Annotated in this window: 56 protein-coding genes and 1 pseudogene (1 of these 57 only partly in view); 30 read left to right on the top strand and 27 right to left on the bottom strand. The window is 71.6% G+C overall.

All coding sequences use genetic code 11. The features are described from left to right. Positions 1-132: 132 nt before the first annotated feature. Entirely contained in the window at positions 133-1,116 is a 984-nt protein-coding gene (locus tag ACYF6T_RS12655; protein ID WP_461695981.1) for a helix-turn-helix domain-containing protein, read from the bottom strand. A 178-nt stretch (positions 1,117-1,294) separates the two neighbouring features. On the opposite strand from ACYF6T_RS12655, the gene ACYF6T_RS12650 reads away from it, so the two are divergent. Then, positions 1,295-2,239, top strand: coding sequence for an NADP-dependent oxidoreductase (locus ACYF6T_RS12650; protein ID WP_461695980.1), 945 nt, complete (start codon positions 1,295-1,297; stop codon positions 2,237-2,239). Positions 2,240-2,273: 34 nt separating this feature from the next. Further along, the gene (locus ACYF6T_RS12645; protein ID WP_461695978.1) at positions 2,274-2,774 is read left to right on the top strand and encodes a cupin domain-containing protein; all 501 of its coding nucleotides are present in this window, start codon (positions 2,274-2,276) and stop codon (positions 2,772-2,774) included. A gap of 34 nt (positions 2,775-2,808) precedes the next feature. Here the strand turns inward: ACYF6T_RS12645 and ACYF6T_RS12640 are convergent, their stop codons facing one another. Then, positions 2,809-3,105, bottom strand: a complete 297-nt coding sequence (locus tag ACYF6T_RS12640) for a hypothetical protein (protein WP_461695977.1) — start codon at positions 3,103-3,105, stop codon at positions 2,809-2,811. A 282-nt stretch (positions 3,106-3,387) separates the two neighbouring features. Here ACYF6T_RS12640 and ACYF6T_RS12635 point away from each other — a divergent pair, with 282 nt between their 5' ends. Further along, a complete protein-coding gene (locus ACYF6T_RS12635) occupies positions 3,388-4,980 on the top strand; it encodes an MFS transporter (RefSeq protein ID WP_461695976.1) in 1,593 nt (530 codons plus the stop codon). A gap of 110 nt (positions 4,981-5,090) precedes the next feature. Here ACYF6T_RS12635 and ACYF6T_RS12630 read toward each other — a convergent pair whose 3' ends face one another. Beyond that, positions 5,091-5,915, bottom strand: a complete 825-nt coding sequence (locus tag ACYF6T_RS12630) for a universal stress protein (RefSeq protein WP_461695975.1) — start codon at positions 5,913-5,915, stop codon at positions 5,091-5,093. 436 nt (positions 5,916-6,351) lie between these two features. On the opposite strand from ACYF6T_RS12630, the gene eno reads away from it, so the two are divergent. Together eno and ACYF6T_RS12620 are read left to right on the top strand one after the other, a co-directional pair. Further along, on the top strand, positions 6,352-7,623 hold the full coding sequence (eno, locus tag ACYF6T_RS12625; protein ID WP_461695974.1) for a phosphopyruvate hydratase: 1,272 nt from the start codon (positions 6,352-6,354) through the stop codon (positions 7,621-7,623). 250 nt (positions 7,624-7,873) lie between these two features. Further along, positions 7,874-8,362 (top strand): pyridoxamine 5'-phosphate oxidase family protein, encoded by a 489-nt coding sequence (locus ACYF6T_RS12620; protein ID WP_461695973.1) that lies wholly within the window; start codon positions 7,874-7,876, stop codon positions 8,360-8,362. Positions 8,363-8,384: 22 nt separating this feature from the next. Here the strand turns inward: ACYF6T_RS12620 and pspAA are convergent, their stop codons facing one another. Both pspAA and ftsH read right to left on the bottom strand, forming a co-directional pair. Continuing rightward, positions 8,385-8,690 (bottom strand): PspA-associated protein PspAA, encoded by a 306-nt coding sequence (pspAA, locus tag ACYF6T_RS12615; RefSeq protein ID WP_461695971.1) that lies wholly within the window; start codon positions 8,688-8,690, stop codon positions 8,385-8,387. 171 nt (positions 8,691-8,861) lie between these two features. After that, positions 8,862-10,907 carry an ATP-dependent zinc metalloprotease FtsH gene (gene ftsH / locus ACYF6T_RS12610; RefSeq protein WP_461695969.1) on the bottom strand — a complete coding sequence of 682 codons (2,046 nt, stop codon included), beginning with the start codon at positions 10,905-10,907 and terminating at the stop codon, positions 8,862-8,864. 371 nt (positions 10,908-11,278) lie between these two features. Here ftsH and ACYF6T_RS12605 point away from each other — a divergent pair, with 371 nt between their 5' ends. After that, positions 11,279-11,971: a CBS domain-containing protein gene (locus ACYF6T_RS12605; protein ID WP_461695968.1), complete on the top strand. Its 693-nt coding sequence runs from the start codon at positions 11,279-11,281 to the stop codon at positions 11,969-11,971. A 52-nt stretch (positions 11,972-12,023) separates the two neighbouring features. Here the strand turns inward: ACYF6T_RS12605 and ACYF6T_RS12600 are convergent, their stop codons facing one another. Then, positions 12,024-12,314 (bottom strand): DUF1876 domain-containing protein, encoded by a 291-nt coding sequence (locus ACYF6T_RS12600; RefSeq protein WP_461695966.1) that lies wholly within the window; start codon positions 12,312-12,314, stop codon positions 12,024-12,026. A 311-nt stretch (positions 12,315-12,625) separates the two neighbouring features. On the opposite strand from ACYF6T_RS12600, the gene ACYF6T_RS12595 reads away from it, so the two are divergent. Together ACYF6T_RS12595 and ACYF6T_RS12590 are read left to right on the top strand one after the other, a co-directional pair. Next, complete coding sequence (locus ACYF6T_RS12595; RefSeq protein ID WP_461695965.1) at positions 12,626-13,651, top strand: 6-phosphofructokinase; 1,026 nt, start codon at positions 12,626-12,628, stop codon at positions 13,649-13,651. A 118-nt stretch (positions 13,652-13,769) separates the two neighbouring features. Continuing rightward, positions 13,770-14,822, top strand: coding sequence for a class I fructose-bisphosphate aldolase (locus tag ACYF6T_RS12590; protein ID WP_461695963.1), 1,053 nt, complete (start codon positions 13,770-13,772; stop codon positions 14,820-14,822). 39 nt (positions 14,823-14,861) lie between these two features. On the opposite strand, the gene ACYF6T_RS12585 is transcribed toward ACYF6T_RS12590, so the two are convergent. From ACYF6T_RS12585 to ACYF6T_RS12575, 3 genes are all read right to left on the bottom strand, one after another. Then, on the bottom strand, positions 14,862-15,287 hold the full coding sequence (locus tag ACYF6T_RS12585; protein ID WP_461695961.1) for an avidin/streptavidin family protein: 426 nt from the start codon (positions 15,285-15,287) through the stop codon (positions 14,862-14,864). Positions 15,288-15,373: 86 nt separating this feature from the next. Beyond that, a complete protein-coding gene (locus tag ACYF6T_RS12580; protein WP_461695960.1) occupies positions 15,374-16,072 on the bottom strand; it encodes a CBS domain-containing protein in 699 nt (232 codons plus the stop codon). A gap of 51 nt (positions 16,073-16,123) precedes the next feature. After that, complete coding sequence (locus tag ACYF6T_RS12575; RefSeq protein ID WP_461695958.1) at positions 16,124-17,077, bottom strand: universal stress protein; 954 nt, start codon at positions 17,075-17,077, stop codon at positions 16,124-16,126. A 537-nt stretch (positions 17,078-17,614) separates the two neighbouring features. Here ACYF6T_RS12575 and ACYF6T_RS12570 point away from each other — a divergent pair. The 3 genes from ACYF6T_RS12570 (at position 17,615) to ACYF6T_RS12560 (ending at position 20,629) form a co-directional block, all read left to right on the top strand. Continuing rightward, positions 17,615-18,520 carry a GAF domain-containing protein gene (locus ACYF6T_RS12570; RefSeq protein WP_461695957.1) on the top strand — a complete coding sequence of 302 codons (906 nt, stop codon included), beginning with the start codon at positions 17,615-17,617 and terminating at the stop codon, positions 18,518-18,520. Positions 18,521-18,989: 469 nt separating this feature from the next. Then, positions 18,990-19,478 (top strand): hypothetical protein, encoded by a 489-nt coding sequence (locus ACYF6T_RS12565; RefSeq protein WP_461695956.1) that lies wholly within the window; start codon positions 18,990-18,992, stop codon positions 19,476-19,478. A gap of 374 nt (positions 19,479-19,852) precedes the next feature. Continuing rightward, complete coding sequence (locus ACYF6T_RS12560; RefSeq protein WP_461695955.1) at positions 19,853-20,629, top strand: GAF and ANTAR domain-containing protein; 777 nt, start codon at positions 19,853-19,855, stop codon at positions 20,627-20,629. Between the two features lie 26 nt (positions 20,630-20,655). On the opposite strand, the gene ACYF6T_RS12555 is transcribed toward ACYF6T_RS12560, so the two are convergent. From ACYF6T_RS12555 to ACYF6T_RS12545, 3 genes are all read right to left on the bottom strand, one after another. After that, positions 20,656-21,420 (bottom strand): GAF domain-containing protein, encoded by a 765-nt coding sequence (locus ACYF6T_RS12555; protein ID WP_461695954.1) that lies wholly within the window; start codon positions 21,418-21,420, stop codon positions 20,656-20,658. Continuing rightward, a complete protein-coding gene (locus ACYF6T_RS12550) occupies positions 21,417-22,160 on the bottom strand; it encodes an ANTAR domain-containing protein (RefSeq protein WP_461695952.1) in 744 nt (247 codons plus the stop codon). Before ACYF6T_RS12550 ends, ACYF6T_RS12555 begins: the two co-directional genes overlap by 4 nt. 516 nt (positions 22,161-22,676) lie before the next feature. Then, positions 22,677-23,513: a universal stress protein gene (locus ACYF6T_RS12545; protein WP_461695950.1), complete on the bottom strand. Its 837-nt coding sequence runs from the start codon at positions 23,511-23,513 to the stop codon at positions 22,677-22,679. 194 nt (positions 23,514-23,707) lie between these two features. Here ACYF6T_RS12545 and ACYF6T_RS12540 point away from each other — a divergent pair, with 194 nt between their 5' ends. Continuing rightward, positions 23,708-24,754 (top strand): Acg family FMN-binding oxidoreductase, encoded by a 1,047-nt coding sequence (locus ACYF6T_RS12540; protein ID WP_461695949.1) that lies wholly within the window; start codon positions 23,708-23,710, stop codon positions 24,752-24,754. Between the two features lie 46 nt (positions 24,755-24,800). On the opposite strand, the gene ACYF6T_RS12535 is transcribed toward ACYF6T_RS12540, so the two are convergent. Beyond that, a complete protein-coding gene (locus ACYF6T_RS12535; RefSeq protein WP_461695947.1) occupies positions 24,801-25,778 on the bottom strand; it encodes a universal stress protein in 978 nt (325 codons plus the stop codon). Between the two features lie 644 nt (positions 25,779-26,422). On the opposite strand from ACYF6T_RS12535, the gene ACYF6T_RS12530 reads away from it, so the two are divergent. The 4 genes and pseudogenes from ACYF6T_RS12530 to ACYF6T_RS12515 all read left to right on the top strand — a co-directional run bounded on the left by ACYF6T_RS12530 (position 26,423) and on the right by ACYF6T_RS12515 (position 28,141). Then, positions 26,423-26,713, top strand: a complete 291-nt coding sequence (locus tag ACYF6T_RS12530; RefSeq protein ID WP_461695945.1) for a hypothetical protein — start codon at positions 26,423-26,425, stop codon at positions 26,711-26,713. 257 nt (positions 26,714-26,970) lie between these two features. Continuing rightward, positions 26,971-27,423: an OsmC family protein gene (locus ACYF6T_RS12525; RefSeq protein WP_461695944.1), complete on the top strand. Its 453-nt coding sequence runs from the start codon at positions 26,971-26,973 to the stop codon at positions 27,421-27,423. Positions 27,424-27,454: 31 nt separating this feature from the next. Continuing rightward, a pseudogene (locus ACYF6T_RS12520) lies at positions 27,455-27,634 on the top strand (metal-sensitive transcriptional regulator); the annotation flags it as partial. A 102-nt stretch (positions 27,635-27,736) separates the two neighbouring features. Then, positions 27,737-28,141, top strand: a complete 405-nt coding sequence (locus tag ACYF6T_RS12515; protein ID WP_461695943.1) for a DUF302 domain-containing protein — start codon at positions 27,737-27,739, stop codon at positions 28,139-28,141. Between the two features lie 63 nt (positions 28,142-28,204). Here ACYF6T_RS12515 and ACYF6T_RS12510 read toward each other — a convergent pair whose 3' ends face one another. Next, positions 28,205-29,584: an FAD-dependent oxidoreductase gene (locus ACYF6T_RS12510; protein WP_461695942.1), complete on the bottom strand. Its 1,380-nt coding sequence runs from the start codon at positions 29,582-29,584 to the stop codon at positions 28,205-28,207. A gap of 153 nt (positions 29,585-29,737) precedes the next feature. Between ACYF6T_RS12510 and ACYF6T_RS12505 the strand changes: the two genes are divergently transcribed. Next, positions 29,738-30,115, top strand: a complete 378-nt coding sequence (locus ACYF6T_RS12505; RefSeq protein ID WP_461695940.1) for an ArsR/SmtB family transcription factor — start codon at positions 29,738-29,740, stop codon at positions 30,113-30,115. A gap of 34 nt (positions 30,116-30,149) precedes the next feature. Here ACYF6T_RS12505 and ACYF6T_RS12500 read toward each other — a convergent pair whose 3' ends face one another. Both ACYF6T_RS12500 and ACYF6T_RS12495 read right to left on the bottom strand, forming a co-directional pair. Continuing rightward, positions 30,150-30,938: an aquaporin gene (locus ACYF6T_RS12500; RefSeq protein WP_461695939.1), complete on the bottom strand. Its 789-nt coding sequence runs from the start codon at positions 30,936-30,938 to the stop codon at positions 30,150-30,152. A 44-nt stretch (positions 30,939-30,982) separates the two neighbouring features. After that, on the bottom strand, positions 30,983-31,291 hold the full coding sequence (locus ACYF6T_RS12495; RefSeq protein ID WP_461695937.1) for an ArsR/SmtB family transcription factor: 309 nt from the start codon (positions 31,289-31,291) through the stop codon (positions 30,983-30,985). A gap of 64 nt (positions 31,292-31,355) precedes the next feature. On the opposite strand from ACYF6T_RS12495, the gene ACYF6T_RS12490 reads away from it, so the two are divergent. Then, complete coding sequence (locus tag ACYF6T_RS12490) at positions 31,356-31,769, top strand: arsenate reductase ArsC (protein ID WP_461695936.1); 414 nt, start codon at positions 31,356-31,358, stop codon at positions 31,767-31,769. 85 nt (positions 31,770-31,854) lie between these two features. On the opposite strand, the gene ACYF6T_RS12485 is transcribed toward ACYF6T_RS12490, so the two are convergent. Next, positions 31,855-32,463 carry a class I SAM-dependent methyltransferase gene (locus tag ACYF6T_RS12485; RefSeq protein ID WP_461695935.1) on the bottom strand — a complete coding sequence of 203 codons (609 nt, stop codon included), beginning with the start codon at positions 32,461-32,463 and terminating at the stop codon, positions 31,855-31,857. A 312-nt stretch (positions 32,464-32,775) separates the two neighbouring features. Here ACYF6T_RS12485 and ACYF6T_RS12480 point away from each other — a divergent pair, with 312 nt between their 5' ends. Continuing rightward, complete coding sequence (locus tag ACYF6T_RS12480; protein WP_461695934.1) at positions 32,776-33,330, top strand: hypothetical protein; 555 nt, start codon at positions 32,776-32,778, stop codon at positions 33,328-33,330. A gap of 25 nt (positions 33,331-33,355) precedes the next feature. Here ACYF6T_RS12480 and ACYF6T_RS12475 read toward each other — a convergent pair whose 3' ends face one another. Then, a complete protein-coding gene (locus ACYF6T_RS12475) occupies positions 33,356-34,108 on the bottom strand; it encodes an aminoglycoside phosphotransferase family protein (protein WP_461695933.1) in 753 nt (250 codons plus the stop codon). A gap of 242 nt (positions 34,109-34,350) precedes the next feature. Between ACYF6T_RS12475 and ACYF6T_RS12470 the strand changes: the two genes are divergently transcribed. From ACYF6T_RS12470 to ACYF6T_RS12445, 6 genes are all read left to right on the top strand, one after another. Next, complete coding sequence (locus tag ACYF6T_RS12470; protein WP_461695932.1) at positions 34,351-35,076, top strand: dienelactone hydrolase family protein; 726 nt, start codon at positions 34,351-34,353, stop codon at positions 35,074-35,076. Positions 35,077-35,207: 131 nt separating this feature from the next. Then, positions 35,208-36,005: an ABC transporter ATP-binding protein gene (locus ACYF6T_RS12465; protein WP_461695931.1), complete on the top strand. Its 798-nt coding sequence runs from the start codon at positions 35,208-35,210 to the stop codon at positions 36,003-36,005. Between the two features lie 9 nt (positions 36,006-36,014). Beyond that, complete coding sequence (locus tag ACYF6T_RS12460) at positions 36,015-36,776, top strand: ABC transporter permease (protein ID WP_461695930.1); 762 nt, start codon at positions 36,015-36,017, stop codon at positions 36,774-36,776. Positions 36,777-36,791: 15 nt separating this feature from the next. Next, positions 36,792-37,583: a MerR family transcriptional regulator gene (locus ACYF6T_RS12455; RefSeq protein ID WP_461695929.1), complete on the top strand. Its 792-nt coding sequence runs from the start codon at positions 36,792-36,794 to the stop codon at positions 37,581-37,583. A gap of 58 nt (positions 37,584-37,641) precedes the next feature. Next, positions 37,642-38,310: a Type 1 glutamine amidotransferase-like domain-containing protein gene (locus ACYF6T_RS12450; RefSeq protein WP_461695927.1), complete on the top strand. Its 669-nt coding sequence runs from the start codon at positions 37,642-37,644 to the stop codon at positions 38,308-38,310. Further along, positions 38,303-38,710: a hypothetical protein gene (locus tag ACYF6T_RS12445; protein ID WP_461695926.1), complete on the top strand. Its 408-nt coding sequence runs from the start codon at positions 38,303-38,305 to the stop codon at positions 38,708-38,710. The genes ACYF6T_RS12450 and ACYF6T_RS12445 overlap by 8 nt, the downstream gene beginning before the upstream one ends. Before the next feature lie 106 nt (positions 38,711-38,816). On the opposite strand, the gene ACYF6T_RS12440 is transcribed toward ACYF6T_RS12445, so the two are convergent. Continuing rightward, positions 38,817-39,260, bottom strand: coding sequence for a MarR family winged helix-turn-helix transcriptional regulator (locus tag ACYF6T_RS12440; protein ID WP_461695925.1), 444 nt, complete (start codon positions 39,258-39,260; stop codon positions 38,817-38,819). 70 nt (positions 39,261-39,330) lie between these two features. On the opposite strand from ACYF6T_RS12440, the gene ACYF6T_RS12435 reads away from it, so the two are divergent. Beyond that, positions 39,331-39,972, top strand: coding sequence for a maleylpyruvate isomerase family mycothiol-dependent enzyme (locus ACYF6T_RS12435; RefSeq protein ID WP_461695924.1), 642 nt, complete (start codon positions 39,331-39,333; stop codon positions 39,970-39,972). Between the two features lie 59 nt (positions 39,973-40,031). Further along, the gene (locus ACYF6T_RS12430; protein WP_461695922.1) at positions 40,032-40,385 is read left to right on the top strand and encodes a hypothetical protein; all 354 of its coding nucleotides are present in this window, start codon (positions 40,032-40,034) and stop codon (positions 40,383-40,385) included. Between the two features lie 142 nt (positions 40,386-40,527). Here ACYF6T_RS12430 and groL read toward each other — a convergent pair whose 3' ends face one another. From groL to ACYF6T_RS12410, 4 genes are all read right to left on the bottom strand, one after another. Continuing rightward, the gene (groL, locus tag ACYF6T_RS12425; protein WP_461695921.1) at positions 40,528-42,147 is read right to left on the bottom strand and encodes a chaperonin GroEL; all 1,620 of its coding nucleotides are present in this window, start codon (positions 42,145-42,147) and stop codon (positions 40,528-40,530) included. A 258-nt stretch (positions 42,148-42,405) separates the two neighbouring features. Beyond that, the gene (gene dnaK, locus ACYF6T_RS12420; protein ID WP_461695919.1) at positions 42,406-44,268 is read right to left on the bottom strand and encodes a molecular chaperone DnaK; all 1,863 of its coding nucleotides are present in this window, start codon (positions 44,266-44,268) and stop codon (positions 42,406-42,408) included. 407 nt (positions 44,269-44,675) lie between these two features. Next, complete coding sequence (locus ACYF6T_RS12415; protein WP_461695918.1) at positions 44,676-45,098, bottom strand: Hsp20/alpha crystallin family protein; 423 nt, start codon at positions 45,096-45,098, stop codon at positions 44,676-44,678. 85 nt (positions 45,099-45,183) lie between these two features. After that, positions 45,184-45,570, bottom strand: a complete 387-nt coding sequence (locus ACYF6T_RS12410; protein WP_461695916.1) for a hypothetical protein — start codon at positions 45,568-45,570, stop codon at positions 45,184-45,186. A gap of 285 nt (positions 45,571-45,855) precedes the next feature. Here ACYF6T_RS12410 and ACYF6T_RS12405 point away from each other — a divergent pair, with 285 nt between their 5' ends. Together ACYF6T_RS12405 and ACYF6T_RS12400 are read left to right on the top strand one after the other, a co-directional pair. After that, positions 45,856-46,275 (top strand): Hsp20/alpha crystallin family protein, encoded by a 420-nt coding sequence (locus ACYF6T_RS12405; protein ID WP_461695915.1) that lies wholly within the window; start codon positions 45,856-45,858, stop codon positions 46,273-46,275. Between the two features lie 49 nt (positions 46,276-46,324). After that, complete coding sequence (locus tag ACYF6T_RS12400) at positions 46,325-46,504, top strand: hypothetical protein (RefSeq protein ID WP_461695914.1); 180 nt, start codon at positions 46,325-46,327, stop codon at positions 46,502-46,504. 89 nt (positions 46,505-46,593) lie between these two features. Here ACYF6T_RS12400 and ACYF6T_RS12395 read toward each other — a convergent pair whose 3' ends face one another. Next, on the bottom strand, positions 46,594-47,472 hold the full coding sequence (locus tag ACYF6T_RS12395) for an alpha/beta fold hydrolase (protein WP_461695912.1): 879 nt from the start codon (positions 47,470-47,472) through the stop codon (positions 46,594-46,596). 138 nt (positions 47,473-47,610) lie between these two features. On the opposite strand from ACYF6T_RS12395, the gene ACYF6T_RS12390 reads away from it, so the two are divergent. Further along, positions 47,611-49,590, top strand: a complete 1,980-nt coding sequence (locus ACYF6T_RS12390) for an AfsR/SARP family transcriptional regulator (protein WP_461695911.1) — start codon at positions 47,611-47,613, stop codon at positions 49,588-49,590. Between the two features lie 657 nt (positions 49,591-50,247). Here the strand turns inward: ACYF6T_RS12390 and ACYF6T_RS12385 are convergent. The 3 genes from ACYF6T_RS12385 to ACYF6T_RS12375 all read right to left on the bottom strand — a co-directional run. After that, positions 50,248-51,882, bottom strand: a complete 1,635-nt coding sequence (locus tag ACYF6T_RS12385) for a choice-of-anchor Q domain-containing protein (protein WP_461695909.1) — start codon at positions 51,880-51,882, stop codon at positions 50,248-50,250. After that, on the bottom strand, positions 51,879-53,411 hold the full coding sequence (locus tag ACYF6T_RS12380) for a carbohydrate binding domain-containing protein (RefSeq protein ID WP_461695907.1): 1,533 nt from the start codon (positions 53,409-53,411) through the stop codon (positions 51,879-51,881). Before ACYF6T_RS12380 ends, ACYF6T_RS12385 begins: the two co-directional genes overlap by 4 nt. Positions 53,412-53,596: 185 nt before the next feature. Further along, positions 53,597-54,691, bottom strand: the 3' portion of a protein-coding gene (locus ACYF6T_RS12375; RefSeq protein ID WP_461695905.1) for a helix-turn-helix domain-containing protein. 411 nt of this gene lie beyond the right edge of the window; 1,095 of the gene's 1,506 nt are visible here — the last part of the coding sequence; the start codon falls outside the window, past its right edge — the gene reads right to left on this strand; the stop codon is at positions 53,597-53,599.

Genomic DNA, 54,691 nt, shown 5'->3' with positions numbered 1-54,691 from the left:
CACCCCCCCTCCCGTACCGCCTCCCGAGCCCGACCGCCGACGGACTGCTGGCCAGCCTCGAAAAGCACCTCCCGCGACCTCGACCCCTACACGGTGAGGCCCTCGTCCAACGGCCCCACCGCGTCGGGGTGGTCACCTTCGTCCGCGCGCGAACTGCGCCGGTGTCGTACCGTATTGCTTCTTGAAAGCGCGGATGAAGTGGCTGCTGTCGGTGAAGTGCCAGAGCGCGGCGGCCTCGGAGACGCTGAGGCGTGACGCGGGAGCGGTGATCGCCGCGGCCGCCTCCTCCAGGCGCCGGCGTCGGATGTAGCCGCTGAACGACTCCTCCAGAGCCTCGAAGGCCCGCTGCAGGGTACGCACCGAGACGTGCAGGTGAGCGGCGACCGTGGCCGGTGACAGTTCGGCATCGGTGAGCCGGGCGTCGGCCAGGTCCCTGGCCGCTTGCGCCAGCGCCGGGGTGAAGGCGGGCTCGCGGTCGTCGAAGTGGTCGAGGACGAGCCCCTTGGCCAGTTCGAGAAGGGCGTTGCGGGACGCGTGGGCGCCCGCCGGGCTGAGGCCGCCCAGGGTTTGCTGTACCACGCTCGTGTGTGCCATGAGGATCTGCGCCGCGGGTGAGGTGGCCGGGCCGGTGCGCGGTCTGCCGGCGACCAGGGGCCGTATGGCGTCGCCCGGGAAGATGAAGATGCGCGTGCCGATCAGGGGTGTCGTGTGGAAGTGGTTCTCCGCCACGACGTGGTGCATGAAGTAGGTGCCGGCCGAGACGGTGGCGTCGCCGCCCTGATCGTGCGGGTCCTGCAGGGCCACCGCCCCGCGCAGCCCGACGTACAGCCTGACCTGGTCGTGCTGGTACGTCCCGACCGCCTGGGTGCTCACGGGTGAGGACGCCCACAGCTCGTTGACGGCCGTGTCCTGCAGGGCCACCGAGCGCATCGTCCCCTGGAAGCCGTCGACCGTGGACGCGCTGAATTCCGGCAGCGGGTACAGGTCTCCCATCCGGTCGTTCCAGGTGTCGACGAACGGCTCCCATGTCTGCCGACCGGTGCCGGTGGAGTCGGCGTCGACGGTGAACGTGCCCGTCTTCCCGCCCGGACCCAGAAAACGCGGCCTGCTCGTCATGTGTCCTCCGCGCCGATGAAGATGTCGCCGGGATCCCATCCGGTGTCGCAACGGTACACGCCTTAGGCGAACGTGCGTTCCTACGCTGAACTGCGCTTAGACCCCCGCGGTGACCGCGGTCTACCGGGCGAAGGCGCAGGACAGAAAGACCAGGCACGAGGCAGAAGGCAGAAGATCCATGAAGGCAGTGCGTTTCCATGAGTTCGGCGACCCCGACGTCCTGCGCTACGAGGATGTGGAGCAGCCGGCACCCGGTGCCGGGCAGGTGCGCGTCCGTGTCGCGGCGACGTCGTTCAACCCGGTCGACGCCAACATCCGTGCCGGCTTCATGCAGGGACCGATCCCCGTGACGCTGCCGCACACCCCCGGCATCGACGTCGCCGGCACGGTCGACGCGCTCGGTGAGGGCGTGACCGGCATCCAGACCGGTGACCAGGTCGTCGGCTTCCTGCCGATGACGGGAGCCGGTGCGGCGGCCGAGTACGTCCTGGCACCGGCCGAGATCCTGACGCCGGCGCCCAAGAGCGTCGCGCTGTCCGACGCGGCCGCGCTGCCGCTGGTGGGTCTGACCGCGTGGCAGGCGCTGTTCGAGCACGCCGAGTTGGTCTCCGGGCAGCGCGTGCTGATCAACGGTGCGGGTGGCGCGGTCGGCGACTTCGCCGTGCAGTTGGCCAGACAGGCCGACGCTCACGTGATCGCCACGGCCAGTCCGCGCAGCAGCGGGCGCGTCACGGCGGCGGGCGCCGACGAGGTCATCGACCACACGGTCGCCGACGTCGTCGCGGAGGTGGACCGGCCGGTCGACGTCGTGCTCAATCTCGCGCCGGTCGAACCGGCTCAACTGGCCGCCCTCCTCGGCCTGATCCGCCCCGGCGGTGTCCTGGTGAACACCACGGTGTGGATGCCCGCACCCGGCGACGAGGAGCGCGGTGTACGCGGCATCGACCTGTTCGTCCGCAGTGACGCGGAGCAGTTGGCGCACCTGGTGGCGCTGGTCGACCGGGGTGAGCTGCGCGTCGAGGTCGCCCGGCGGGTGCCGCTGGCCGAGCTGCCGGCCCTGCACGCCGACGCCGCCGCGGGCGCCCTGCCCGGCGGCAAGGTCGTCGTCGCGCCCGGTGAGTGACCCCGCCTGACCGACCTTTGAGGAGACGACCGCGATGATCCCCGACGACGATCCGTCCCGCTCGCTGACCGTGGCGAACGCCGACGACCCCGACACGACGTACATCTCGCTGGTGGGCAACACCTACGCCATGTTGATCACCGGCGAGCAGACCAACGGCCGGTACTGCCTGATCGACATGCGCGTGCCGGACGGGGGTGGCCCTCCCCCGCACCGCCACGACTTCGAGGAGATGTTCACGATCACCGAGGGCGAGCTCGAGTTCACCTTCCGCGGCGAGAAGCACACCGTACGGGCCGGCTCCACGATCAACATCCCGGCCAACGCGCCGCACAACTTCCGCAACGTCTCGGGCGCACCCGCCCGCATGCTGTGCATGTGCACCCCCGCCGGCCAGGACGAGTACTTCCTGCGCATCGGTGACGCCGTCGCGGGCATGGACGCCCCGCCGCCGCGGCTGACGGAGGAGGAGCTGGCGGAACGCCGCCGCCGCGCGGCCGAGTTGGCGCCGACGTACCGCAGCGAGTTCCTGTAACGGGCGAGGCGCGCCAGCCCACCAAGGGGGATCGTCACCGTTCGGGGCCGTGGCGCGCGCCGATGCCTTCGTCCTCGCAACCGGCCCACATCGACGGGTCGTACGGTGTGCGGGGGATGAAGACGATCTGCGACCGCGCGGATTGCGGGGTCGACTCCAGGCCCGCCGCGCTCTGCCGCAAGAGGTCGAGGTCCTCTCGCAGGTGGTCGGCGTCCGCTCGGGTCCGGCGGACGTCCAGGCCGTTCCCCAGGCGGATCTGGAGTCGGTCCACCGCTCGGACCAGGTCGTCGAGAGCGTGCCGGGCGTGCACCAACTCGTCGTGAACCGTCATCGGCCCCTCACCTCCGGACGTGGTCGCCCAAGAGCGTTCCACGGTCCGCCGTGGCGCGCTCGAACATCGTTCCTCCATGCTGTCCGGGGCCGCCGGTGCCGCGTAGGGGCCGACAGACCCCTACGCCCGGGCCGAACAGCCGCCGAAGCAACTCACGCCCACGCCCCGGCTATTGACCGACGGTTGTGGCCGTCGCGACGCACCCGCGAACCCGCCGACCGGTCCGAGGGCGGGACGTTCGGCACCTGGCCGCGGCGGTGGGCGAGGGGCCTCGATGGAGTCATGACCAACGTGCGTGAGACGCCGCAGGCGGCTCCGGCACCCAAGTCCGGTGCGGCGAGGAGCCGTTGGACCGCCCTCGTGGTGCTCTGTGTGTCGCTGCTGATCGTGACCCTGGACAACACCATCCTCAACGTGGCCCTGCCCACCCTGGTGAAGGAACTCGGGGCGACGACCACCCAGTTGCAGTGGATCGTCGACGCGTACGCGCTGGCGTTCGCGGGGCTGATGCTGGTGGCGGGCAGCAGTGCCGACCGCTTCGGGCGCAGGCGGGTCTTCACGGCCGGACTCGCGGTGTTCGGGGCGGCCTCGGCATGGGCGGCCTACTCCGGCTCGGTGGGCCTGCTGATAGCGGCGCGCGCCGGGATGGGCGTCGGTGCCGCGATGATGATGCCGGCCACCCTGTCGATCATCACCGACGTCTTCCGGGACCCCGGCGAACGGCGGCGTGCGATCGGTGTCTGGGCCGCGACCAGCGGGCTGGGCATCGCCATCGGACCGGTGGCCGGCGGGCTGCTGCTGGAGCACTTCTGGTGGGGCTCGGTCTTCTGGGTCAACATCCCCTTCGCGCTGGCCGGACTCGTGTGCGCGCGGCTGCTGGTGCCGGAGTCCCGTAACACGGCCGCGCTGCGCCCCGATCCGGCCGGCTCGGTGCTGTCGATCGCGGGCCTCGGTCTGCTGCTGTGGGCGATCATCGAGGCGCCGGTACGCGGCTGGTCGTCGGGGCTCGTGCTCGGCGCGGGCGGGGCCGGGGCGGTCGTGCTGGTGTGCTTCGCGCTGTGGGAGCGGGCCACGTCCCATCCCATGCTGCGTCTCGCGCTCTTCGGCAACCGCCGCTTCTCCTTCGCCACGTCCTCCGTCGCCCTGGCGATGTTCGGACTGTTCGGGGCGCTGTTCGTGCTCACCCAGTACCTCCAGTTCGGCCTCGGCTACTCGGCCCTGGCCACAGGGGTCCGCATCCTGCCGGTGGCCGGTCTGTTGGCGGTGGTCGCCCCGATGTCGCCCCTGCTGGTGCGTGCGGCGGGCACGAAGGCGGTCGTCGGAACGGGTCTGCTGGTGGTCGCGGGCGGGTTGTGGCAGCTCTCCCGCGCGGACGTGTCGTCGACGTACGGGGACGTGCTCGCCGGCATGCTGTTGCTCGGACTGGGCGCCGGGCTGGTGGTTCCGGCCGCGCTGGATTCGCTGATGGGCACGCTGCCCCCGGGCGACACGGGCGTGGGTTCGGCGTCCAACGGTGTCTCCGTGCAGTTGGGCGGTGCGCTCGGGGTCGCCGTGATCGGCAGTCTGCTGACGACCCGTTACCAGGACCGCATGGGCCCGCCGCTGGCGCCGTACCGTCTGCCGCACGGTGTGTCGGACAGTGTGCTCGGCTCGCTCGGAGGGGCGCTGGAACTCGCCCAGCGGGTGGGCGGCACGTCCGGCCGGCTGCTCGCGGCGCTGGCCCGTTCGGCGTTCGTCAGCGGCATGGGGCTCGGTCTGTCCGTCGGTGCCGCGGTCGCGGCGGCCGGTGCCGCACTGGCCTTCGTCGCCCTGCCCTCCCGGCCGCCCGCCGAGGACCCGGTGCCGGTGGAACCACCCGATGGGGAAGGCGGCTGACCGCGCGGGGTCCGTCCCTGTGTGACTGCCGCGTACCGGACGGGGGACGGCGGCTCGGCACAACCTCTCGGCCTGCCCGGCCAGTTGGGCACGAGGCCGGGACGCGGCCGCTAACCGTGCCCGGTCGGCGACCGGCCGCGGAAGCGGACGGTCGCGTCGGCGAGCGCCAAGGGGCCGATGCAGGCACGGTAGTGACGGCCACACAGGTACAGGTCGGCCGGGCGGCCGTCGCGCACCGGCACGAGGACCTGGACCCGCGGCGGTGCGGAGCAGCAACAGGCCCGCGTGGGCCAGTCGTTCGTGCCGCCGCCCTCCGTCTCGGCGGCGAGGCTCTCCGCGCCGGCCTGGAGTGGCGGACCCATGGCGTCGGAACCGTCCAGTGGGGGGTGCGGGTGTCGCCGGCCGTCGACCGTCCAGCGGACCCTCTCACGCGCGGGGACCGTCAGGACCGGGCAGGTCGCGTGCCGGACGCAGTAGCGGTGGGTGGAGGAGCGAAACCAGCGCCAAGGCCACAGCCGTCGCGGGCGGCGGGCGTGCGGCTTGCCCACGACCAGCAGGTCCTCCCGGTGCGCCACGGCGACCAGCACCGGGCCGGGCGGGCCGACCACCGCCACCGGATGGACGCGCACGTCGTGGGGGACACCGCCCAGCGCCTGCTCGAAGAGGCGCGTCACCGCGCTCAGTTCCCGCTCTTCACAGGCAACCCGCAGACGGTGCCGGGGCTCCGACGTCGGAGGCCGGGGCAGGCGGGGCATTCGCCATACGGGCGCACTCCGCCAGGCTGTGCCACCGCCGGCCGGCGCCGGGTAGGCCCGCACGGAGACGAGCTCGCGGCCCAGTTCCCTGGCCTGCGCGACCGCGGCGTGCAGGGCACACCGTCCGGCCGGGGAGTCGTCCACACCGACGATGACCCGGCCCGTGGATGATCCGCTCATCACCGGTCCTCCTCCCTCGGCTTCGGCCCGTTTCCCCACTCCAGCACCCGCGAGGGCAAGCCCGCGGCGTATGGGCCACAGGTACTGCGCGTCAGGACGCACGGCCCGGAAGCAGCCGGTTCCCCGGCGCCAAACCGCCGGCATTCCGCGCACCCGACGCCGCCCTCACCGCGGCTCCGAGGGTGGGCTTGCGACCGGTCGGCGGGCCGTTCGGCCCAAGACGTGCAACGGCGCCAGACGCACGCTGTCGGTGAGAGCCGACGAAGGCCCCCGCCCGCCCGGCGCGCACCACCTGACCGGCACCACCGGAGCATCGCCCCGACCGGCACCACCGGAGTGCCGCCCCGACCGGGCGTACGCGGAGACCGACGCCTCCCGCGAACACGCGTAGAAGACCACCGCCGAAAGTACGGCAGCCCATACAGGAGGCACGTCCATGCTGCGCATCACCCGCCTGCACGCCACCGAGATCCTCGATTCCCGCGCCCGCCCGACCCTCGCCGTCACGCTCGAGACCGCCGACGGCCTGCACGTGCGCGCCGGCGTCCCCTCCGGCGCCTCCACCGGCACCCGGGAGGCCGTCGAACTGCGCGACGGCGACCCCGCCCGCTACGGCGGCCAGGGCGTCACCCAGGCGGTCGCCCACGTCAACGGCGAGATCGCCGCCGCACTGACCGGCCGCTCCTACGCCACCTTCGGCGAAGTCGACGCCGTACTGATCGAGTTGGACGGCACCGCCACCAAGTCCCGCCTCGGTGCCAACGCCGTCGTCGGCGTCTCGCTCGCCGCCGCCCGCGCCCAGGCCGCGTCGACCGGGCAGGAACTGTGGCGCTACCTCGCCGAGGCGTCCGGCGCTCGGCCCCTGCTGCCGGTACCGCACTTCAACGTCGTCAACGGCGGGGCCCATGCCGTCAACGACCTCGACTTCCAGGAGTTCATGCTCGCCCCCATCGGCGCCCCCAGCCTGCCCGAGGCGGTCCGCGCCGGAGCGGAGGTCTACGCCAGGCTCAAGGCCCGCCTCGCACACCGGGGACACCCCACCGGCCTGGGCGACGAGGGCGGCTTCGCCCCGGACATCGCCCGCCCCGAAGACGTACTGGCCCTCCTCGTCGAGGCGATCGCCGACGCCGGCTACACGCCTGGCCGCGACGGCGTCGCCATCGCCCTGGACCCGGCTGCCAGCGAGTTCCGCGACGCCGCCGACGGCCGCTACCGGGTGGCGGGCGACGCGCTGACCAGCGACCAACTCATCGACCGCTACGAGGAGATGACCGATCGCTTCCCCATCTGGTCCATCGAGGACGGCCTCGGCGAGGACGACTGGGACGGCTGGGTACGGCTGACCCAACGCCTGGGCGGCCGCATCCAGTTGGTCGGCGACGACCTGTTCGTCACCAACCCCGCCATCATCGCCGAGGCGATCGCCAGGAAGGCCGCCAACGCCTCACTGATCAAGGTCAACCAGATCGGCACCGTCACCGAGACGCTGGAGGCCATCCGCGTCAGCCGCGAGGCCGGCTACGCCCAGATGGTCTCCCACCGCTCCGGTGAGACCGAGGACGCCTTCATCGCCGACCTCGTCGTCGGTGCCGGCTGCGGACAGCTCAAGTCCGGTGCGCCGGCCCGCGGCGAACGCGTCGCCAAGTACAACCGGCTCATCGAGATCGCCGCGACGCAGCCCGCACTGGCGTACGGGCTCAGCCGCTGACAGCGTCCGGCCGGGACCGCTCGACCGGCGCAGCCGGCAGGTTCGGGAACGAAAAGGGCCGATCGGCCCTGGCGCGCCGGCGCGGTGCGCCGTCCAATGAGGGCAGACCTGCGAGCGGCCCCGGCCCCCGGTCCCGTGCGGCGGACAGGTACCGCCGTGGGCGAAGGGCACCGTCGATGGCACACCAGCCGCTTCCTGAAACCGAAGCCCGGCCGGACGACCCCGGCCCTGCCCGGAGCGGGCGCCGGCCATGAAGGACGAGACAGCCCGCCGGTTCGTCAAGCGCGCCCAGGAGCGCGCGGCGGCCGCGCCGGGCGCGCGCCGCACCGTCCACCTCGCACCGGAGGAGGCACTGCGCCTGCTCGGCACGGTCTCGCTGGGCCGTGTGGTCTTCACCCACAGGGCGCTGCCGGCCATCCGCCCCGTCAACCACGTCCTGGACCACGGCGACGTCGTCATCCGCACCCACGGGGGCGCGGCCCTGGCCGCGCACGCCCGTCAGGACACCGGCGGTGGCGTCGTGGTCGCCTACGAAGCGGACGACATCGACCTGGCCACCCACCTCGGCTGGAGTGTGGTGGTCACCGGTTACTGCCACCTGGTCACGGACCCCGAGGCGGTGGCCCGTTACGAGGCGAGGCTCCTGCCCTGGTCGGACCGGCGGATGGACCAGGTCGTACGCATCCGCCCCGACCTCGTCACCGGTATCAGGCTGGTCGCCCCCGACATGCCGTGCTGAGCGGCGAGGACGAGCGCTCCCCTCAAGGCGCCCCTCCTCGTCCCGTCGGGATCAGGCCCCCGTCCGCCAGCAGTTCCCGCCACTGGCGCATGTGGCGTCGACTGGTTCCTTCGTCGGGCAGGATGAGGTCGCACGGCACACACACGTCGTCGGGCACCGGGATTCCCACATCGCGTACGGCGTCCAGCAGGGCCTGGACCCCGGCCACACACTCCTCGCCGTCGCCGCACGCGGCGGCCGACTGCACCGCCGCGTCCAACTTCCCCAGCATGCCCAGGTGGACGTCGGCGACCTCGTACTGGCCCTCGCCCAGGATCCGCGTGATCACGACGGTGCCTCCTCGCACGTCCCGGCCCTCGGACGCCTTGCCCTTCTCGGCGTCCTTCTCCGCGTCCTTCTCGGGCCGAGATCTCGACCTCCACGATGGCCCGCCGTCACCGGCTCCGCACGGGTGCCAACGGCCCTGCCGGTACCCCGAACGGCCCTTCGGTCCGCCCCCTCAGCTCGTGCCGGGCTGCGAAGGAGTCCCGGGCCGGTCCTGACCGGGCACGGGAGCCGAAGTGGCGGGGGATGTGTGGCCGGAGCGATGTGCGGCGGGTTGCTTGGTGACGGAGACACGGCGGGGTGCGATGGTCTCGCCGGCGGGGTGCGCGCCCGGGGGCTGCATGTCCAGCAGGCCGTACACCACCGAGCCGTCCACCGTCTCCCGCCTGACCAGCAGCTCGGCCAACTCCGCGAGCTGGCCGCGGTGCCGGGCGAGCAGGTCGGTGGCACGCTGTTCGGCCTCGCGCAGCAGGCGGGCCACCTCGGCGTCGACGGCGGCCTGGGTGGCCTCGGCGAAGGGGCGGCTGCTCATGGCGGGCGCACCGTGGCCGAGGAAGACCGAGCCGCCCTGCGGATAGCCCACGGGCCCAAGCGCCGGCGACAGCCCGAACTCACGCACCATCTTGATCGCCAGCTCGGTCGCTCCGGCGAGGTCGTTGGCCGCGCCCGTGGAACCCTGGCCCAGCACCACCAGCTCGGCGGCGCGACCGCCGAGCCGCACGGCGAGGGTCTGGGTCAGGTAGTCCTCGCCGTACAAATGCCGCTCGACCAGAGGAAGTTGCTCGGTGACGCCGAGGGCCTGTCCGGCGGGCAGGATGGTGACCTTGGCCACCGGATCGGCGCTCGGGGACAGGGCTGCGACCAGTGCGTGGCCCGCCTCGTGCACGGCGACCGCCTCCTTCTCCGCGGGCAGCAGCACGTTGGAGCCCTCCCGGCGACCGAGCAGGATGCGGTCGCGGGCGGTGTCGAAGTCGGCGGCGGCCAGCACCTCACGGCCGTTGCGCACGGCGCCGATGGCGGCCTCGTTGGCCAGGTTGGCCAGGTCGGCCCCCGAGAAGCCGGGGGTGCCGCGAGCGACCACCTCCAGGCCGACGTCCTCGCCCAGGTGCTTGTCCTGGCAGTGCACGGCCAGGATCGCCGCCCGTTCGGCGAGCGTGGGCAGCGGGATGGTGACCTGGCGGTCGAAGCGACCGGGGCGCAGCAAAGCAGGGTCCAGCACCTCGGGCCGGTTGGTGGCGGCCAGCACGACGATGCCCTCAGCGGCCTCGAACCCGTCCATTTCGGAGAGGAGTTGATTGAGCGTCTGCTCCCGCTCGTCGTTGGAGACGACCGACCCCGCTGCCCCGCGGCGGCCGCCCAGCGCGTCGATCTCGTCGACGAACACGATGGCCGGTGCCCGCTTGCGCGCCTCGGCGAACAGATCCCGTACCCGGGCGGCACCCACGCCGACGAACATCTCCACGAAGCTGGAGCCGACCACCGAAAGGAACGGCACCTCCGCCTCGCCCGCGACCGCGCGGGCCAGCAGCGTCTTGCCGGTCCCGGGCGGGCCGACCATCAGCACACCCCGCGGGGCCATCGCCCCGGCGCGGCGGTAACGTTCCGGCCGGCGCAGGAAGTCGACCACTTCGGCGATCTCGGACTTGGCGCCCTCGTACCCGGCGACGTCGGCGAAGGTGGTCTCGGGCCGTTCGGCGTCGAACACCTTCACCCGGGACTTGCCGACCCCGCCGAGCGCCCCGGTCATCTGTGCGGCCCCGCCCTTCGACAACCGCCGCCAGAACCAGAAGATGACGATGAACGGCCCCAGCAGGACGATCCACGACAGGATCTGGGAGCCGACGGACGTCGTGCTGGACGGCTGCGAGGCGGTCACCTCGACCTTCTTCTTCTCCAGGCGGGTGAGCAGCTGATCGCCGGCGAGCTGGACCGGGACGACGGTGGCGAAGGTGTGCCCGTTGGCGAGCGTGCCGCTTGTGCGGCCGTCGGACTTGATCGTGACGCTCTTGACCTTGCCGGCGTCCACGTCGGCGAGGAACGTCGAGTACGTCAGGTTCACCTTCTGCTGCTGCGCGGACTGCAACCCGGGCAGCACCGTCCACAGGCCGAGGGCGAGGACGATCGCCAGGGGCCACAGCCCGTGCCGCCAGGCCGGCGGGGGCGGCGGCGCGGTCGGCGAGGGCCTGTCACCAGGAGGCGGCGGCTGAGCCTGCTTGGTCATGGCGTCTCCGTGTGAAGGCCGGCACTCACGACGGCCTCCGTTGGCGTCTCCAGGGGCATGACGCGACCGGACGGCGGCTGCCCCGTTCGCTGTCACCCCCCGCGTACGCGACTCACTGTCACCCCGCGCACCGCGCCGCCACAGGGGCCCACGGTCCCCGCGCACAGGGCTGCCCGGCCCACCATCCGGCGCAGGCATGCGCCGCGGCGGCTCCACAGGGCAGGAACGCCTCGCTGAGGGACCGAACGGCCCTGTTCGCGGGCCGTCCGGCCTGGAACGGGGCCTGAGTGGCTCTCCTGTCGGCCACCGGTCCCTGACACGCTGGAGAGGTGACCGCGTCGGCTGTCACACCGTGACGGGAGGAGGACGACATGCAGCACCGTACTGTTGCCGATCTGATGACCCACAATGTCGTCCGGGCCAGGCTGGACACGCCGTTCAAGGAGATCGTGGAGCTGCTGGCCGACAACGGCATCACGGCGGTTCCCGTGGTGGACGAGACCGACCGCCCCCTGGGCGTGGTGTCCGAGGCCGACCTGCTGCGCAAGTGCGCCGTGCAGACCGACCCGTCCGGCCGGACGCCGGTTCCCCACCTGGAGGCGTGGGAACGCGCCAAGGCCGAGGGTGCCACGGCCGCGGAGCTGATGTCCGCTCCGGCCGTCTGCGCACGTCCGGAGTGGACCGCCGTGGAGGCGGCCCGCCTCATGACGCTGCGCAACGTCAAACGGCTGCCCGTGCTGGACGAGGCGGACCGGCTGACGGGCATCGTCAGCCGCAGCGACCTGCTGCGGATGTTCCTGCGCCGGGACGACGCCATCCGCGACGAGATCACCCAGGACGTCCTGCGACGGACGCTGCACCTCGCGCCCTCGGAGGTGACGGCCGAGGTACGCGAGGGAAAGGTGACCCTCGCCGGCACCGTGGAGGCGAGCAGCCTGATCCCCGTCATCGAGCGGCTGTGCCGCAACGTCGACGGCGTGGTCTCGGTCTCCGCCCACCTCGGATACCGGTTCGACGCCTCCCGGAGGGCCCCTGCCGGAAGGAGGGCCGCAGCCGAGAGGTGAGCGCCACGGGCACCGCCCGCGGCGCCCCTGCCTGGTCGCCTGCGTCTGCCGGTCACACCGGCCAGCCGATGGCCGGCGGAGACTCCCGCCTGGCCGCGGCCGGCTCCCTGGCCACGACGTCCCGCCCGGCGGTGTCCACCAGCTGCCGGGCGAGGTCGTGCAGTGCCCTGCCGGCGGCGAGTTCGTCGCCGATCTCCGGTACGTCGGTGTCCCCGGGGTTGCAGTGTGCGATCCCGTGGCCGGTGAACGAGGTGGTTCCGGTCTCCAGTACCACCCGTGCCTTCGTCGTCCCCTCCTCCTCGAAGAGGTAGAGGCGGACCTTCCACTCCGCGGTGTGCAACATCGTTTCCTCCTCATCCTGGTGCCGGTCCTCCAGGTCGAGCAGTGGCATGCCGGACGGCACGTCGACCGTCGTGCCCGCGCGCCGGATGCGGCGTGGTCGTCCCCTCTTCATGGTCGGACGCCGACAGCCCCCGGTCACGGGGCCGAAGGTCCTGTGCGGCAGGCCCCACGGAAGTCGCTGCCGGGCTCTTCGGCGCACATCATGGAGGAAGAGACACCCGGCTCTCCGGCCGCACATCCGCGGAGTCGTCCGACGACGCGCCGCGTCGTGACCAGAGGACGTCCTTCCGCCCGGGAGAGAGGGAGGAAGCCATGAAGATCGGAGTCCTGACCGGCGGCGGTGACTGCCCCGGTCTCAACGCCGTGATCCGCAGCGTCGTCCGCAAGGGCACCCAGGACTACGGCTTCACGTTCGCCGGCCTGCGCGACGGCTGGCTCGGCGCCCTCCGCGACAAGGTGATGCCGCTGGACATCCCCGACGTGCGCGGCATCCTGCCACGCGGGGGAACCATCCTCGGTTCCTCCCGCACCAACCCCTTCCGCCACGAGGACGGGATGCGGCGCATCCAGGACACCCTGGCCGCGCACCGGATCGACGCACTGATCGTGATCGGCGGCGAGGACACCCTCGGCGCGGCCACGGAGCTGAGCCGCCAGGGGATCAAGCTGGTCGGCGTGCCCAAGACCATCGACAACGACGTGGCCGGCACCGACTACACCTTCGGCTTCGACACGGCCGTCGGCATCGCCACCGAGGCCATCGACCGGCTCCACACCACGGCCGAGTCGCACATGCGCACCCTGGTGGTGGAAGTGATGGGCCGGCACTCCGGGTGGATCGCGCTGCACGCCGGTGTCGCGGGCGGTGCCAACGTGATCCTCATCCCGGAGCGGCCCTTCGACATCGACCAGGTCTGCGCGTGGGTGAAGAACCGTTTCGAGATCAACTACGCGCCGATCGTCGTGGCCGCCGAGGGAGCCGTTCCCAAGGAAGGACAGATGATCCTCAAGGACCGGTCGGTGGACGAGTACGGCCACGTGCGGCTGTCCGGCATCGGCGAGTGGCTGGCCCAGGAGATCGAGGGGCGCACCGGAACGGAGGCCCGCACCACGGTTCTCGGCCATGTGCAGCGCGGCGGCACACCGAGCGCCTTCGACCGGTGGCTGGCCACCCGCTTCGGACTGCACGCCGTCGACGCGGTCAAGGACGGCGCCTTCGGCACGATGATCGCCCTGCGCGGCACCGAGATCGTCCGGGTCCCGCTCGACGAGACCCGGGGCAGGACCAAAGTGGTAGACCCGTCGCTCTACGACGAGTTCGAGGTGTTCTTCGGCTGACGCCAGGCCCGTTGGACTCCGGTGAGGGGTCCAACGGGCTCTGTCGGACGATCACCCCGCACCCCACGGTGGGCAGTGACCAGAGAAAACGGCCGTACGACCGCCTGGAGGTGCGACGATGACCGACATCCAAGGGTTGCTGGGCGAGGACGCGAAGGATCTGCTGACCCACTTCGCCCAGGGGATCCCGAAGGAAGACCTGGTGCTGCCCGGCCCCGACTTCGTCGACCGGGTCGTGGCCGCGACCGACCGTTCACCGCAGGTGCTGCGCAATCTGCAGGCCCTCTTCGACCACGGCCGTCTGGCCGGGACCGGATACGTCTCGATCCTGCCCGTCGACCAGGGCATCGAGCACTCCGCGGCCTCCGCGTTCGCGCCCAATCCCCGCTATCTGGACCCGAAGAACATCGTCGAGCTCGCCGTCGAGGGCGGCTGCAACGCGGTCGCCAGCACGCTGGGCGTCCTGGGGGCCGTCTCGCGGCGCTACGCGCACAAGATCCCCTTCATCGTGAAGCTCAACCACAACGAGCTGCTGACCTACCCGAACCACTACGACCAGGTCATGTTCGGCAATGTCCAGCAGTGCTTCGACCTCGGCGCGGCCGGTGTCGGCGCCACGGTCTACTTCGGCTCGGAACAGGCGGACCGCCAACTGCGTGAGGTCAGCGAACTGTTCGCCCATGCCCACGAGTTGGGCATGTTCACCGTGCTGTGGTGCTACCTGCGCAACCCGGCGTTCAAGAAGGACGGCACGGACTACGCGGTCTCCGCCGACCTCACCGGCCAGGCCAACCACCTCGGCGTGACCGTCGAGGCCGACATCGTCAAGCAGAAGCAGGCCGAGAACAACGGCGGTTACCGCGCCCTGGGATTCGGCAAGACCGACCCCCTCGTGTACGGCACGCTCGCCACCGACCACCCCATCGACCTCACCCGCTGGCAGGTCGCCAACTGCTACATGGGCCGGGTGGGCCTCATCAACAGCGGCGGCGCCTCGACCGGCCAGGACGACCTCGCGCAGGCCGTACGGACCGCGGTCATCAACAAACGGGCCGGCGGCACCGGTCTGATCACCGGCCGCAAAGCCTTCCAACGCCCCACCGGCGAGGGCGTCGCACTGCTGCACGCCGTCCAGGACGTGTACCTGGACGACAACGTCACCATCGCCTGATCCCGGCCGCCCGATCCCCGGTGCCGGACCGGGTGCGCCTCACACCGGGCTCGGGCGCGAGACGGTACGGGCCTGCCGCAGCCGCTGCTCGGCCTGTTCCCGGGAGGGCGGTCGGCGGGTGTAGACGTCCTGCCCCACGGCCGTGGCCTCCCAGGTGTTGGCCGCGGTCGCGGAGGCCGTGAGCAGCCAGGTGGCGCAGATCCGCTCCTCACCGTCCTCGTAGTACTGCCCGCTCCAGCTGGTCACCGACCCGGCGTCGGTCCGCCCGTTGCGCCAGACCACCGTCCAGCCGAGCGGGATGCCGTGTTCCGGGACGGCGGCCGCCTCGCACCGGCCGACCAGTGCGTACGTCCCCACGGCGTGTCCGGCGGCCGAGACGTAGGTGCCCCGGACACAGCCCGTCGGGTCCGCCGTGATCCGCATGTGTGAGCCGATCTCGTTGTACCAGTCACCGCTGATGCTCATCGTTTGCCCTCCTCGCCTTCCGAGCCGCCCCGCGGGCGCCGAGTCCGTCGACCCGACAGGACCCGGCGCGCACGGAGCGGTTCGCCTCACATGTGGCCGGCGGCGCCGACCGTGGAACGCGCCCGAGTACCGCTCCGGCGATGGGTGAGGCGGCTGGTGACCGCCACCACCCCGTCCACGTGCGTGGCGATCCACGCCGCGAGTTCGGCGTCGTCGCGCCGCTCCAGAAGCCCCCTCAGCGTCACCACTCCCCCGTCGACGCCGACGTCCACGACGTAACGGGGAACATCCAGTCCCCGCACCACCCGTCGCGTCACGTCTCGGCGGATCTCCTCGTCCGTACGCAGGAAGACCCGCAGCAGGTCGCCGCGGCTGACGATGCCGACCAGACGGTGCTCGCCGTCCACCACGGGCAGCCGGTCCACGCCGTGTTCGCGCATGAGCTGCGCGGCCTCCGTCACGTAGTGGTCCGGGGTGGCGGTGATCGCGGGCCGGGTCATCAGGTGATCCGCGGTCCTGGCGCGTGCCTTGGCCGCGGCCGTGCGGGCCGAGCGGGTCAACCTGGGCCGGCGGCTGTGCCGGTGCCCATGGCCCTGGTCCAGATGTGTCTGACGCTGCAGGAGATCGCTCTCGGAGATCACCCCGACGACCTTTCCCTCGTCGTCCACGACGGGCAGCCCGCTGATGTGGTTGTCCGACAGCAGCCTGGCCACCTGCTTGAACGGCGTCTCACGGTGGGCGCACACCACCTCCCGGGTCATGACGTCCTTGAGCCTGCGGTACATGATCGTCCTTTCCTCTCTCCGTCCTTCGGTAGGTGATCCCGTCCGTCGTCCTCAGCCGACGGGTGCGAGGACGACCGGGCAGTGCGCTTCGTGCAGCAGCGCGTACGTGAACGAACCGGCCTGCGGGCCGAGCCGTCGCCCGTGGCGGTGACGCGCGGTGATCACGGCCAGGTCTGCCACCCGGCTCGCCTCCACCAACGCCCCCGGCCCGCCGCTCCACACGGTGTCGGTGCGCACCCCGACCTCCGGGAATTCCTCCCGCAGCGCGGAGACGGCCCTCCGCGGCACCATGTCCTCCTCGCGCAGCAGCGTCGTCCGTTCCGCCGCCGGCCGCGCGGCGAGGGGAGCGCGCAGACCGCCCGACGGTTCGGGCGCGCCGGACACGTGCAGCGCCCACACCTGCGCGCCCCGTCGCCGGGCCTCCTCGAAGGCGAACAGGGCGGCGGCGTTCGCGTCGGTGTCGTCGGCCACACCCACCAGCACCGTGCCGTGTTCCGGCTCACCCCGCGTCCGTTCGCCGCGCACCACCAGCAGCGGGCTGCCGCAGCGGGCGGCGACCCGCAGGCTCACCGATCCGGCCAGCATGTCGGTGACCCAGGACAGCCCATGAGTGCCGACGACGGTCAGCGCGGCCCACTCACCGCGCCGCACCAGCTCCGTGGCGGCCGGTTCCGGGCTCAGGGTCAACACCACGTCGAGGTCGGGAGCGCGCACGCGAACCCGTGCGGCGCCACGCTCCAGCACGCCGTGTGCCCCGTCGATGAGGGCGTCCACGTCCTTCGCGCCCGCCGGTGTCCCGGCGGCTCCGTGCCCGGCCCAGGGCCAGGCGTGCAGGATCTCCAACGGCACCCTGCGGGCCAGCGCCTCAGCGGCCGCGTGGTCCAGCGCGCGTGCCGACCCGCCAGAGCCGTCCACACCGACCAGAACGTGCCCGGTCAACGCGGGTCCCGGCGCGAAGGCGGCGTACTCCCACAGCGTCTTGCGTTCTTTCGTCACTTCCGTCACTCCTCTCTCCTCGGCGCGGGTCGTGGACAGGCACGGTGTCGGGCTCGGCTCGCCCGGCTGCGGCAGTACGAGGGCCGACGGGCGGTGACGGTGCGGAGGGAGGAGAGGAGATCGGGGAACAGGGGGGACCGGCAGCACGCGTCAACTCGTCCGCCGTACGAGGAAATCGAGACGTGGAACGCGAACATGCCGGGGTGCCCACCCTCCGGCGACGGGTTCCGGTACAGACGCGAACTCCGCATCGCCGCTCGACTCTCTTCTCCTCCTCGGCCTGTTGACCCCTGGTCAACTCCTCGTCACTTCCAGCGTCCGACGGCGCGCCACACGACGCATGAGCCCAACGGGTCACCGATCACGCCTACCGGCCCATTACCGTCGACGGCAGCAGGCCACCTGGTACGTCTGTCCGGCACCGCGTCGCGGATGTAGCCTGGTGACGACGAGGGACGAATCCGGAGCGAAGGCATGTGGTGCGCATGTCCGCGAACCCCTCCCAGAACCTCGCCGGGCGGCTGGACCAGGTGATGGCGTCGTACCGTGCGACCCGGCTGCAACCCCTCGACACAGACGGGCTCGCCCGCAGGCTCGACCACCTCAGTCGCCTACCTCGACCTCGCCCTGGAGGAGCCCGCCGGCGTCGAGGAGGTGCAGGAGGCGGCGGCCGAGCTGCGCGAGGTCCCTCGCCTGGGTGCCGCCCTCACCACGATCACCGACACCTCGGTGGCCCTCATGGGCGCGGAATTCGGCAACGTTCAGGTCATCGACCCGCGTGACGGTTCACTCGTCCTGGTCAGCCATTCCGGCTTCCGTGACGGGTTCCTCGACCACTTCGCGGTGGTTAGCGACGACGGTTCCGTCTGCGGCCAGGCCGCCCGTCGCAGTGCCCAGGCCGTCGTGTCGGACGTCCGCGCCGACCCGGCCCTGCAATCACATCAGAGGGTCTTCCGTGCCGCCGGCGTCCGTGCGGTCCAGTCCACGCCGCTGGTCGACCCGGCGGGCCGGATCGTCGGCATGATCTCCACCCACGCGCCCCAACCCGGCAGCCCGTCCCACCGGGACCTGCGGCTCATGGAGCTCTACGGCCGACTCGCCGGCCAAGTCGTCGCACGACATCTGGACACATCACCCGGCGCCCGTCACAGCGCGACCGTCCAGCTGCCCGACGCCACCGCCCTGTCCTGGCCCGGCCACTCGTCCAGCGCACCGCTCATGCGGCAGGTCCTGTCCGACACGATCAACCGGATCTTCTCCGCGGGGCTGAACCTCGCGGGCACGCTGCAGCTGGTCACCCACGATGATCTCGTGGCGCGGCGCGTGCAGGCCGGCCTGGACGAACTCGACGAAGCGATCCGGCACATCCAGTGGACCGCGCTGGAGATCGAGGGGCGCCCTTGCGGCCGGACCGGAACGCAGGGGACCGGCCACCCGCCTTACAGGGCGTGAATCCAGCCGAGCATCTCGCCGGCCCGACAACGGGCGCCGGGAGCGGACAGCACACCCCACGGAGAGCCCTACGACCACGCCCGGCCGACGTCCCCCTCCGCCGTCGGCCGGGCGCCGGGGCGCCGCCCGCCACGCGGAAGGAGGCCGCGGACACCGGTCCGAGATCGGCGAGCAGGGACCGGCTGGCAGGCGGCCGGGGTCCCGGGCGCGGCACAGGACGCTAGTCCCTCGTCGATCCACCCTGAAGAAGCCGGTGGGGCCCGGGAACAGGCGCACCGGCCTCTTGACGTATACGACGGATCGCCGTCCGGTGAGACCGAACGACAGGGGCCGTCCTCGCATCCCGATACGCCAGGGACTGAACGGCCTTGCCACGACCACCGGTTGACCCTCTGCGGCGATCCGATCTCGCGATGTACTGAGAGGTGAGGTACATCCGCGTTCTGCTTCGAGAAAGGAGGGGAGCGTCATGGCCACGCCCCGTACGTTGCGTCGTATCACGCTGGCAGCCATGGTGCTCGGCCTCACCATGCTTGCACCAGGAGCCAAGACCACCGACACGGCATCCACCGAAGCCATCGCCGCGGTCGACGGCCGCAGCGGGAATCCGGCGTCCGCCGTCGACCACGTCGCCGACTTCTACGGCGCCTACGCCGACGCCTTGCACGACGTGGGCCACGGCCGCCTGACCGACGCCCTGCGCCGGCACTACCTCACCGCCGAACTGCGTCGCGCCCTGGCGCGCTGGGAGGCCGAACACCACCAGGACGGCGTCCTGCGTACCAAAGGAACGCCCACCGGGTGGAGCGTCGAGTACAACGACAGCAGCATGGGCCACTGCTGGACCCGGGCCACCCTCACCTGGAACGACGGCGGAAAGCACGAACACACGGTCCGCCTGGTGATCCAGTCCGACCTCGCCACCCGGCTGATCTCCGGTATCCGCGAAGACAAGTGAGGCGTACGGATCTTGTCGCGTGAGCCGCCCACGGAGGCGCTGTTCGCGGCAGGTGCGGACGCGGAATTCCTCGTCCTCGGCTCCACCAGCGCCCGGGCGCCGCGTCCGCGTCCCCGCTCGGCTCCACCAGCGCCCGGACGGCGCACACCCGCCGCTGGGCGCGATAGCCCATGCCGCCGTGTGTCAGGCGGAGTCCCCGGTGCTGCTCGTCCTGCACTGCCGGCCCGCCCAGCCCTACGACGCCCTCCCGCGTCCGGGCCGGCTACTCCCTGCCGGAGTGCGCCTGCGCGCCCCGGGGTCAAGGGCCGATCGGCCCTGGTACGGGACGGTAGGACGTGCCAGCGTGGTCGGCACGAGCGAGACGAGGTGCAGCCATGCCCCAGCAGCCCCGTGAAGCGGATCTCGCCGCCGCGTTCGTCGACCTGGCCGACAGCCTGGTGGACGACGCGTTCGACGTGATCGCCTTTCTCCACTCACTCACCGAGCACTGCGTCCGGCTGCTCGACGTGTCAGCGGCAGCCGTCCTGCTGGCGTCCGCTCGCAACCGTGTGCTCGATGTGGCCGCCTCCGACGAACGCACCCGCGCGCTGCACGCCTCGTGCGCCGAACAGCAGGAGGGTCCCGGCCAGGACTGTCACCACACCGGCCACCCGGTTCCTGACATACCCCTCGATCACCCCCACGCGCAGACGGCCTGGCCCCACTTCAGCCGTGCGGCCCGCGATCTCGGGTTCACCTCCGCGGCCGCCGTACCGCTTCTGCTGCGCGAGAAGATGATCGGCGCCCTGGTTCTGCTGAGCACGGATCCGACGGACCGCCTGGACGCCGACCGGCTGCGTCTCGCCCAAGCCCTGGCCGACATGGCCACCATCAGCATCATCCAGCAACGCACCCTGCGCGACAGTGAGACCCTGACCGCCCAGCTGCGGACCGCTCTCACCTCCCGCGTGGTCATCGAACAGGCCAAGGGAGTACTGGCACAACGGTGGAACCTGAGCGCCCAGGAGGCCTTCGAGCAGATACGCCGCCATGCCCGCCACCACCGGCGCCGGCTCGCCGACGTGGCACGTGACGTGCTCGACAGCGTGGCCGGCGCATCCCGCGCTCCGTCACAGGGACGGTGGTCCGACAACCCGTCATCGCCGCCGTAGGGCTTGACCCCTGCCACGAAGACGATCTACGGCATGGCGTCGCGCCTCGGCGTCCCGGGCGGAGGGATGGCCGCCGCGTCCTGCCTGCCGTCGACGATCTGCCGGGCCAGTTCGGCAAGACCCAGCCCCTGCTCGCGCGCGTGGTCCCGGAACACCACGAACGCCTGGTCGACCGTCGTACCCCAGCGTTCCGCCAGCATCCCCTTGACCTGTTCGATCAGCACCCGACTGGTGAGCACGGTCTGCAACTGGCTGTTCTCCACGTGGGCCTGCTCCAGCGTCCGCTGCTGCAGGATCGCGACGGTGGCCACGTCCGCCATCGCCTGGGCGAGGGTGACGTCCTCCTCCCCGAGCGTGCCCGGAGCGGACTGGAAGAGGTTGAGGGCACCCACGATCCGTTGCCGCAGGCGCAGCGGCAGCGCGTGGGTGGCCACGTAGCCGGTGTCCCGTGCCCGGGCGGCGAAGCCCGGCCAGTCGGCCGTCGCCGCCGTGTCGGTCAGATCGATGTTCGTCCTCGGCTGCCGGGTGCGGAAGCACTCCACGCAGGGTCCCTGATCGTGCTGGAGAGCGAACAGCTCCAGCAGATGAGTCCGCTCGTCGGAGGCGGCGACGACCTGGAGCGCACCCTGTCCGTCGGCCAGCATGATCCCGGCGGCCTGCACGTCCAGGAGTTCCACGCAGCGTGCGGACAGACGCTGCAGCAGGTCGATGACGTCGAAATCGTCGATGAGGGAGTCCGCCAGTTCAACGAAGATCTCGGCGAGACGCTGCTCGCGGGCCATGCCGATCATCCCTTTCCACCCTCGGCCGGGTACGGCCCGTTCGTATCGTCGCTGAAGCGGATTCTTCTGGCCACCACGTCCACGGCCACCTCGCCCAGCGGGCGTCCACTGGCATAAGCGTAGGCACGCAGCCGCACCAGAGCCTCCGCGAGTGACACGTCGAGCTGCACACTGACCATGCCCGTGGCCTGGTGCACCACCGGCCGGTGCAGACCGTCGGTCGCCCACATCGTCCGCTGCTGCGCCGTCTCACCCTCACCGGGCCAGACTTCGGACGGGCTCTGACGCAGCAGAGCAGCGGTCAGCCCGGCGGCCAGCGCGAGGGCATCCTCGTACTGCTGCCCGGTCAGCTTGCGATCCTGTGAAGACAGCACTGTCAGCACCCCCAGCCGGATACCGCCCACCCCCAGGAAGAAGCAGCACGCGCCGTACACACCCGCCCTCCGGGCCGCCGGAACCAGATCCGGCCAGCGGCCCGGCCGCACCGCCTCCAGATCCGGCTCGATCACATGCGTCCGCGTACGCAGCGCCTCGGGACCGGGCCCCTCACCGAGGGTGTACTGCAGTTCCTCGAACCGCGCGCTGACACCCTGCGTCCACCACAGCGGCTCGGCGAGCGGGCCGCCGCCGATCACCAGCGACACGGCGACACCGTCGGCACCCAGCACCCCGGCACTCGCGTGCATCACCTCGTCGCCCCGGCTGCGGCCCAGTGAACGCAGCACCTCGGCCATGCCGTCGCTGATCACCGGCCTCCACTCCGTCACCACCAGATGCCGGGCAGCGCGCCCGCCGACTCACCGCGAAGACTACTTCCTCACGTGGCCAAGGGGCTCGGTGGCGACCCGGCGCCTCAGGACCGGTACGGCCCGGAAACGTCGCCACCGGCAGCCCCGTTCCCCCAGCCGCGCCGATCGCCACCGGCGCCGGTGTCCTGGCCACGGCAGCCAGAACCAGCGCCCTAGCTCGGCGCCGCCGCAGAGGCGCCCCGGCTGCCTCAAGGCCGGCTCGCTCGCCGATGGGGCACGCCCGCAGGATTTCGCCGGCGCCGACCGAGACACCGATCGGATGCCGCCCGCCGAGTTCGTCCACACCCTCGACCCCACGACCACGCTCCCGCTACCCGACCCCTTCAAGGAGCGGCGCACGATGCGGGCGTTCAGACGGCACGGCCCGCCACCGATTCACTGGCACGGCATGTGCACCGGCCGCCTCCGCCCCACTCCTGCGCAGATCGCTCCCAGACGTCGAGCAGCACTCCTCCATCACTCCGGCACCACCGCCACCGGACATCCGGCATGGGCGACCAGACTGTTCACCGCGGCACCGAGTCTGCTCCCCCGCCGCCCGACGACCAGCAGTTCCGCCCGGTTCGAGGCCCGCACCAAGGTCTCGCCGACGCCGAAGCGCGGGACGTCTTCCACTACTTCCACCTGCGCGTACTTCTCACACCACGGACGCAGGGCGTCGGACAGGAGCCGTGCCGCGGCGTCCTCCCCGGCGGCCCGGCTCTTCCTGGGCGCGGCGCAGCACGGCAAAGACACGTCGGGCCGCGGCGTGCCCCACGCATACACCGCGCGCAGCCGGACGCCCAGGTGGCAGGCCCTGTCGAAGGCGAAGGCGTTGGCCGCGTCGTCCGGCCACCGTGCGTCGACGCCGACCGAGACCTTGTCCGTACGCCAGCCGGTGCCGGCGCACTCAGGCCCGCTCGGCACCAGTACCACAGGCCGGGGCGAGCACTCGGCCACCGTGCGGGCCACCGACCCCACCGACAGCCCCGCGTACCCGCCGGCACCGCGTATGCCGAGGACCAGCAGGTCGGCCGAGGCACCCAGTCGGAGCAGCTCCGACGCCGGCTCACCGCCGATCCGGATCTCTTCGGCCCTCAACTCCGCCAACCCCGACGCCCGTTCAACCGCGGTCAAGTCTGTGGGCAGCTGCGGAAAACCGTGCCACCACTCGACCGTGTCCGTCCCGCACCGACCCGACACGTACACCGTCCTCAAGGGCATCCCGCGCCACAAGGCCTCCCGCGCCGCCCAGTTCGCCGCCACCAGACTCCGTGTGGAGCCGTCGACACCGACAACGATCGTTCGCTCCATGCCGGTTCGCCTCCCGCCCGGCCACGGCACTCAGTGGCCCCGGGGTCCACGGTCGCTCTCGCCGTGACACTCCGTGCAGGGGCCGTACGGGCCACAGCGCGGGACTGGTGGCTCCTCCTTCGCGGGGAACCCCGACCCCACGATGGCAGCAGGGCACAGACCGACCGACGCACAGGGCACAGAGGTGACCGGCCATGTCACGACCAGGCGTCACCGTGATCGACGGTTTCCCCGAGAGCCTGACCGCCGCCACGCCTTCCCCGCCCGCACGGCCCGAGATCGACCACGCGGCCCGCCACGTGGTGGGCGTGGCCGTCACCGCGCCCTCGATCCACAACACCCAGCCCTGGCTCTTCGCTCGTCATGCGGGGGAACTCGACCTCTACGCGGACCCCACGCGCCGGCTCCCGCTCACCGACCCGGACGGGCGGGAACAGATCATCAGCTGTGGCGCAGCCCTGTTCAACGTGCGCCTCGCCGTGCGGCATCTCGGCTTCCTGCCCGTCGTACGACCCTTTCCCGACGCCGGGAACCCGGCCCACCTGGCCCACGTCGGCTGGGGGCCGTACGCCAGGCCGGACACCGGCACAACCCTGATGTACCGCTCGCTGTGGCAACGGCGCACGTACCGTGGGGTGTTCCAGCGCTTCCCGCTGCCGCGGCGGCTGGTCGACGAGCTGCGCGAGCACGCCCGCGCGGAAGGCGCCGAGCTGCGGACGATGGAGTCCCCCCTCGCGCGGCATCATCTCGCGGAGCTCGTCCGTACAGCCGAGGCCATCGACCGCGCCGACCCCGGCCGCGTCGCCGAACTGCTCCACTGGACACGCCTCGCCCGGGGAGAAGGCCCGGACGGCGTCCCGCCGGACGCCTGCACCTGCCACCCGGACGGCACCGGCCTGGCCGGACGCGACTTCCTCCGCGTCATGCCCGCCTCACCCGCGGTACCGCTCATCTGGCCCCCTGGTACGGGACTCGTCCTCCTCCTCACCACCCGACACGACACCCGGGAGGACTGGCTGCGTACCGGACAGGCCCTGCAGCGGGTGCTGCTGCACGCCACCGCCCGCTGGACCGCGGCGGCCTTCCACACCCAGCCGCTCGAAATACCCTCGCTGCGCGCCCAGTTGCGCTCGACGCTCACCCGTGGCGAGTTCCCCCAGATGATCCTGCGTCTCGGCCACACCACCCGTGGTCGTCCGATCCCCCGGCGCCCGGTCGACGCGGTTCTCACGGACGGATGACGGAGTACACCGGAGTCTGCGCACGCTTTCCACCGGTGCCGGGTGCTCAGAACCACCAGTGCCGGACACACGACCGGCATCCCCTGCGAACCGCCCGCACCCGATCACGCGTGAGGCGGGTCAGCAGGCGCGCACCCTGCCCGGTGGTGCTGCGCACCCGGTCGGCGTACTGCCGGGTGCACGGAAGCCGGCGTGCGCTCTCCCAGGGAACGGCGACCAGGGGGCACCGGGCGTGACGCAACGCCCCACGGAGCACAGAACCGACCAGCACGCCGGTGAGGCCGCCGTGGGCCGACCGCCCCAGTACGAGCGCGAGCGCCTCTGCGGACTCCTGGGGGAGAACCCGCGCCGGACGGCCACGCACCACCCAGTGGCGTACTTCCACGTCAGGGTGAGCGGCCTGATGGCTCGCCACCGCCTCCGACAGCAGTCTGTGACACTCCCTCAAGGCCGCCTGCTCGTCCAGGACTCCGAGGAGGGGCGGGTGCCAGACGTAGAGCACGCGTAACTCCGCGCCCCACAGTGCGGCTTCCTCGAAGGCGCAGTCGAGGGCTGCCGTGGAGTGGTGGCGGCCGTCCCAACCGGCATCCGCGCCCACGACGACGTACGGTTGCTGCCGACCGGTGTGCCCGGCACCGCGCACGACCACCACCGGGCAGCCGGCCTGCCCGGTGACCGGCAGTGCCACACACGCCGATGTGAACGGCTCGTCGTGCGTGCCCGGGCGGGGCAGGCCCAGGACCACGGCCGTGGCCGAGTGTGTCTGCTCGCGCAGGGCCGCCGTCGGGGAGCCCACGGCGTACAGCGTGGAGACCTCCAGCTGGGGGTGACGATCCGCGACGACCTCGACCGCGTCGTGCAGGACGGCGGAGGGGTCGCGTCCGGATGGTCGCCCCTGGGCGTGCACCACGCGCAGGGGCAGGTGGCGCCGGTCGGCCTCGGCGGCTCCCCACAGAAGGGCGGCACGATCGAACAAGCCGGGACCGATCACGACCACGATCGGTGCGCGTACCGAAGTGCTCATCGTCGCCTCCCCCACACGTCCCCAGCCGCAGGACTCGCCCCCGCTCGCCAGGACCTGCGCGCGCTGCTCCCCGGATCTGGAACCGTGCCTGTCCCCGGATCGAGTCTGCTCCCGCAGCCGCGCCGCGCAAGAGCCGTTCGGCCCATGCGGGAGATGCGGAGGGCCCGTTCCCAAGCGCCGTCGCCCGGCCGGCCGGTCCGCCACTCCGGCCCTGTCGGCAGCTCCTCGCCGCAGCTGCGCGACGGACAATGAAGGTGACGCGGAGGCGGCTCCCCCGACGCCCCGCGCCAGGGACATCCCGGTGGGTCGGTGCACCGGGGTGGCGTCCGTCGTGCGCGGGAGCAAGCGGACGCGTGCCCGCCCGGTCAACCGAGCCGCGCGGGCACTGCCCCGAGGGGGCAGGAGGGCGGTACCGCATCGCCTGCGTTCCGTCGGCCTCCCACCCAGACCATGAAAGACGGACCGGTCGTCCCCGCACGGCATTCCGCCAGAGGGCCCGGATCGCCGGCAAACGGCTGCGCGCGAGGGGAACAATGCGGCCGCTTGGAGCGCTGTCGCTGATGCCCCGGCGGGTATGCCGTATCGCATCGCGGATCACACCCGTCGGAGGCTGCCACCCAACCCGGCGAAGGAGCGTGAGGACGATGGCGGCCGCAGATCGTGACCGGCCTCCGACGAGCGAGGACAACTGCGTCGTGACCACCTGCGGGCGCAGGATCGCCGTACGGCGCCTGCGGCTCGCACCCGCGGAGCGGCCCATCACCCGGGTCACCCTGGACGTGGGCCGCGCCAAGGGCGGAGAACCGGGCGCGTGGGCGGCACTCACCGCCGCCGAGGCACGCGACCTCGCCCGCCTGCTCCTCCTGCACGCCGACCTGGCCGAGCACGGCATCGAGCCCGCCGGGCGGACGAGCGAGGGCGCGCCCTCCCTCTGACTCGGGCGATGGGCAACCCCGGCCGAGTGCACCCAACCGCACACGTCTGCGGCCAAGACCACCGCCCAGGTACTCATCCGGTACTCATCCGGCCACGGTGAAGCACTCCGACCGAATACCCGGCAGGGTATTCCATCGCGGCATCGGGTACGAGGGCCGAACGGTCCCCGGCGCACCCCGTCCGCCCCTCACCGCGCCACCGCTCCCAGCGCTCGACTGGAGTCGGAGCAGTCGACTTCAGCGAGAAGGGCTCGGCCATGACCGGCAGCACACCGCAGACCCTCGGCACGAACCGCACCCGGCCCGTGGACGTACATCGCCTGGAGGTCACCCACGTTCAGGGCGACGCCTACACCGTGGACGTGCGCGAACACCGTCTCCGGGTCGACCAGCCCCTGGAAGCGGGCGGCACGGACACCGCACCCACCCCCACCGAACTCTTCGCGGCCTCCCTGGCCACCTGCGTCGCCTTCTACGCGGGCCGCTACCTCCACCGGCACGGCGTGCCGCTGTCCGGACTGCGCGTGCGTACGGAGTTCGTCATGGCCGACGACCGCCCGCCACGCGTCACCTCCGTGCGCCTCGTGATCGTGCCACCGCCGGAACTGCCCGAGCGGCGCCGCGCGGCCCTGCTGGCCGTGGCCTCTCACTGCACCGTCCACAACACCCTGCACCAGCCGCCCGAGGTCGACATCGAGCTGGAGCCATGAGCGCAACCGCGGCGCCGACCGTGCGCCGGCGCTGCAGGTCTCCAGTGTGATCCGGATGATCGAGGAGGGACGCGACTGCGAGGACGTCGTCACAGAGCTTGCCGCCGCCTCGCGCACACTCGGCCGGGCCGGTTTCGCCGTGATCGCGACGGACCTACAGCAGTGCATGACGGATACGGAGCCCGGGCGCACAACAGATCACGAGACGGATTACCCCGAGGGGTATACTCGCGAAGGATGCACAAGTACCCCCCGGGGTATACAGAGGGCCTTCCCTTCCGACCGCCCGAGCCACCAAGAAGGGCCCATACCCATGCGCTACGACCGCACCGTCCGCCTCGACACCGACTTCGCCACCGCTCTTGCCCGCACCCGCGCCGCCCTCGCGGAACAGGGCTTCGGCATCCTCACCGAGATCGACGTCACCGCCACCCTCAAGGCCAAGCTCGACCACGACATGGAGGACTACGCCATCCTCGGCGCCTGCAACCCGCCCCTCGCCCACCGCGCCCTGGAGACCGACCGCTCCATCGGCCTGCTGCTGCCCTGCAACGTCGTCGTCCGCCGCGAGGGCGACCACACCGTCGTACAGGCCCTCGACCCGAACACGATGGTCGCCCTCACCGAACTCGACGCCCTGCGCCCGGTCGCCGAGGAGGCCACCCGCCGCCTCGACGCGGCCCTCGCCGCCCTCACGGCAGCCGGAACAGAAGGCTGAGCACACGAGTCGAATGGCGGACCCCAGGTCGGCAGCTGAACGCACAAGCACGCCGGCGCCAGGTCAGCAGCCGCCCGACGCACTGGGGGCGCCGACGGCGATCTGGAGGGTGGCCGGAGCCGCGCAGCACCCCCCGCCTGCACTGCTCTGGACGGCGCCCGGGTCGTCGTACAGGCCCGCGCCACCGCACACGCCGGTCTCGGGCAGGGTCAGTTCGACGCGTTCGGCGGCCTCGCGGTCCCCGGCGAGCGCCGCGGCGACGGAGCGGACCTGCTCGTAGCCGGTCATGGCGAGGAACGTCGGAGCACGGCCGTAGGACTTCATGCCCACCAGGTAGACGTCCTTCTCCGGATGGGAGAGCTCGTTGACCCCATGCGGGTAGACCGTGCCGCAGGAGTGCACGTTCGGATCGATGAGCGGCGCCAGCGCGGTCGGGGCCTGGAGGCGTGCGTCGAGACCGAGGCGGACCTCGGAGAGGAAGGACAGGTCGGGGCGGAAACCGGTGAGCACGATGACCTCGTCGACGGAGTCCAGGCGACGGCCGTCCTCGGCGACGAGGACGAGTTGTTCGCCGTCCTGGTCCACGGCGCGGACGCGGAAGCCGGTGACCGCGCCGGCGTGGCCGGCCTCGACGGCGGCCTTCGCCCGCAGGCCCAGGGCCCCGCGGGCGGGGAGCTGGTCGGCTTCGCCACCGCCGAAGGTGTCCGCACCGAGGCCGCGGCGCAGAATCCAAGTCGTGTGCGTGCCCGGCTCGTCCTCGGCCAGGTCGGCGAGATGGGCCAGCGCGGTGAACGCGGAGGCGCCGGAGCCGATGACGGCGGTGCGCCTGCCCGCGTAACGGGCCCGGATAGTGGGGTCCTTGAGATCCGGGACCCGGTAGGAGATGTGCTCGCCCGCCGCCTTCTCGCCGAGGGCGGGCAGGCCGTCGGCGCCCATCGGGCCGGGGAGGGCCCAGGTGCCGGAGGCGTCGATGACGGCGCGCGCTGCGAGGCGCTCCTCGCGGCCGTCGGCCGTTCGGAGGTGGACGCTGAAGGGCTGCTCCTCGCGGCCGGCGTCGACGATACGGTCACGGCCGGCGCGGGCGACGCCCGTCACCGTAGTGCCGTAGCGGACCTTGTCGCCGAGGAGGTCGGCGAGCGGCTGGAGGTAGCGCTCGGCCCAGTCGCCGCCGGTGGGATAGGTCGCGCCGTCGGGGCGGGACCATCCGGTGGGGGCCAGGAGCTTCTCGGCGGCGGGGTCGGTGACCTCGGCCCACGGCGAGAACAGCCGGACGTGCGCCCATGCGCGGACGGCGGTGCCGGCGGACGGGCCGGCTTCCAGGACGAGCGGCTGCAGTCCACGCTCGACGAGGTGGGCTGCGGCGGCCAGGCCGATGGGACCGGCACCGATGACCACGACGGGCAGGTGGTCGCCGGCGGGCTGGCTGTTGATGGGCAAGGCCACGAGAGCCCCCTCTGATTCGATGTTCGTCGATATCCTGCGCAACCGAGAATGGCACCTGTATCGATAGACGTCAACATAGACATCCGCCAAATCAAGGGGGCACAGATGGATCACCACGGGCCCACCTGGTTCGACGTATGTCAACATAGATGCATGTCGAATACGAAGGTGCTGCCGCTGCTCGGATCCGAGGCGTCGGGGGACTTGGCGCCGTGCTGCCCGCCGCTGACCGAGCGTCCGTTCACCGCGGAGGAGGCCGAGACGGCCGCGCGGATGTTCAAGGCGCTCGGCGATCCGGTCCGGCTGCGCCTGTTCTCGGCGGTGGCCTCGCACGAGGGCGGCGAGGCGTGCGTCTGCGACATCTCCGACGTCGGCGTCTCCCAGCCGACCGTCTCCCACCACCTCAAGAAGCTCAAGGACGCCGGACTGCTCACCTCGCAGCGGCGCGGCACGTGGGTGTACTACCGGGTGGAGCCGTCGGTACTGGCCGCGATGGGCAGGCTGTTGGCCGTCGCGCCGGCTGCGGCCTGAGCGCACGCGTGGGCAGGCTGGCCGGCGCGTGCGGTCATCGCGCCGAGCGGGCGGGGGTGAAGAGGAGGGCTGCCAGGGCCAGACCCGCCACTGCGCCGATGAGTTGCATGCCGACGAAGCCCGCCAGGGAGCCCGGCGCGATGCCCGCGAAGGTGTCGCTGAAGGTACGGCCGATGGTCACGGCGGGGTTCGCGAAGGACGTCGAGGAGGTGAACCAGTACGCGGCGCCGATGTACGAGGCGACGGCCACCGGGGCGTGGCGCGACTGGTCGGTGCGGGCCAGGCCGAAGATCAGCAGGATCAGGCCGGCGGTGGCGACGACCTCGCCGAGCAGCAGGTGCCCGGACGAGCGGTCGTGCGTGGACCACTGCACCAGGGGCTTGCCGAACATGGCGTCGGCCAGGATGGCGCCCGCTATCGCACCGATGATCTGCGCGGGGACGTAGACGACCGCCTCGCGGATCGTCATCCCGGCGCCACCGCGCCTGCCCGTCCACCACTGGGTCAGGGTGACGACGGGGTTGAAGTGGGCGCCGGAGACCGGGCCGAACAGGAGGATCAGGACACCGAGACCGAAGACGGTGGCGAGGGAGTTGGCGAGCAGCTGCACTCCGATGTCGTTGCTCAGCTCGGTCGCCTGGATGCCCGAGCCGATCACCACCGCCACCAGGCCCGCGGTGCCGATGAGTTCGGCCGCGGCGCGGGCCGCCAGCGGCCTGCCGGGCGCGGTGGCGCCCGGAGCGGGCTGCGGCTCGCCGGCGGGTCGGCCGGACGCGTCCGGGGGCAGGGCCGACGCGGCGGCGGACTCGTGCGTGGCGGTCAACAGGGGACTCCTCGGTCGACGGGCGGGTGGACGGCGGCGAGGGTTCAGGGGCACGACCGCTTGTTGCCGGCGGCCGTCCGGGCGGACTCGGCCAGCTCGGCGAACTGCCCGGCGAGCGCGGCGATCACGTCCGCGCGCAGCTTGTAGTAGGTGAACCGTCCGCACGGCTCCGTCTCCACGACCCCGGCCTCACGCAGCACTCTCAGGTGGTTGGAGAGGTTGGTCTGCTTCGCACCGGTCTCCTCGACGAGGTGGGTGGTGCACAGCGTCTCTCGGGCGAGGAGGGTGACGATCCGGAGCCGGAGCGGGTCGGCCAGCACCCGGATCAGATCAGTGTCGACTGACGTCAGCATGCGCTGATACTGTCACATCGGTCCGGCGCGATCCCGACCGGCGCGAGAGGGAGAGAGACCTGCGATGTCCGACAAGCCCTCCGTGCTCTTCGTCTGCGTCCACAACGCCGGCCGCTCCCAGATGGCCGCCGCATGGCTGACCCACCTGGCCGGAGACCGCGTCGAGGTCCGTTCGGCCGGCTCGGACCCGGGTGCCCGCGTCAACCCGGCCGCCGTCGAGGCCATGGCCGAGGTCGGTATCGACATCTCCGCCGAGGTCCCGAAGATGCTCACCGTGGACGCGGTGAGGGAGTCGGACGTCTGCATCACCATGGGCTGCGGCGACAGCTGCCCGGTCTTCCCCGGCAAGCGGTACCTGGACTGGCAGCTGGAGGACCCGGCGGGCCGGGGCGTCGAGGCCGTACGCCCGATCCGCGACGAGATCAGGGTGCTGGTCGAGAACCTGATCAACGAGATCGCGCCGGCTCCCCGGGCCTGAGCGCGGCGCCCGACTCGACCGGTGGCGTGGCGCAACACGCGTCGACCGGTGGCGTGCCGCATCCCGCGCGGCGCGGTCCGGTGCCTCAGCCCTTGCGGGCGTCTTCGAGTGGGAAGTGCCAGACGACCACGACCGGCGAATCGTCCAGCGCCGCGGCCGACGCTTCCGGACACCAGTGCAGCAGGTCCCAGGACGAGTGGGTCGGGAGTGGGTCCGGTGCGGTGCCGGGGTTGGTGAGGCGGTGCGGGCGGCGGGGTTCCTCGCAGTGCCGGACCTGCAAGCCCAGCGGGAGGGCTGCCGCGAGGGAGGCGCTGAGCGGGCGGTGGTACTCGGCGAGGAGGGAGGGGAGGCCGTCCGGGCCGGGGCGGCGGGCCAGGGTCGGCCGGAGGTAGGACACCAGCAGATGGGCATCCGAGATGACGAGGTTTCCACCGGGCCGCAGGACGCGTGCGAACTCCGCCGGCACGGGGACCGGTTCGGGGGCGTGTGGCAGGGCGAGCGTGCAGACGACGGTGTCCACCGTGTTGTCCGCGACAGGCAGCCGGTGCAGATCGGCCTCGTGGAGGTCGACGTCCGGCAGGTGCTTGCGGGCCTGCGCGAGCATGTCCGGTGAAGCGTCGACGCCGATCACGTGGTGGCCCAGGTCCCGCAGGTAGGCGGTGTGACGGCCGGTGCCGCAGGCCGCGTCCAGCACGTCATAGCGCGGCGCCCAGTCCTGGTAGACCTCTCGGCCGCACTGATCGTGCCCGGATTTGGTAAGTCACCCCGCGGACGGTACGGGCACAAGCTCCGCCGACTCCACCGGTCTTGCGGCGCTTCACCTGCGGCGGCAGGTCAGCCGGGGCCTCGCCCTGGCGGCCTTCCTGGCGTAGGCCTCATCTCCTCCGGCGCCGGTCGCCAACCGCGGGTGCAGGACAGCGATCCGCAAGGTGGAGGACGTACATTCGATACCTCGCGACCGAGCAGGTGTCCGTGCTCGGCACCCATGTGCGTGGACGGGGGAACAGTGGCCGAACGGCAACCAGGCAGCAGCGGGGAGCATTTCGACGAGGACGGTGCTTCGCCCGTCCCGGACCAGGTGTGGCAGCGGTTCCTCGAAGACAGCGACAGCAGCATCCTCGGCAGCGCCCCGAGGGAGCCGTCGGCGCGGGAGCGGGCGGCTCTGGCAAGGCTCCGCGCGCTCGACGTGCCCGCTGTGCAGCGCCCCTCCGAGTGGCGCCCCGGCGGCGGGGACCGCGACGCCGTGGCGGTGGAAGCGGTCGGCGAACTGTGGCAGCCGGAGGACCTGCGCCCCGGTCCGGCCTGGCACGAGCTGGACCAGCGGGGCAGGCGCCGCCGTGGGGCACGCGTGCTGGGGACGATCGTCGCCGTCGTCGCACTGGTGGGAGCGCTGTCCCAGTTGTCCGCCGGCTCCACGAGTGAGACGTACGGGGACGACGGGGACACGGCCTCGCAGCAGTCGGAGGAGTCCTCGGAGCCCCTGCCCACGGCGGCCGGAGGCCCGTCCGTGCCGCCCTCGACGAGCACCGAGGTTCCCGGGTCGGCCGCACCCGCCGGCTGAGACCCGCGAGCGGACCCGCGCAGCCTCACATCCGGGCTCTCAGTACGTCGACCTCGCAGCCCGGCGCGAACGCGTCGAAGCCGTGCTGGACCAGCCAGCGGATCGCCAGCAGGCTGCGCAGCGACCACCACGCGCGGATGACGTCAAGGTCGACGCCGACGTCGACGCCGTAACCGGCGACGACGTCGTCGAGGTGTTCCTCGTGCCCGAGCGTCAACGTGGCGAGGTCGAAGAGGGCATCGCCCTGCCCCGCCTCCGACCAGTCGATGATGCCCGTGATCTCGTCGCCGTCGACGAACACGTGGGTGATCTGCAGGTCGCCGTGCGTGAACACCGGCGTCCACGGCCGCAGCGCCGCCTCGGCGACCTGCCGGTTGCGGGCGACCAGGTCGGCGGGCAGTCCGCCGTCGGTCACCAGCCACTCGCACTCGTCGTCGAGTTCCGCCGTCAGCTCGTCGCGGCTCCGGCCGCCTCGACCAGGCCAGGGCGGCAACGGCGCGTCGTGCAGCATGCGCACGGCGGCGCCCGCCGCGGCCCACGCCGCCGGCGACGCGGTCGAGGGCTCGCCGAGGCGGCCGAGCGCCGTCCCCGGCACCGCGGCGAGCGCGAGCACGGGCGGCCTGCGCCACAGGACCTCAGGGGGCGGGACCGGCGCCAGGGCCATCGACTTCACCTCGGCGTCGATACGCGCCTGATCGGCGTCCACCTTCAGAAACACCTCGCCGACGCGCAGAGTCGCGCGCTCGGAATGGGCCACGACGACTTCGACCTCGTCCATGGGCGACCACTCTCTCGGGACGGGGGGCGCCCACGCACCGGGTTTATCGCCGCAGAGCCCCCGCAGAAAAAACCGTTTGGCGAACCACGGCGGCCCCTGCTACTTTCCTGGCGGCCGTGCGAGAGAACGAGGAGGTGGTACCCGTGAACACAGTATCGACGTGGGTGCTCTCCTCCGGGGTCACGGTCGGGCGATAGGTCGTCCGGGAGCGCCGTTCAAGCGCACTCCCGAAAGGCACGACCATGCGATTCACCACCCGACAGCACCTCGAAGACGGCGTCGTACAACGCGAGTTCACCCTCGGCGACATCCCCGGCACCCTGTGGACGCCGCCTGCCTCCACACCGGCCCCGCTGGTCCTGATGGCCCACAACAACGGCCTGCCCAAGGCGGATTCCCGGTTGGTGGCCCGGGCCCGCCACACCGCGGCCCGCGGCTACGCGGTGGCCACCATCGACGCCGCCGGATGCGGTGACCGGCCCCGTTCCGCCGCCGACGAACAGGCCCGTGCCGACCTCCGGCGGGCGATGCGGGCCGGCGAGCCGGTCGACGACATCTACGAGTCCTTCATCGGCCCCCTGGTCGAGAACGCGGTCCCGGAGTGGCAGACCACTCTGGACGCCCTGCTGGAGCTGCCCGAGATCGGCGGCCCGGTCGGATACTCCGGGGGGTGGGCCGCCCTCGGCATCCGGTTGGCGGTGGTCGAGCCACGTATCGCGGCCGCCGGCTTCTTCGCCGGGGGTTATGTTCCGCGTGCCCAGCGCGAAGAGGCCCGGCAGGTCACCATTCCGCTGCTGTTCCTGCTGCAGTGGGACGACGAAGGCAATCCCCGTCAACGGGCCCTGGACCTGTTCGACGCCTTCGGCAGCAAGGAGAAGACGCTGCACGCCAATCTGGGCGGGCACACCGGCACCCCGTGGTTCGAGTTGGAGGACGGGTGCCGGTTCCTCGACCGGCATCTGAAGTAAGAGCGACAGGCCGGCCGGCCCGTACGGCGTTGTGCGGGCCGGCTTGACCCTGACGCCGGGTCAACCCTGCATCCTTCCGGCGGGAGCTTCCGGCAGTCGGCTGGAAGGCACCGTGAAGGAGGCGGATGTCCATGGTGGCCCGATCGACTGCCCATCCGGCGATCGTCGTGCGGGGGCTGGAGAAGTCGTACGGCGGGCTCGACGTGCTGCGCGGCGTGGACCTCGACGTGGCGCGGGGCAGCATCCTCGCCCTGCTCGGCTCCAACGGGGCGGGCAAGACCACGCTCGTGAGGATCCTCGCCACGCTGCTCACGGCCGACGCGGGGACGGCCGGCGTCCACGGCTTCGACGTCGCCACGCAGCCGGCGGACGTACGGCAGCGCATCAGCCTCACCGGGCAGTTCGCGGCCGTCGACGAGATCCTCACCGGTCGGGAGAACCTCGTACTCGTCGCCAGGCTGCGCCGTCTCGGCAACCCAGGCGCGATCGCGGACGAGTTGCTGAGGCGGTTCTCGCTCACTGATGCCGGCACGCGGAAGGTGTCCACGTACTCGGGTGGGATGCGCCGCCGTCTGGACATCGCGATGAGCCTCATCGGGAACCCGCCGGTGATCTTCCTCGACGAGCCGACGGCCGGGCTCGACCCCACGGCACGTATCGAGGTGTGGCATGCCGTCAGGAAGCTCGCCGGGCACGGCACGACGGTGCTGCTCACCACGCAGTACCTGGAGGAGGCCGAACAGCTCGCCGACCGGATCGCGATCCTCCACAACGGCCGGATCATCGCCCACGGCACCCTGACCGAGCTGAAGCGGCTCTTCCCGCCCGCCACGGTCGAGTACGTCGAGAAGCAGCCGACCCTGGAGGAGATCTTCCTCGCGATCACCGGCAGCCCCGACAGGAGCGACGCCACCCACACGAACACCTGAGAGGCAGCCATGACCGCGACTTTCCTCGGTGACACCGCTGTGCTGACAGGGCGGACCCTGCGCCATGTCACCCGCAGCATCGACACGATCATCACGACCGTCCTCACGCCGGTCGCGATGATGCTCATGTTCGTCTACGTGTTCGGCGGGGCGATCGACACGGGGCCGGTGTCGTACGTGAACTACATGCTGCCCGGCATCCTGCTCATCACCATCGCCTCGGGCATCTCGTACACCGCCTACCGACTGTTCACCGACCTGAAGAGCGGGATCTTCGAGCGCTTCCTGTCGATGCCGATCACGCGGTCGGGGGTCCTGTGGGCACACGTGTGCACTTCTCTGCTCGCCAACCTGCTCTCGCTCGTGATCGTGGTCGGCGTCGCGCTGCTCATGGGCTTCCGCACGGGGGCAGGGGTGCCGGCATGGCTCGCCGTCGCCGGCATCCTGTTCCTGTTCACGCTGGCCCTGACCTGGATCGCCGTGATACCCGGGCTCTCCGCGAGCTCGGTCGAGGGCGCGGGCGCGTTCGCCTACCCGCTCGTCTTCCTGCCGTTCCTCAGCTCGGCGTTCGTGCCCACGCGGACCATGCCGGGCCCGGTGCGCGCCTTCGCCGAGCACCAGCCGGTGACCTCCATCGTCGACACGATCCGCGCCCTGTTCGCCCAACGGCCGGTCGGCGACGCCATCTGGACCGCCCTCGCCTGGTGCGTCGGCATCAGCGTCGTGGCGTACGTCTTCGCGATGGCCGCCTTCCGCCGGAAGATCGTCTGAGGCAGTCTGAGAGCCATGCTCACCATCAGCCAGCTCGCGGCGTACGCCGGGGTGACGGTGCGGGCGGTTCGCCACTACCACAAGGTCGGCCTGTTGCCGGAGCCCGGACGGGACCAGTCCGGATACCGGATCTACGACGCCGCCGCCGTCGTGCGACTCATCCGGATCCGCACTCTGACGGATGCCGGCGTGCCGCTGGCCCGGGTGCAGCGACTCCTCGACGCCGGCCCGGAGGAGTTCGCCGACGGCGTCCGGGAGATCGACAAGGACCTGCGGGCCAGGATCCGCCGACTGCGGGACACCCGCGAACGGCTCGCCCAACTCGCCGCCGGGGAGCGCCTGGTGCTCCCGCGGAGCGTCGTGGACTACCTCGACCGGTTGCGCGGTCTCGGCGTCCAGGAGCGGTACGTCGAGATGGAGCGGGATGCCTGGATCATGGTCGCCGCCCAGGTCCCGCACCTGATCGACGCCGTGATCGCCAGGAAGCACGAGGAGCTGGACGATCCCGACATGCTGAAGCTCTACGGCTTCTTGAGAGAGGCGCTGGACTGGCCGGCGGACGATCCCAGGATCGTCGAGATCGCCGACATCGTGGAGCGTCTGATGGTGCGTGCCGTGGAGGCCGGCGAGGTGGGCGGCGACGGCTTCGACGATCAGTTCGTCGCGCTGCTGGACTCGGCCATGGTCGAGTCGTCACCGGGCGCCAGGCGGGTGGTGGCGATCCTGGAGGAGCGGGGCTGGAAGGGTTGGACCCGTATCGAACGAGTGCCTTCCGACAGACTCGACACCAAGAGGTCGCCGACGTGACGGCACGTCACGGGACCGCAGTGCCAGGCGACATACCCACCGACCGTACGGGGCCGTCATGAAACTCCTCCTCACCGACTCCGGCGTCCGGAACGCGAGCATCCGGGCGGCGCTGGTCGAGCTCCTGGGCAAACCGATCGCGGATGCCCGCGCCCTCTGCGTCCCCACCGCCGGGTACGGGGGCCCGTACGCAGATCCGGACGGCCCGTGGCGTTTCGTCAGCGGGAACTCCCCCAGCCCCATGACCGGGTTGGGCTGGAAGTCGGTGGGCGTGCTGGAACTCACCGCTCTGCCCGGCATCGACAAGGATCTCTGGGTCTCCTGGGTCCGAGCGGCGGACGCCCTGCTGGTGAACGGCGGCGACGCGCTGTACCTGTGCCACTGGATGCGGGAGTCCGGACTGGCCGACGTCCTGCCGTCGTTGGACGACACGGTCTACGTGGGGCTCAGTGCCGGGAGCCTGGTGCTCACGCCCCGCGTCGGCAAGGACTTCGTCGGCTGGGCCCCGCCCACCGGTGACGACAGCGCGCTGGGAGTCGTCGACTTCTGCGTCTTCCCCCACCTCGACACCCCGGGCCGCCCCCAGAACACCATGGCCGAAGCGCGACGGTGGGCCGCCGAGGTGGGGCACCCGGCGTACGCCATCGACGCTGAGACGGCCATCAAGGTGACCGCCGACGGCGTCGAGGTCGTCTCCGAAGGACGCTGGGAGTTCCTGGATGGCTGAGGTGACTCCCGTCGAACCACGCCGAGGCAACCGGGTGGCCGGCTGCCTCGGCGCGCTCGCGCTGCTCTGCGTGCTGCTCGCGGCGGGAGTGGTGGTCTGGTTCTTCCAGTCCGTGCAGGACAACCAGCAGGACCAGGACCGCGCCGCGCGGGCCGCCGTGTCCGCCGCGGCGGAGCGACTGCGCACCCGCCTGCAGAGCGCCGACGCCGACGGCACGCTCACCGACCGCGAGATCGCCGAGGCGCTGGGACGCGTGCGGCTGCGCTCGGTCGACCGCGATGGCCACCGGGCAGTCCTTGTCGCACAGGTCGCCGCCTCGTCCTGGGCCGAGTGCTATGCCTACACAGCCCTGGCGAACGGCACGGTGGAGGACCGGCCGCTCAAGGGAGGCGGCGGCTGACCGGAGCACAGCGGCGGACGATGCCGACTGGTTGGCGCGGGATCGTCCGCCGGCCTGCAGGCCACGGGCCGGTGTGCAGACCTCGGCTTTTCGCCGGCGGTCGCGGTCAGCGGTGGGGATCGGTGATCTCCCGTAGCGCCTCCAGTGCCTGTCTCAGGTGCCGGGTGCGCTCGGGGCCCAGGTGGGCCGTCCATTGTCGCTGGATGTCGCGGACGACGGGCAGGCTCAGGTCGATCAGGTCGTGGCCCTTGGCGGTGATGGTGACCAGCCGCGCTCGTGCGTCGCGCGGGTCGGGCAGGCGTCGGACGTAGCCGGCGCGTTCGAGCTGGTCGACGATCGAGCCGATGGTCTGCTTGCTGACCTGTGACGCCTCGGCCAGCTCGGCCAGGCGCGAGCCTTCGGGGCCGATCCGCTGGAAGACCCGTGCCTGGGTGAGCGAGATGTCGTGCCCGGCGGACTTCAGGGCGGCCATCACGGCCGACTCCATGAAGCGGTACGGGATGAACATCAGCAGGCCCAGGTTCAGCTCGTCGTCGGCGTCGTCGGTCATGCCGCCATCATTGCAGAAGGTCCGAACCTCGTACTAATGTAGTCCGAGATTCGGACTATTGGAGGCCGTCATGGACGACTCGGACCCGTACTGGTCCGCTGTCCGCGCAACCCGTCTGCGGATCGCCGACCTGCTGGAAGAGCTCACCCCGGCCGAATGGGAACAGCAGTCGCTGTGCCGTGGCTGGCGTGTGCGGGACGTGGCCGGACACCTCGCCCTGGTTCCCACCATCACCACCTGGGACATGGTCGCGGTCGCACCGCGCGCCCGGTTCAGCCCCGACCGGATCAACACGGTGCTGGCCCGCCGTCACGGTTCCCGCGATCCCGCGGACCTGGTCGCCGCGATCCGCGCGCACGCCGGCACCCGGCGCACGGCCAGGGTGCTGGACACCCGCAACGCGCTGTTCGACGCGATCGTCCACGGCCAGGACATCGCCCTGCCCCTCGCCCGACGCCTTCCCGTCCCGCCCGAACACAGCCGCGAGGCCCTGCAGCGGGTCTGGGCGATGGGCTGGCCGTTCCACGCCGAACGCAGGCTGGCCGGCTTCGCCCTGCGGGCGACCGACACCGACTGGGCCGTCGGCGACGGCCCGGAGATCGCCGGGCCCGCCCTGTCCCTGCTGCTGCTCTCGACCGGGCGCACCGCCTGCCTGGACACCCTGCGGGGCGCCGGCGCCGACCGGCTCAAGTCCGTACACGCACACCGCTGAGACGAGTCCGTACACGCACACCGCCGAGACATCCGCTCGCGCGAGAGACGGAGCACCTGATGCGTCGCACCATCGGCATGACCCTGTGCGCGGTTCTGGCCGTGCTCGACCTGGCCGGCCTCGTCGGCCTGTGGCAGCACTCCGGACCGCCGCCCGGCATCACCCTCACCGGCGCGGTCCTCGGCGCGGTGACCCTGGCCTGCTACCGGTCCGCCGGCCGGGGCGACGTCCGCGCCCTGCGGATCGTCGTCGGCTCGCGGGTGATCTCGGCTCTCCTCGGCCTCCCGGTGTTCTTCACCACGGACGCGCCCGGCTGGACCCGGATCGCCGTCGCGGTCCTCATCACCGGTACGGCCGTCGCCGTCACGATGCTGGCACCCACGGTCCGCCCGGCCCCGGCCCGGCAGCCCTGAAACCGGTAGCCGGCTCCAGGAGCCGGCGGACCACCGCTCACCTGACTGGCACTCCGGCACCAGCCCGACACCTGTCCGACGCCGCATCGGCACGGCCGCCCCTCCGCCTTCGCCGGGCCGAAGGGCGGCCGGAACCGACGGACTACAGCTCGGCGCCGGGTCCCGCGGGCGCCGCTTCCTTCTCCTCCGGCTTTTCGGCGATGACAGCCTCGGTGGTGAGGAACAGGGCGGCGATGGACGCGGCGTTCTGCAGCGCGGAGCGGGTCACCTTCGCCGGGTCGATGATGCCCGCGGCCAGCATGTCCACGTACTCTCCGGTCGCCGCGTTCAGGCCGTGGCCGACCGGCAGCGTACGGACCTTCTCCACCACGACGCCGCCCTCCAGGCCGGCGTTGCGGGCGATCTGCTGCAACGGGGCGGTCAGCGCACGGCGGACCATCTCCACACCGGTGCGCTCCTCCTCGTCCACCTCCAGCTTCTCGAACGCCTTCTCGGATGCCTGGAGCAGGGCCACGCCACCACCGGCGACGATGCCCTCCTCGACGGCCGCCTTGGCGTTGCGCACGGCGTCCTCGATGCGGTGCTTGCGCTCCTTGAGCTCCACCTCGGTGGCGGCACCGGCCTTGATGACCGCGACACCGCCGGCGAGCTTCGCCAGGCGCTCCTGCAGCTTCTCGCGGTCGTAGTCGGAGTCGCTGTTCTCGATCTCGGCGCGGATCTGCTTGACGCGTCCCTCGACGGCGCTGCCGTCCCCGGCGCCCTCGACGATGGTGGTGTCGTCCTTGGTGACGACCACCTTGCGGGCGCGGCCCAGCAGGTCCAGTCCGACGTTCTCCAGCTTCAGGCCCACTTCGTCGGAGACGACCGTGGCGCCGGTGAGGACCGCCATGTCCTGCAACATGGCCTTGCGGCGGTCGCCGAAGCCCGGGGCCTTGACGGCGACGGACTTGAAGGTGCCGCGGATCTTGTTGACGACCAGGGTGGCCAGGGCCTCGCCTTCCACGTCCTCGGCGATGATCAGCAGCGGCCTGCCCTCCTTCATCACCTGTTCCACCGGAGGCAGCAGGTCCTTGACCGCGCTCACCTTGGAGCCGACCAGCAGGATGTACGGGTCCTCCAGGACCGCTTCCATCCGTTCGGGGTCGGTGACGAAGTAGGGCGAGATGTAGCCCTTGTCGAAGCGCATGCCCTCGGTGAGCTCCAGCTCCAGACCGAAGGTGTTGGACTCCTCGACGGTGATGACGCCTTCCTTGCCGACCTTGTCCATGGCCTCGGCGATCAGTTCGCCGATCATCCGGTCGCCGCCCGCGGACACGGCGGCGGTGGAGGCGATCTCCTCCTTGGTCTCCAGCTCCTTGGCCTGTTCCAGCACGGCGGCGGAGACGGCCTCGACGGCCTTCTCGATGCCGCGCTTGAGGGCCATCGGGTTGGCGCCGGCGGCCACGTTGCGCAGGCCCTCCCGGACCAGGGCCTGGGCGAGAACGGTCGCGGTGGTCGTACCGTCACCGGCGACGTCGTCCGTCTTCTTGGCGACTTCCTTGACCAGCTCGGCGCCGATCTTCTCGTACGGGTCCTCCAGCTCGATCTCCTTGGCGATGGAGACACCGTCGTTGGTGATCGTGGGGGCGCCCCACTTCTTGTCCAGGACGACGTTGCGGCCCTTGGGGCCGAGCGTCACCTTCACGGCGTCCGCGAGCTGGTTCATGCCACGCTCCAGAGCGCGGCGCGCCTCCTCCTCGTAGGCGATGATCTTGGCAGTCATCGGTACAGCTTCCTCCGCAACGATCACTGAGTCGGCAGCGGCGGACCGGGGTGACGTCCGCGACGTTCACCCGCGCGACCGGATGCTCGGCCCACGACCGCACGAGCCCGTCACCCGATCCAGCCGTTTGGCACTCTCACTCGGAGAGTGCCAACTGTTCATGTAGCACCGCAGGACGCCCGTCGGCAAGCAGGCTCAGGCACGCGCTCCGTCTCGGGCGGCGCGGCACGGTCGGACGGTCCGCCAAGGGGGCCGTCGTCAGCCGGCCTGGGCCATGTCGTCGTCGACGATCTCGGCGTCCACCACCTCGTCCTCGGCCGCACCGCCGGTGGGCGACGCGCCGGCCGGGTCAGAGGACTGCTCGGCGCGCGACTTCTCGTACAGGGCCGCGCCGATCTTCTGCGCGGCCTGCGTGGTCCGGTCGATCGCCTGCCGGATCGCGGCCGTGTCCGCGCTCTCGTCCTTCAGCTTCTCCCTCAGCTCGGCCAGCGCCGCCTCCGTCTCGCTCCTGGCCTGCGCGGGGATGTCGCCGCTGTTCTCCCGCAGGAGCTTCTCGGTCTGGTAGACGAGCTGCTCGCCCTGGTTGCGGGCCTCGGCCGCCTCACGCCGCCGGCGGTCCTCCTCGGCGTGCTGCTCGGCCTCGCGGACCATGCGGTCGATGTCCTCCTTCGGCAGCGCCGAGCCGCCGGTGACGGTCATCTTCTGCTCCTTGCCGGTGCCGAGATCCTTGGCGGAGACGTGCATGATCCCGTTGGCGTCGATGTCGAAGGCGACCTCGATCTGCGGCACCCCGCGCGGCGCGGGGGCGATGCCCGTCAGCTCGAACATGCCGAGCTTCTTGTTGTACGCCGCCATCTCCCGCTCGCCCTGGTAGACCTGCACGGTCACGGACGGCTGGTTGTCGTCGGCGGTGGTGAAGATCTCCGAACGGCGCGTCGGGATCGTGGTGTTGCGCTCGATCAGCTTGGTCATGATGCCGCCCTTGGTCTCGATGCCCAGGGACAGCGGGGTGACGTCGAGCAGCAGGACGTCCTTGACCTCGCCCTTGAGGACACCGGCCTGCAGGCCGGCGCCCACGGCCACGACCTCGTCGGGATTGACGCCCTTGTGCGGGTCCTTGCCCGTCAGCTCCTTCACCAGCTCGGTCACCGCCGGCATGCGCGTGGACCCACCGACCAGCACGACATGGTCGATGTCGGACACCTCGATCCCGGCGTCCTTGACCGCGTTGTGGAACGGCGCCTTGCACCGCTCCAGCAGATCCGCGGTCACCTGCTGGAACTGGGCGCGCGTCAGCTTCTCGTCCAGGTGCAGCGGGCCCTCGGCGGAGGCGGTGATGTAGGGCAGGTTGATGGTCGTCTCACTGGACGAGGACAGCTCGATCTTGGCCTTCTCGGCGGCCTCGCGCAGCCGCTGCACGGCCATCTTGTCCTGGGACAGGTCCACGCCGTAGTGGTTCTTGAACTGCTTCACCAGGTGGTCGACGATCCGCTGGTCCCAGTCGTCACCGCCGAGGTGCGTGTCGCCGTTGGTGGCCTTGACCTCGATGACGCCCTCGCCCATCTCCAGCAGGGACACGTCGAAGGTGCCGCCGCCGAGGTCGAAGACGAGGACCGTCTGGTCGTTCTCCTTGTCCAGGCCGTACGCCAGCGCCGCCGCCGTCGGCTCGTTGATGATCCGCAGCACGTTCAGGCCGGCGATCTGCCCGGCCTCCTTGGTGGCCTGGCGCTGGGTGTCGTCGAAGTACGCCGGAACGGTGATCACGGCGTCGGTGACGTCCTCGCCGAGGTAGGACTCGGCGTCCCGCTTGAGCTTCTGCAGCACGCGCGCGGAGATCTCCTGCGCGGTGTACTTCTTGCCGTCGACGCCGCCGTGCTCCGGGAACCGCCAGCCGTGGTCGCCCATGTGGCGCTTGACGGAGCGGGCGGTGCGGTCGACGTTCGTCACCGCCTGCCGCTTGGCCACTTCGCCGACCAGGACCTCACCGTTCTTGGCGAACGCCACCACCGAGGGGGTGGTCCGCGCGCCCTCCGCGTTGGTGATCACGGTGGGCTCGCCGCCTTCGAGGACCGAGACCACCGAGTTCGTCGTACCGAGGTCGATTCCTACCGCACGCGCCATCTGGCTCTCCTCCTCACCCGTGCTCGTACGTCCCTTGCCTCTTCCAGAGAGATAAAACTTGAGTCGACCGGTGTCAAGTTCGGAGCGGGCGCGAACCGTGTGAGCTGGGGCATTGCCGGCGGAAGTGGCCGACGTTCACGATGAGGCGGACGACCGGCGTCAAGGAAAGCGACTCCGCATGGGTGATCACGTACACGTGCGACTCAGCCAAGGGCTGAGCGTGTCCGAAGACGGAGAACTGGTCGAGTACTCCCGCTGCCGTTGCGGTGCCACCTTCACGAAGGTGTTCACCGCGGACAGCGGAGAACAGGACCACCCGAACGGGTCCTGACGGGCGTCGGGCCACCGTGCTGGACAGGGCAAGGCCCTGGGCTTCCACCCAGGGCCTGGAGAAGGTGCATGCCGTGTCAGCCGGCGAGTTCCTTGCGCTCGCTGCCGCCGCTGATGGCGATCTTGCGCGGCTTGGCCTGCTCCGCGACCGGGATCCGCAGCCTCAGCACACCCGCGTCGTAGGACGCTTCGATCCTCTCGGTGTCGAGGGCCTCCCCGAGGAACAGCCGGCGGCTGAACGTCCCGACGGGCCGCTCGGCGATCACCGTGTCGACGCCTTCGCCGTACCCGGGCTTGCGCTCGGCCTTCACCGTCAGGACGTTGCGCTCGACATCGAGGTCGATGGATTCCGGGCTTACTCCCGGCAGGTCCAGCTCCACGAGGAACGTGTCACCCTCCCGCCAGGCGTCCATCGGCACGCCCGCCGGGTGCGTGACGGCGCCCCAGACCCGATCGACGAGCCGGTCAAGCTCGCGGAAGGGATCCGTACGCATCAGCATGTTCATCCCTCCTTCGAGGTCGTCCCCTGCATCCTTCGCTCTGCTATTGATATACCACGCCGACGGAAAGTTGACGCCTATCGACTCAACTTTTTTCGGCGGTCTTGGCCGTGAGCTGCCGTAGCCAGGCCGCAGTCCGTTCCGGCTCGTCCGTGGAGACAGCCAGACGACCGTAGGGCGCGTCCGGCCCGAAGGCCGACACCACGAGGACCGGCCCCTGAGCGCGCACGGCGACGAAGTCCCGGCTTCGACCGCCTTCCAGCTCGCCCACGCACCATCGCCCAGGGCGGAAGCGGTACCGACGCCCCGGACGCGGACGCAGCGCGCGCCACCAGTGCGGCTCCACGCGGACCTCGTCCACGCACGCCAAGGGCATCCGCACCTCCCGGCACCGCGCCGCCGGCACCCACCGCCAGGGCAGGCGCACCACCAGGTCACCGCCGTCGGCGGACAGGCGTACCACGATGCTCACCTCCTTCCAGCGACTCCGGACCGATCGCGGCCGCAGCCACAGCACCACGTGGCCACGACCACCAGGGCGAGCGCCGTCAAGGCCAGCGTCGGACCTTCCTCCCCTCCGTCATCACGGCCTCCTTCCGATCGAGTTCACTGAACGTGGTAGATACTTGAGCGAGATGCTGTCAACTTCATCCAGCTTTCGCTTGTCAATTAATCTGCCGTCGGCTATACGGTTGGACGAGTTCCGCTGGACCTCACCTACGACGACCATCACCCGCACGCGAAGGGAGAAGGAGCCATGCTTGCGCGTCCCGGCGCGCTCGGTGATCTCGACCGGCTCACGCACCAGCTCTCACGTACCGCTGCGACGGACGGCTTCATCCCCGCGGACGCATGGCGCGACGATGACGCTCTGTACCTGCAGTTCGACCTGCCCGGCATGGACCGCTCCAGCGTCGAACTGACGGTGGAGCGAGGCACGCTGGTACTGACCGCCGAGCGCCGCTCCCCCATCCCGCCCCACGCCCGCCCCGTCCTCACCGAGCGGCCCACCGGACGGTTCCTGCGCCGCCTGACCCTGTCCGACGCGCTGGACACCGACGCCGCGGAGGCCGCGTACGACAACGGCGTCCTGACGTTGCGCATCCCGCTGGCCGCACACGCCAAGCCCCGCAAGATCGCCGTCTCCGGCGGCCCGCCGAAGCAGCTCCCGTCCTGAGGGCCTCCCCCGAGTTCCGCCCCGCCGCCCCTACGAAGGAGGTTGTCCCGTGGCCGCTCTGCTGTGGCTGCTCATCCCGTTCGTCACCGGTATCGCCTCGAGCGTCTGGGCCTGGAGGACCGGACGCCGTCACCCCAGCCCCGCCCACCACGACACCTGGGAAGACCTCGACCGCTACCAGCGCCTGCGGACCGCACTGGGCCCGCACGAACACTGCCAGGCGGCCTGAGGACACCCCCGCCTCGCCGGCCTGCCCGTCTGCCCCAGCCCCGGAGCCTGGCGTCATCCACAGCCGTGTATGAGACGCCAGGCCTCCCCTCAGCGGGCCAGCAACCCTCGCAGCGCCGCCGCGACCTCGCCCGGCGCCTCCTCGGCCATGAAGTGCCCACAGGTGACCGTGCTGTGCTTGAGATCGGCAGCCCAGGCGCCCCACAGCGCGGCCGCGTCGAAACCGAGGGCGGCACCCCAGTCCTGCTGGAGTACGGTGACCGGCATCCGCAGCCGGTTGCCGGCCGCTCGATCCGCTCGGTCGTGTTCGAGGTCGATGCCGGCCGAGGCACGGTAGTCGGCCACGATGGACGGCACCGACCTGCGGCAGGCATCCAGGTAGGCGGCGCGGACATCGGGCGGCAGGGCCCGTTCGTCGTTGGTCCAGATGTCGAGGAAGTAACCGAAGAAGGCGTCCGCTTCGGCCGCGATCATGCGCTCGGGCAGACCGGGCGGCTGGGCCATCAGGTACAGGTGGAATCCGACGGCGGCGCCGACCCCGCGCATCACCTCCCACATGTCCAGGGTGGGCAGTACGTCGAGGCAGGCGAGGTGCGTGACGGCGTCCGGGTGGTCGAGGGCCGCGCGGAAGGCGACCAGGGCGCCGCGGTCGTGGCCGGCCAGGGCGAAACGCTCGTGGCCGAGGGCGCGGGCCAGCGTGACGATGTCCGCGGCCATGGTGCGCTTGGCGTAGACGGTGCCGTCGGTCTCGGCGGGTTTGCCACTGGCGCCGTAACCGCGCAGGTCGGGGCAGATCACGGTGTGGTCGGCGGCGAGGTCGACGGCCACGTGCCGCCACATCAGGTGGGTCTGCGGGAAGCCGTGCAGCAGCACGACGGGCGTGCCCGAACCGCCGACGGCCGCATGGAGGCGGATTCCGTCGCCGACGGGGATCTCGTGAGGTTCGAAGCCAGGGATGACAGGTACCACGGCGTGCTCCGTTCGGTGGGTGACCGGGTTTCTCGATCCTCTGGGCGATGGATGAGCATGGGATGAGCGGCAGGAACGCCCGCGGGTCGGCGATGGTGCGCGGACCGGGCGGGTGCGACGGAAAGGGGCGGTGGCGGGGTGCGTCTCCACTTCGGGGTGCTCGGGCCGGTGGCGGCCTGGGACGAAGACGGCAGCCCGATCGCGTTGAAGGGGCCCCGGCACCGCTCGGTACTGGCCCGGTTGATCATCGCCAGGGGCCGGGTCGTCCCGGTCTCCCGGCTGGTCGACGACCTGTGGCCGGATCCGCCCACGGACGCGGTGAGCGCGGTGCGCACGTTCGTGGCCGCCCTGCGCCGCACCCTGGAACCCGCCCGCCCGCCACGCGCCCCGGCCCGGCTGCTGGTCACCGAGGGACCGGGGTACGCCCTGCGCGCTGCCGCGGACACCGTGGACGCCCGGCGTTTCGAACAGGCGGTGACCTCCGCCGCCGGACTGCCGCCCGAGGAGGCGGCCGAGCGGCTGGAGGAGGCGCTCGGCTGGTGGCGCGGGCCCGCCTACGCCGAGTTCGCCGACCAGCCCTGGGCCCGGCCCGAGAGCCACCGCCTGGCCGAGCTGCGGCTGCACGCCGTCGAAGAGCACGCCCAGGCCCTGCTGTCCCTGGGCCTGGCCGACCGCGCGGCCGCCGACCTGCGCGCCCACACCGCCGAGCACCCCTGGCGCGAGAACGGCTGGCGGCTGCTGGCTCTGGCGCTGTACCGGGCGGGCCGGCAGACCGACGCGCTGGCCGTACTGCGCCGGGCGCGCACGCTCCTGGCCGAACAGGTGGGCATCGACCCGGGCCCCGGACTGCGCCTGCTGGAGGCGGACATCCTCCAGCAGGCCGCGTGCCTCGACGCCGGCCCCGGCCGGGGCGACGGTGCCGAGCGCGTGTGGGAACAGGCCGCGGCCGCCTACGACCGCGCGGTGCCCGCGAGCTCACGGACCCGCCTGGAATCGACCATGGGCCTGCTGCGCACCCTCGCCCTGACCGGCGGCAGCGGCCTGCTCGCCGCCCGGGAGCACCGCGCCGCGGCCATCACGGCCGCCGAGAGGCTGGGCGACGCGGAACTCACCGCTCGGGTGATCGGCGCCTACGACGTCCCGGCCATCTGGACCCGCCTGGACGATCCGGAGCAGGCCGCACAGGTGGTGGCGGCCGCGGAGCGCACCCTCGTGGCCTTGCCCGCCGAGGGTCACGAGGCCGCCCGCGCCCGGTTGCTGGCCACGATCGCCCTGGAATCACGCGGCACCGCCTCGCCCCGCGCCCGGCAGGCCGCCCGCCAGGCGGAGGAAACCGCCCGTCGCCTGGCCGACCCCACACTGCTGGCCTTCGCTCTCAACGCCGCGTTCATGCAGTGCTTCGAACACGCCGGGCTGGCCGCGCGCCGCGACGAGATCGGCGCGGAGCTCGTCGCGCTGTCCGGCCCGCACGGACTGGGCGCGTTCGAGGTGCTCGGCCACCTCATCCGCCTGCAGGCACGCAGCGCTCTCGGGGACTTCGCCGCCGCCGACCGCCACGCCCGCGCGGCGGACCGCCTGGCCAAGCGGCATGAACGGCCCCTGGTAGGCGTGTTCACCGGCTGGTACGCCGCGCTCCGCCGCGACGCCGCCGACCGCGCGCCGTTCGCGGAGGCGGAAGCGGCCTACCGCACAGCGGCGTCCCTCCTGGAAGGCGCCGGAATGCCCGGCCTCTCCCGCGGCCTGCTGCCTCTCACCCTGCTGTGCCTGCGCCTACGGCACGGCCGGCCTCTGCGCTTCTCCGATGACGAGGACTGGGGGCCGTACGCCCCTTGGTCGCGCCCTCTGCTCCTGCTCGACCAAGGGCACAGGTCCGAAGCCGCCGACGCGCTCCACGCAACCCCCGACCCGCCCAACGACCTTCTCCACGAGGCCCTTTGGTGCCTCACCGCCCGAGCCGCGCTGGCCCTCGAAGACCGCGACACCATGCGACGCGCGCACAGCGTCCTGACCCCGGCAGCACACGAACTGGCCGGAGCGGGCAGCGGCCTGCTCACCCTCGGCCCGGTCTCGACGTACCTGGACGAGCTCACGGCCGCGCTCGGCCCGGCCGCCCACTGAGGTGGGCCGGGCCGGGACCGCAGCGCGTGGTGCCGCCCCGGTTTCACCACGGACGGACCCCTGAAAGCGCCCTGAAAGGCCAGTGAAGGGCGAGTCGGCGACGCTCTCCGGCACGACGACGACGGCCCCGCAAGGGGTACCTTCCGGGGAGGGGACCACCATGAACGGCCTGCGACTGATCCGCCGTCACGCGGCGGCGTTCGCGCGCTTCGCCGGGCTGGGCAGCGCCGTCACCCTGGCCGCCTCGGCGGCTCTGGTCCTGCTCTCCCAGTGGATCCCGTGGATGGCGGCGAACGTCCTGACCACCGTCGCCTCGACCGTGGCCGCCACCGAGGTGCACGCCCGCGTCTCGTTCGGCCACGGACGGCCCGGTCTGGCCGGCCATCTGAAAAGCGCGGCCACCATCGCCGTCGGCTGGCTCGCCACCTCCGCCGCGGTCGGCGCGCTGACCCTGCTCCGCCCCGGCGCCGGACTCGTGCTGCAGCAGACGGTGTACCTGTCGGCCACCGCACTGGTCGGCATCGGCCGCTACGCCGTGCTGCGCCTGTCGGTGTTCGCAGAGCGCGCCCCTCGGACACAGACCGGCGATGCGGCCCCGTCGCCGGGCTCTCCCCTCGTCGAGTCCGGAAACGGGGCCGCTGTTGGGCGGACGCTCTGCTACGACGTCGGCCAGGTGAGTGCGTCGATGGTGACCGTGCCGCTGCCGGAGGAGGCGTCCAGGCCGATCGCACCGACGCCGCTCACCGACGGCACGGTCCAGGTGACCGTCGCCCACTGCCCCTTCGGCAGCACCACCGAACCGGCCATCGTCGCGGCGTAGCTCTTGTCCCGCACGAACGGCGTGACCGTCGTCGCCGACTGGGCCGCGTAGACGTGATACGTCACCGTCGACCCCGCCCTCACCGCACCCAGCCCGGTGGAAGTGCCCACCGCACTGTGACCAGTGGCGCTGAGACTGAACCGCAACGCATGCGTGCCCTCATACGCGACGTCCGAGGTCACCACCGGGTTGGCGTTCCCGTAAAACCCCGACCAGTGGTCAGCCGTACCGTCCTCGAACCCCACCGTCACACCACCCCCGCCAGAGCCACCACCAGGCCCACCACCAGAGCCGCCGCCCGACACGTACTCGTACGGGCCGATGTCGTAGCCGTCGCCCTGCGGTCGCAGGACGCCGTCGAAGTCGGTGCCCGGGGCGCCCTTGGCGGTGCCCGCGTTGACGCACGGGCTGTCCGCGGTCGGGTGGTAGTCGCCGCTGCCGTCGGCCTGGTAGTCCACGAGTCCGGGGTCGTCGTCCACCTCGCCTTCGGCGTTGTCCGGCGTCCAGTTGTCCCTGTCGCTGTTGGTGAAGTCCGCGCCGTCGTTGCCGTGGAAGAGGTTGTGCCCGTACTCGTTGTCGTCGGAGTCGGCGTTGGCGTTGACGTAGATTCCGCTGCTGCCGTTGTCGACGATGATGTTGTTCGTGATCACGAAGCCGGCGGCGGTCTCGTCACTGTCGTCGTCACCGGAGATGCTGATGCCGTGCTGCCGGTTGGCGAAGACGAGGTTGTTGGAGATCGTCGCCCCCACCAGGTTGCTGTTGAAGCGCAGCCCGGAACCGGCGTTGTCGTAGGCGATGTTGTTCTGCATCAGGTCCCCGCCCCCGGACGGGTAGATGCCGTGGGTGTACTGGCACTCCCCGTCCGGTCCGACATCGTGCACGGTGTTCGCGACGAACGCGTTGCCGGAGGTCTCCGAGTCGTCTCCCAGACCGTCCCCGTTGGCGGCCGAACTGCTCGTGCACGTGACGTGGCGACGGATGCCGTGGACGTCGTTGTGATCGACGACATTGTGGGAACCGCTCAGATGAATGCCCTGTTTCGCGGTCGGGCCCGTGACCTCGAAGCCGGTGATGCGGACGTAGTTCCCCTCGTTCTCGAACGGGAAGTCGTTCGCGTCGTGGTCGGCGCTGAGATCGATCAGCGCGCGGCCCGCGTGGTCGGCGGCGAAGGTGATGTACGCGCTCGCCGTCCCGTTGTTGTCGTTGTCGACGGGGTCGGTGTAGGTGCCGTCGGCCACGTGCACGGTCGTGCCGGCGGCGAGGTCCTGGTCCGCCGCAAAGGCGATCGTCTTCCACGGGTGGGCCGGGGAACCGTCGTTGGAGTCGCTGCCGGACGTCGCCGATACGTAGAAGTCCGTGACCGGCGCCGCGACCGCGCTGCCGTTCAGCACCACCGCCTGGGCCCCGAAGCCCGCCAGTGTCAGCGCGACCGTCGAGCAGGCCGCCGCCCATGCTCTCCCGCGGCCGCTCACGACGTCGGCCAGGTGAGTGCGTCGATGGTGACCGTGCCGGTGCCGGAGGAGGCGTCCAGGCCGATGGCACCGACGCCGCTCACCGACGGCACGGTCCAGGTGACCGTCGCCCACTGCCCCTTCGGCAGGACCACCGAACCGGCCATCGTCGCGGCGTAGCTCTTGTCCCGCACGAACGGCGTGACCGTCGTCGCCGACTGGGCCGCGTAGACGTGATACGTCACCGTCGACCCCGCCCTCACCGCACCCAGCCCGGTGGAAGTGCCCACCGCACTGTGACCAGTGGCGCTGAGATTGAACCGCAACGCATGCGTGCCCTCATACGCGACGTCCGAGGTCACCACCGGGTTCGCGTTCCCGTAAAACCCCGACCAGTGGTCAGCCGTACCGTCCTCGAACCCCACCGTCACACCACCCCCGCCAGAACCACCACCAGGCCCACCACCAGAGCCGCCGTTCATGGCGTCCTCGAACGCGGTGCCCTGGGCGGTGAGCGTGGTGCTGCCGGTGACCAGGCCGAAGTTGCCGTGGTCGGTGGCCGTGTAGATCATGGCGCCCGACGGTGCCGGGCTCAGGGAGCGCAGCTCGTCGACGGCGGCTGTCGTCCACGTCGCGAGGTCGTCGGCGTGGGCGGACGTGTAGGCCGCCCCCTGGTCGCTGGGGTCTATGTTCCACTCCGAGATGAAGTAGTCCAGCGAGTGGCCGAGCGCGGACGTGACCTTGTCCTCGATGTTCGTGACGTGCTTCTGCCAGTTGGCCAGGTGGGTCGTGCAGGTGTCGTCGCCGGAGCCGGGGTCGTTCCAGCCGCCGCTGCCGTCGGACTTGACGGTGGTGTCGCAGAGGTATTCGTGCCAGGACAGGGCGTCGGGTTCGGGGGCCGCGTCCGCGGCGAAGCCGGCGATGTAGTCGGCGGAGGTTCCGTCGGAGCGGGAGAGGACCGGGCCGACGAACTGGTAGTCGGCGTCCGGGTACTGGGCCTTCAAGGCGGGGATCACCGTGTTCCAGGCGTCGGTGTAGTGGGCGGCGTCCACCCCCGCCAGGTCCGGTTCGTTGCCGAACTCCAGGTAGACGGTGCTGTTCTGGAACACCTGGTGGACGAGGTTCATCAGGTGGGTGTCGGTGGCCTGGATGTCGGCGGTGGTGCGGCCGCCGCCGGGGCCGCGGAGGATGAGGACGGGGGTGGCGCCGACCTTCTGGACGGCCTTCATGGCCGTCAGCCAGTCGTCGTCCTGGAGCGCCGCGCCGGTGTCGGGGTACGTCGCCCGCAGCGGTACGCGGACCATCGGGGTGCCCCATCTCCCGAACAGCGCCTGGGTGTTGGCGTCGGTGGCCAGGTGGTCGGTCTTGCCGTACAGGGACATGTTGACGCCGAAGACGGGGGCGGCCTGAGCGGCGGCGTCGGCCGCGCCGGCCGGGTGGGGCGCGGCCAGCGGCAGCAGGGCGGCGGCGGTCAGCGCGGCCGCCGCCGTGACGCCGACGACGGTCCGCCGCGACCGTGTCGGGCCATGCCGGGTCAGGGTCATGGACATGGGGTGCCTCCCAAGTCGGTGGGGAGTGGATGTGGCATCGAGGCTGGGTGGGGCAGCGTCGGTGCGGCAAGGCCGACCTGGGTGTTGCGGGTAATCGCGAACAATCAATCAACGACGCGGCGGCCTACGGCAGGCTCGCTCGTCCGGCCGACCTGCGGAGCACCTCGTCGTCAGCGAGCCGGTGGTCACCAGTGGATGTCGTCCAGGAGGATGCGTACGGGCTTGCCGTGAGTGGTGATCTGTAGGCCGACGGCGTGCACCGAAGCAACCGGCGGGACGGTCCAGTCGAGGGTGGTCCAGCCGGGGTGGCAGGGCAGCGGGCGTTCGGCGGCGGCCGGGTGGGCGGTGAAGCCGGCGTCCTGGACCAAGGGCTGAACGGCTCCCGTACCGCACTGTCCGTCGCTCCAGAGATGGAAGACGACGGTGCTTCCCGGGTGCAGGCTGCGAGCCCCGTCCGGTGTGCCCACCGCGCTGTAGGTCTTGCGGCCCGTCGCGGTCACGGCCAGGGCGTGCCGCCCGTCGAGGGCGTGCCGGGTGGTGACACCGACCGCGATGTCGCCCCACAGCGGGCTCCATCCGTCGTCGCTGCCGCCCCCGGTGTCGAAGCTGTCCTTCGGCGGGGTGGTGACGGTCGTGGCGGGCGCCCGGCCGTCCGCCGCGAGCGAGGCGGGCACCGAGGGCGCCCGGGTGCCGGCGCGGGTGCAGCGCACCGACAGGGCGCCCGCAGCGACGTTGTCCCGGGTGGGGCCGCGGTCGGACAGCCGTACCGACAACTGTCCGTCGCTCAGGGGGAAGCGGCCCGCCTCGACCCACTGGCCGTGGTGGCGCACCTGGTCGACGGTGAACGCGCCGACCACCCTGGCACCGGCTCCTGACCGGACCGTGTAGTACGCGGGATGGCCGCCGACGTACCAGGTGTCGCCCTGGGGTATGTGCAGCCGCACCGAGCAGCTGCCGCTGCGCAGGTGCTCGGGCCGGAACCACCAGATGAAGCCGTCGTGTCCCGGCAGGTCGTCTCCGCTGGCCGCGGTGTAGCGGTAGTCGCCCCGGCAGCCGCTTCCGGTCCAGTCGCCGCCGACGGCCAGCGTCCAGCCGCTGCCCCCGTCGGCGCCGCCTTGGTTCATCGTCACTCCGCGGGTGGCGTCGTGCGGGCAGTCGTCCCCGGCTGTCGCCGTCCAGGCCGCCGGTGCGGGAGCGGGCGCCGCGGCCAGCAGTACCGCCGCGGTCACGGCGGCCGCGGCCATGACGGCGGCCAGGAGGCGGTGCCGGCGCCGAGGGGA

It is taken from the genome of Streptomyces sp. 7R007, from assembly GCF_054850255.1.
This window is presented reverse-complemented; position numbering and strand designations above follow the sequence as displayed.

Coding starts and splice junctions, on each gene's coding strand:
- ACYF6T_RS12655 (WP_461695981.1), bottom strand. CDS start 1,116: ATGACGAGCAGGCCGCGTTTTCTGGGTCCGGGCGGGAAGACGGGCACG.
- ACYF6T_RS12650 (WP_461695980.1), top strand. CDS start 1,295: ATGAAGGCAGTGCGTTTCCATGAGTTCGGCGACCCCGACGTCCTGCGC.
- ACYF6T_RS12645 (WP_461695978.1), top strand. CDS start 2,274: ATGATCCCCGACGACGATCCGTCCCGCTCGCTGACCGTGGCGAACGCC.
- ACYF6T_RS12640 (WP_461695977.1), bottom strand. CDS start 3,105: ATGACGGTTCACGACGAGTTGGTGCACGCCCGGCACGCTCTCGACGAC.
- ACYF6T_RS12635 (WP_461695976.1), top strand. CDS start 3,388: ATGACCAACGTGCGTGAGACGCCGCAGGCGGCTCCGGCACCCAAGTCC.
- ACYF6T_RS12630 (WP_461695975.1), bottom strand. CDS start 5,915: ATGAGCGGATCATCCACGGGCCGGGTCATCGTCGGTGTGGACGACTCC.
- eno (WP_461695974.1), top strand. CDS start 6,352: ATGCTGCGCATCACCCGCCTGCACGCCACCGAGATCCTCGATTCCCGC.
- ACYF6T_RS12620 (WP_461695973.1), top strand. CDS start 7,874: ATGAAGGACGAGACAGCCCGCCGGTTCGTCAAGCGCGCCCAGGAGCGC.
- ftsH (WP_461695969.1), bottom strand. CDS start 10,907: ATGACCAAGCAGGCTCAGCCGCCGCCTCCTGGTGACAGGCCCTCGCCG.
- ACYF6T_RS12605 (WP_461695968.1), top strand. CDS start 11,279: ATGCAGCACCGTACTGTTGCCGATCTGATGACCCACAATGTCGTCCGG.
- ACYF6T_RS12600 (WP_461695966.1), bottom strand. CDS start 12,314: ATGTTGCACACCGCGGAGTGGAAGGTCCGCCTCTACCTCTTCGAGGAG.
- ACYF6T_RS12595 (WP_461695965.1), top strand. CDS start 12,626: ATGAAGATCGGAGTCCTGACCGGCGGCGGTGACTGCCCCGGTCTCAAC.
- ACYF6T_RS12590 (WP_461695963.1), top strand. CDS start 13,770: ATGACCGACATCCAAGGGTTGCTGGGCGAGGACGCGAAGGATCTGCTG.
- ACYF6T_RS12585 (WP_461695961.1), bottom strand. CDS start 15,287: ATGAGCATCAGCGGTGACTGGTACAACGAGATCGGCTCACACATGCGG.
- ACYF6T_RS12580 (WP_461695960.1), bottom strand. CDS start 16,072: ATGTACCGCAGGCTCAAGGACGTCATGACCCGGGAGGTGGTGTGCGCC.
- ACYF6T_RS12565 (WP_461695956.1), top strand. CDS start 18,990: ATGGCCACGCCCCGTACGTTGCGTCGTATCACGCTGGCAGCCATGGTG.
- ACYF6T_RS12560 (WP_461695955.1), top strand. CDS start 19,853: ATGCCCCAGCAGCCCCGTGAAGCGGATCTCGCCGCCGCGTTCGTCGAC.
- ACYF6T_RS12555 (WP_461695954.1), bottom strand. CDS start 21,420: ATGATCGGCATGGCCCGCGAGCAGCGTCTCGCCGAGATCTTCGTTGAA.
- ACYF6T_RS12545 (WP_461695950.1), bottom strand. CDS start 23,513: ATGGAGCGAACGATCGTTGTCGGTGTCGACGGCTCCACACGGAGTCTG.
- ACYF6T_RS12540 (WP_461695949.1), top strand. CDS start 23,708: ATGTCACGACCAGGCGTCACCGTGATCGACGGTTTCCCCGAGAGCCTG.
- ACYF6T_RS12535 (WP_461695947.1), bottom strand. CDS start 25,778: ATGAGCACTTCGGTACGCGCACCGATCGTGGTCGTGATCGGTCCCGGC.
- ACYF6T_RS12530 (WP_461695945.1), top strand. CDS start 26,423: ATGGCGGCCGCAGATCGTGACCGGCCTCCGACGAGCGAGGACAACTGC.
- ACYF6T_RS12525 (WP_461695944.1), top strand. CDS start 26,971: ATGACCGGCAGCACACCGCAGACCCTCGGCACGAACCGCACCCGGCCC.
- ACYF6T_RS12515 (WP_461695943.1), top strand. CDS start 27,737: ATGCGCTACGACCGCACCGTCCGCCTCGACACCGACTTCGCCACCGCT.
- ACYF6T_RS12505 (WP_461695940.1), top strand. CDS start 29,738: ATGTCGAATACGAAGGTGCTGCCGCTGCTCGGATCCGAGGCGTCGGGG.
- ACYF6T_RS12495 (WP_461695937.1), bottom strand. CDS start 31,291: ATGCTGACGTCAGTCGACACTGATCTGATCCGGGTGCTGGCCGACCCG.
- ACYF6T_RS12490 (WP_461695936.1), top strand. CDS start 31,356: ATGTCCGACAAGCCCTCCGTGCTCTTCGTCTGCGTCCACAACGCCGGC.
- ACYF6T_RS12475 (WP_461695933.1), bottom strand. CDS start 34,108: ATGGACGAGGTCGAAGTCGTCGTGGCCCATTCCGAGCGCGCGACTCTG.
- ACYF6T_RS12470 (WP_461695932.1), top strand. CDS start 34,351: ATGCGATTCACCACCCGACAGCACCTCGAAGACGGCGTCGTACAACGC.
- ACYF6T_RS12465 (WP_461695931.1), top strand. CDS start 35,208: ATGGTGGCCCGATCGACTGCCCATCCGGCGATCGTCGTGCGGGGGCTG.
- ACYF6T_RS12460 (WP_461695930.1), top strand. CDS start 36,015: ATGACCGCGACTTTCCTCGGTGACACCGCTGTGCTGACAGGGCGGACC.
- ACYF6T_RS12455 (WP_461695929.1), top strand. CDS start 36,792: ATGCTCACCATCAGCCAGCTCGCGGCGTACGCCGGGGTGACGGTGCGG.
- ACYF6T_RS12450 (WP_461695927.1), top strand. CDS start 37,642: ATGAAACTCCTCCTCACCGACTCCGGCGTCCGGAACGCGAGCATCCGG.
- ACYF6T_RS12445 (WP_461695926.1), top strand. CDS start 38,303: ATGGCTGAGGTGACTCCCGTCGAACCACGCCGAGGCAACCGGGTGGCC.
- ACYF6T_RS12440 (WP_461695925.1), bottom strand. CDS start 39,260: ATGACCGACGACGCCGACGACGAGCTGAACCTGGGCCTGCTGATGTTC.
- ACYF6T_RS12435 (WP_461695924.1), top strand. CDS start 39,331: ATGGACGACTCGGACCCGTACTGGTCCGCTGTCCGCGCAACCCGTCTG.
- ACYF6T_RS12430 (WP_461695922.1), top strand. CDS start 40,032: ATGCGTCGCACCATCGGCATGACCCTGTGCGCGGTTCTGGCCGTGCTC.
- groL (WP_461695921.1), bottom strand. CDS start 42,147: ATGACTGCCAAGATCATCGCCTACGAGGAGGAGGCGCGCCGCGCTCTG.
- dnaK (WP_461695919.1), bottom strand. CDS start 44,268: ATGGCGCGTGCGGTAGGAATCGACCTCGGTACGACGAACTCGGTGGTC.
- ACYF6T_RS12415 (WP_461695918.1), bottom strand. CDS start 45,098: ATGCTGATGCGTACGGATCCCTTCCGCGAGCTTGACCGGCTCGTCGAT.
- ACYF6T_RS12405 (WP_461695915.1), top strand. CDS start 45,856: ATGCTTGCGCGTCCCGGCGCGCTCGGTGATCTCGACCGGCTCACGCAC.
- ACYF6T_RS12380 (WP_461695907.1), bottom strand. CDS start 53,411: ATGTCCATGACCCTGACCCGGCATGGCCCGACACGGTCGCGGCGGACC.